General features: G+C 75.8%; 42 protein-coding genes and 1 pseudogene (2 of these 43 cut by a window edge). 14 read left to right on the top strand and 29 right to left on the bottom strand.

Annotated elements, in window-relative coordinates:
- The 5 genes from IPO09_07480 to IPO09_07460 all read left to right on the top strand — a co-directional run.
- Positions 1–2,459, top strand: the final stretch of a protein-coding gene (locus tag IPO09_07480) for a hypothetical protein (GenBank protein ID MBK9517187.1). Its footprint begins 3,352 nt before the window's first position; 2,459 of the gene's 5,811 nt are visible here — the last part of the coding sequence; its start codon lies off the left edge, out of view; the stop codon is at positions 2,457–2,459.
- A gap of 101 nt (positions 2,460–2,560) precedes the next feature.
- The gene (locus tag IPO09_07475; protein MBK9517186.1) at positions 2,561–4,597 is read left to right on the top strand and encodes a cytochrome D1; all 2,037 of its coding nucleotides are present in this window, start codon (positions 2,561–2,563) and stop codon (positions 4,595–4,597) included.
- A 5-nt stretch (positions 4,598–4,602) separates the two neighbouring features.
- Positions 4,603–6,189 (top strand): ABC transporter substrate-binding protein, encoded by a 1,587-nt coding sequence (locus tag IPO09_07470; protein ID MBK9517185.1) that lies wholly within the window; start codon positions 4,603–4,605, stop codon positions 6,187–6,189.
- Positions 6,186–6,854, top strand: a complete 669-nt coding sequence (locus IPO09_07465; GenBank protein ID MBK9517184.1) for a SurA N-terminal domain-containing protein — start codon at positions 6,186–6,188, stop codon at positions 6,852–6,854. Before IPO09_07470 ends, IPO09_07465 begins: the two co-directional genes overlap by 4 nt.
- Positions 6,851–7,633 (top strand): hypothetical protein, encoded by a 783-nt coding sequence (locus IPO09_07460; protein ID MBK9517183.1) that lies wholly within the window; start codon positions 6,851–6,853, stop codon positions 7,631–7,633. Before IPO09_07465 ends, IPO09_07460 begins: the two co-directional genes overlap by 4 nt.
- Positions 7,634–7,695: 62 nt before the next feature.
- Here the strand turns inward: IPO09_07460 and IPO09_07455 are convergent, their stop codons facing one another.
- From IPO09_07455 to IPO09_07435, 5 genes are all read right to left on the bottom strand, one after another.
- Positions 7,696–11,079, bottom strand: coding sequence for a PD40 domain-containing protein (locus IPO09_07455; GenBank protein ID MBK9517182.1), 3,384 nt, complete (start codon positions 11,077–11,079; stop codon positions 7,696–7,698).
- A gap of 18 nt (positions 11,080–11,097) precedes the next feature.
- Positions 11,098–11,511: a hypothetical protein gene (locus tag IPO09_07450; GenBank protein ID MBK9517181.1), complete on the bottom strand. Its 414-nt coding sequence runs from the start codon at positions 11,509–11,511 to the stop codon at positions 11,098–11,100.
- Positions 11,512–11,842: 331 nt separating this feature from the next.
- A complete protein-coding gene (locus IPO09_07445) occupies positions 11,843–14,161 on the bottom strand; it encodes a DUF3857 domain-containing protein (protein MBK9517180.1) in 2,319 nt (772 codons plus the stop codon).
- Between the two features lie 82 nt (positions 14,162–14,243).
- The gene (locus tag IPO09_07440) at positions 14,244–16,037 is read right to left on the bottom strand and encodes a hypothetical protein (GenBank protein MBK9517179.1); all 1,794 of its coding nucleotides are present in this window, start codon (positions 16,035–16,037) and stop codon (positions 14,244–14,246) included.
- A gap of 232 nt (positions 16,038–16,269) precedes the next feature.
- Positions 16,270–18,105, bottom strand: a complete 1,836-nt coding sequence (locus IPO09_07435) for a carboxypeptidase regulatory-like domain-containing protein (GenBank protein MBK9517178.1) — start codon at positions 18,103–18,105, stop codon at positions 16,270–16,272.
- A 250-nt stretch (positions 18,106–18,355) separates the two neighbouring features.
- Between IPO09_07435 and IPO09_07430 the strand changes: the two are divergent.
- A pseudogene (locus IPO09_07430) lies at positions 18,356–19,928 on the top strand (MFS transporter).
- 82 nt (positions 19,929–20,010) lie between these two features.
- On the top strand, positions 20,011–20,487 hold the full coding sequence (locus IPO09_07425; GenBank protein MBK9517177.1) for a CoA-binding protein: 477 nt from the start codon (positions 20,011–20,013) through the stop codon (positions 20,485–20,487).
- Here the strand turns inward: IPO09_07425 and IPO09_07420 are convergent.
- Together IPO09_07420 and IPO09_07415 are read right to left on the bottom strand one after the other, a co-directional pair.
- Complete coding sequence (locus IPO09_07420) at positions 20,408–20,992, bottom strand: metal-dependent hydrolase (GenBank protein ID MBK9517176.1); 585 nt, start codon at positions 20,990–20,992, stop codon at positions 20,408–20,410. The genes IPO09_07425 and IPO09_07420 overlap by 80 nt on opposite strands.
- A 342-nt stretch (positions 20,993–21,334) precedes the next feature.
- Positions 21,335–21,976 carry a MerR family transcriptional regulator gene (locus IPO09_07415; protein MBK9517175.1) on the bottom strand — a complete coding sequence of 214 codons (642 nt, stop codon included), beginning with the start codon at positions 21,974–21,976 and terminating at the stop codon, positions 21,335–21,337.
- A 183-nt stretch (positions 21,977–22,159) separates the two neighbouring features.
- On the opposite strand from IPO09_07415, the gene ribA reads away from it, so the two are divergent.
- Positions 22,160–22,819: a GTP cyclohydrolase II gene (gene ribA / locus IPO09_07410; protein ID MBK9517174.1), complete on the top strand. Its 660-nt coding sequence runs from the start codon at positions 22,160–22,162 to the stop codon at positions 22,817–22,819.
- A gap of 30 nt (positions 22,820–22,849) precedes the next feature.
- Here the strand turns inward: ribA and IPO09_07405 are convergent, their stop codons facing one another.
- The 4 genes from IPO09_07405 to IPO09_07390 all read right to left on the bottom strand — a co-directional run bounded on the left by IPO09_07405 (position 22,850) and on the right by IPO09_07390 (position 26,870).
- Positions 22,850–23,998, bottom strand: a complete 1,149-nt coding sequence (locus IPO09_07405) for an acyl-CoA dehydrogenase family protein (protein ID MBK9517173.1) — start codon at positions 23,996–23,998, stop codon at positions 22,850–22,852.
- A complete protein-coding gene (locus IPO09_07400) occupies positions 23,995–25,137 on the bottom strand; it encodes an acyl-CoA dehydrogenase (GenBank protein MBK9517172.1) in 1,143 nt (380 codons plus the stop codon). The genes IPO09_07405 and IPO09_07400 overlap by 4 nt, the downstream gene beginning before the upstream one ends.
- Before the next feature lie 88 nt (positions 25,138–25,225).
- On the bottom strand, positions 25,226–26,011 hold the full coding sequence (locus tag IPO09_07395) for an enoyl-CoA hydratase/isomerase family protein (protein ID MBK9517171.1): 786 nt from the start codon (positions 26,009–26,011) through the stop codon (positions 25,226–25,228).
- Positions 26,012–26,015: 4 nt separating this feature from the next.
- Positions 26,016–26,870, bottom strand: coding sequence for a 3-hydroxybutyryl-CoA dehydrogenase (locus IPO09_07390; GenBank protein ID MBK9517170.1), 855 nt, complete (start codon positions 26,868–26,870; stop codon positions 26,016–26,018).
- Positions 26,871–26,975: 105 nt separating this feature from the next.
- On the opposite strand from IPO09_07390, the gene IPO09_07385 reads away from it, so the two are divergent.
- A complete protein-coding gene (locus tag IPO09_07385; GenBank protein MBK9517169.1) occupies positions 26,976–28,811 on the top strand; it encodes a GAF domain-containing protein in 1,836 nt (611 codons plus the stop codon).
- Here IPO09_07385 and IPO09_07380 read toward each other — a convergent pair.
- The 4 genes from IPO09_07380 to IPO09_07365 form a co-directional block, all read right to left on the bottom strand.
- Positions 28,774–31,869 carry a Cache 3/Cache 2 fusion domain-containing protein gene (locus IPO09_07380; protein MBK9517168.1) on the bottom strand — a complete coding sequence of 1,032 codons (3,096 nt, stop codon included), beginning with the start codon at positions 31,867–31,869 and terminating at the stop codon, positions 28,774–28,776. The two genes, IPO09_07385 and IPO09_07380, sit on opposite strands and share 38 nt — an antisense overlap.
- 208 nt (positions 31,870–32,077) lie before the next feature.
- Positions 32,078–32,542, bottom strand: coding sequence for a hypothetical protein (locus IPO09_07375; protein MBK9517167.1), 465 nt, complete (start codon positions 32,540–32,542; stop codon positions 32,078–32,080).
- Between the two features lie 4 nt (positions 32,543–32,546).
- Positions 32,547–33,629, bottom strand: a complete 1,083-nt coding sequence (gene apbC / locus IPO09_07370; protein MBK9517166.1) for an iron-sulfur cluster carrier protein ApbC — start codon at positions 33,627–33,629, stop codon at positions 32,547–32,549.
- Between the two features lie 56 nt (positions 33,630–33,685).
- Positions 33,686–34,075 (bottom strand): hypothetical protein, encoded by a 390-nt coding sequence (locus tag IPO09_07365; GenBank protein MBK9517165.1) that lies wholly within the window; start codon positions 34,073–34,075, stop codon positions 33,686–33,688.
- 183 nt (positions 34,076–34,258) lie between these two features.
- Between IPO09_07365 and IPO09_07360 the strand changes: the two genes are divergently transcribed.
- On the top strand, positions 34,259–35,194 hold the full coding sequence (locus tag IPO09_07360) for a magnesium transporter CorA family protein (GenBank protein MBK9517164.1): 936 nt from the start codon (positions 34,259–34,261) through the stop codon (positions 35,192–35,194).
- On the opposite strand, the gene IPO09_07355 is transcribed toward IPO09_07360, so the two are convergent.
- Positions 35,191–36,312, bottom strand: a complete 1,122-nt coding sequence (locus IPO09_07355) for an RNA 3'-phosphate cyclase (GenBank protein MBK9517163.1) — start codon at positions 36,310–36,312, stop codon at positions 35,191–35,193. The two genes, IPO09_07360 and IPO09_07355, sit on opposite strands and share 4 nt — an antisense overlap.
- Positions 36,313–36,411: 99 nt before the next feature.
- Between IPO09_07355 and IPO09_07350 the strand changes: the two genes are divergently transcribed.
- The 4 genes from IPO09_07350 (at position 36,412) to IPO09_07335 (ending at position 40,842) form a co-directional block, all read left to right on the top strand.
- Positions 36,412–37,650 carry an anion transporter gene (locus tag IPO09_07350; protein ID MBK9517162.1) on the top strand — a complete coding sequence of 413 codons (1,239 nt, stop codon included), beginning with the start codon at positions 36,412–36,414 and terminating at the stop codon, positions 37,648–37,650.
- Positions 37,651–37,847: 197 nt separating this feature from the next.
- On the top strand, positions 37,848–38,441 hold the full coding sequence (locus IPO09_07345) for a sigma-70 family RNA polymerase sigma factor (GenBank protein MBK9517161.1): 594 nt from the start codon (positions 37,848–37,850) through the stop codon (positions 38,439–38,441).
- Positions 38,438–38,959 carry an anti-sigma factor gene (locus IPO09_07340; protein MBK9517160.1) on the top strand — a complete coding sequence of 174 codons (522 nt, stop codon included), beginning with the start codon at positions 38,438–38,440 and terminating at the stop codon, positions 38,957–38,959. The genes IPO09_07345 and IPO09_07340 overlap by 4 nt, the downstream gene beginning before the upstream one ends.
- Before the next feature lie 11 nt (positions 38,960–38,970).
- Positions 38,971–40,842 (top strand): hypothetical protein, encoded by a 1,872-nt coding sequence (locus IPO09_07335; protein MBK9517159.1) that lies wholly within the window; start codon positions 38,971–38,973, stop codon positions 40,840–40,842.
- 1 nt (position 40,843) lies between these two features.
- On the opposite strand, the gene IPO09_07330 is transcribed toward IPO09_07335, so the two are convergent.
- The 13 genes from IPO09_07330 to IPO09_07270 all read right to left on the bottom strand — a co-directional run.
- On the bottom strand, positions 40,844–42,631 hold the full coding sequence (locus tag IPO09_07330) for a cyclic nucleotide-binding domain-containing protein (protein MBK9517158.1): 1,788 nt from the start codon (positions 42,629–42,631) through the stop codon (positions 40,844–40,846).
- Between the two features lie 81 nt (positions 42,632–42,712).
- Complete coding sequence (locus IPO09_07325; GenBank protein MBK9517157.1) at positions 42,713–44,719, bottom strand: HEAT repeat domain-containing protein; 2,007 nt, start codon at positions 44,717–44,719, stop codon at positions 42,713–42,715.
- 74 nt (positions 44,720–44,793) lie between these two features.
- Entirely contained in the window at positions 44,794–46,140 is a 1,347-nt protein-coding gene (locus IPO09_07320) for an rRNA pseudouridine synthase (GenBank protein ID MBK9517156.1), read from the bottom strand.
- Positions 46,137–47,297, bottom strand: a complete 1,161-nt coding sequence (scpB, locus tag IPO09_07315; GenBank protein MBK9517155.1) for an SMC-Scp complex subunit ScpB — start codon at positions 47,295–47,297, stop codon at positions 46,137–46,139. Before scpB ends, IPO09_07320 begins: the two co-directional genes overlap by 4 nt.
- On the bottom strand, positions 47,294–48,184 hold the full coding sequence (locus IPO09_07310) for a segregation/condensation protein A (protein MBK9517154.1): 891 nt from the start codon (positions 48,182–48,184) through the stop codon (positions 47,294–47,296). The genes scpB and IPO09_07310 overlap by 4 nt, the downstream gene beginning before the upstream one ends.
- Before the next feature lie 24 nt (positions 48,185–48,208).
- On the bottom strand, positions 48,209–49,195 hold the full coding sequence (gene trpS, locus IPO09_07305) for a tryptophan--tRNA ligase (protein MBK9517153.1): 987 nt from the start codon (positions 49,193–49,195) through the stop codon (positions 48,209–48,211).
- A 17-nt stretch (positions 49,196–49,212) separates the two neighbouring features.
- Positions 49,213–49,857, bottom strand: a complete 645-nt coding sequence (locus IPO09_07300) for a site-2 protease family protein (GenBank protein MBK9517152.1) — start codon at positions 49,855–49,857, stop codon at positions 49,213–49,215.
- Between the two features lie 153 nt (positions 49,858–50,010).
- Positions 50,011–50,910, bottom strand: a complete 900-nt coding sequence (gene xerD / locus IPO09_07295; protein MBK9517151.1) for a site-specific tyrosine recombinase XerD — start codon at positions 50,908–50,910, stop codon at positions 50,011–50,013.
- A gap of 63 nt (positions 50,911–50,973) precedes the next feature.
- Complete coding sequence (argG, locus tag IPO09_07290) at positions 50,974–52,323, bottom strand: argininosuccinate synthase (protein ID MBK9517150.1); 1,350 nt, start codon at positions 52,321–52,323, stop codon at positions 50,974–50,976.
- A gap of 63 nt (positions 52,324–52,386) precedes the next feature.
- Positions 52,387–53,004 (bottom strand): ABC transporter substrate-binding protein, encoded by a 618-nt coding sequence (locus tag IPO09_07285; GenBank protein MBK9517149.1) that lies wholly within the window; start codon positions 53,002–53,004, stop codon positions 52,387–52,389.
- 7 nt (positions 53,005–53,011) lie between these two features.
- Positions 53,012–53,635, bottom strand: a complete 624-nt coding sequence (locus IPO09_07280) for a threonylcarbamoyl-AMP synthase (GenBank protein ID MBK9517148.1) — start codon at positions 53,633–53,635, stop codon at positions 53,012–53,014.
- 18 nt (positions 53,636–53,653) lie between these two features.
- Entirely contained in the window at positions 53,654–56,452 is a 2,799-nt protein-coding gene (glnD, locus tag IPO09_07275) for a [protein-PII] uridylyltransferase (protein ID MBK9517147.1), read from the bottom strand.
- A gap of 82 nt (positions 56,453–56,534) precedes the next feature.
- Positions 56,535–57,671, bottom strand: the 3' portion of a protein-coding gene (locus IPO09_07270) for an N-acetylmuramoyl-L-alanine amidase (GenBank protein ID MBK9517146.1). The gene runs 687 nt beyond the window's last position; only the last 1,137 of its 1,824 coding nucleotides appear in the window; its start codon lies beyond the right edge, outside the window; its stop codon occupies positions 56,535–56,537.

Here is a 57,671-nt window from a genome sequence, read left to right as displayed (position 1 = left end):
GGCGCGACCAGGCCGGCAACCTGGCCGCCGGTCCCACCGACGCCACCTTCCGCAGCGCCATCAACCCCTCGGCGCGGGTGCAGGCCGCCACCGTGCTGCCGGACCTGGTGGTGATCCCGGCGCTCTGCCCCAGCGGCCTGCCGCGGCCGTGCCCGGAGGCCATCACCGCCGAGGATCCGGGCACCCTGGTGGTCAACTACCGCAACGAGCCGGTGGCGCTGCGGGTCTTCGATCCGGCCCGGCTCGGGCCGGACGGCAAGCCGGGCAGCCAGGCGGCCGGGCTGGCCGGTGACCTGGCCTTCGCCCTGCAGAGCCGCACCGACCGCGTCATCCGCGCCCTCAACACGCAGCCGCGGGCCGGGGCCAGCCTGGCCGGCACCACCTTCCCGCCGCCGCTGCAGACCGCCGGCGTCGGCCCCGGCGACCCCTTCACGCCCATGCCGCGCAGCTACTTCGGCGACCGGGTGCGGCTCAAGGTGCAGGCCGGCGGCGACGAGGAGTCGCACAACGTCTCGGTGCTGGGGATGAAGTGGCTGCAGGAGGGGGCCGGCTACGGCTTCTCGCCCAACTCGGGCTGGCGCAGCGCCCAGCACGCCGGCATCTCGGAGCAGTTCACCTTCGCCACCCCGGTGCTGCCGCTGCTGCGCCCCGGCGCCTCGGTGGACTACGCCTACACCATGAACGCCAGCATCGACGGCTACTGGCACGGGGTGTGGGGCCTGATGCGCAGCTACCGGGCGGCCCGCGCCGACCTGTTCCGGCTGCCCAACAGCACCCCCAACCTGACGGTGGCCAACCAGTCGGCCTTCGTGGAGGTCTGCCCGCGCACGGCGCGCATCCGCGCCTTCGACGTGACGGCGGCCATGGCCAACGAGGTGCTCCCCAACGCGCTCGGCGTGACCATCGTGCCGGCCGACGCCAGCGCCACCCTGCACACCGGCGGCGCCCTGGACCCCGCCGGCGGCACGCTGGTCTACAACCCGCGCGCCACCCTGGTGCAGGGGCAGCTCCAGCAGGCGGAGCCGCTGCCGGGCGAGCCCGAGCCGCCGCCGGTCTTCGCCCCGCCCCACAGCGGCCCGCTGCACGACCCGACCGCGCTGCTCTACCTGCGGACCGCCGACCTGGTGGCCATCGATCCGGCCGACCCTGGCTGCATCCGGCTGCTCGGCAACGGCCGCAGCGTGCCCGACCCGCGCCTGCGCACCTGCAAGGTGCGGCTGCGCGCCGGCGCGCCGGTGGAGCCGCTGGTGCTGCGGGCCGCCGCCGGCGAGTGCCTGCAGGTGACGCTGCGCAACCGGCTGCCGGCGCTGGTGCCCGACCTGGCCGGCTTCAAGCACCTGCCCTCCACCGTGGCGCGCGACGCCGCCGGGGCCGAGGGCGTCACCACCTTCAACAACAACCTGATCCACCCGTCGAGCTACGTGGGGCTGCAGCCCACCCTGGTGGCCTTCGACGTGGAGCTGGCGGGCGGCACGGTCATCGGGGCCAACCGGCCGTCGCTGGTGGCCCCCGGCCAGGTGGCCACCAAGCGCTGGTACGCCGGCGACCTGAGCTTCCTGCCCGCCTCCGGCACCTCGGTGACGCTGGTGGCCACCCCGGTGGAGTTCGGCGGCGCCAACCTGCTGCCGGCCGACCAGATCAAGCAGGGGGCCAAGGGGCTGGAGGGCGCCCTGGTGGTGCAGCCGCCCGGCGCCACCTGGACCGAGTCGGACCTGGTGCCGGACAACCAGAGCGGCGTCCCGGGGGCGCAGCGCGAGACCCGCGCCTCCGCCACCGTCAACGGCCAGTTCCGCGACTTCACGGTGGTGGCGCAGAAGGGGCTCAACCACCGCTACGCCGACGGCGCGCCCATGGAGATGATCGCGGCGGTGAAGCAGATCACCGAGGACGCCGAGGACTCGGGCCACATGGCCATCAACTACGCCACCGAGCCGCTCTCCTTCCGCTTCGGCCTGGCGCCCAACACCCCGTACGCCGGCCCCTTCGGCTTCTCCGCCATCCAGAACATCCACCAGGCCTACTCGAACGACCTGCCGGGGGTGGGGGGCGACCCCGCCACGCCGGTCTTCACGGTGCCGGCCGGCAGCCCCTTCCGGCTGCACCTGCTCATGCCCACCGGCTCGCCGCGCGCCTCGGTGATGACGCTGCACGGCCACGTCTGGCAGCGCGAGCCGCACGTCTGCCCGGGCACCAACCACCTCGGCATCCCGGGCAAGTGCGCCCCCACCGGCTTCTTCCCCACGCTGCCGGGCTTCGAGGTGGCCTCCAAGGCGCTGGGCGACAACCCGCTCAGCGTGTACATGGGCGCGCAGGACCTCTTCATGCCGGGCGCCCACTTCGAGCTGGTCCTGCCGAGCGCCGGCGGGTCGAACGGCATCCCCGGCGACTACCTGCTGCACGACCGGGGCGGAATGGGCAGCATGTCCGGGCTGTGGGGGCTGGTGCGGGTCACGCCCTGAGCGGCGGGTGACGGCGGGGAGGCCAGGTGGGTGCGGCTCCCACCTGGCTGTCGTGGGAAGACCGGACTGCTCCCCCGCGGCGGGATGCCGCATCTTGGCTCATGATGTTCGAGCCCCGACCCCCGCCCGATCCCAGTTCGATCAAGGGCTTCCGCCCGGCCCGGGCGGCGCTGGGGGTCCTCCTGCCGGCGCTGCTCGCCGCCGGCGGCGCGCTGGCCGCGCCGGGCCCTGCGGCTGAGGCGGTGCAGCCCGGGCCGCAGCCCACCGGCCAGGCCATGGCCTCCCCAGCCAACCGGGTGGTGCGGGACGGCCTGGTGGTGGACTTCACCATCCAGCGGTCGGGCGCGGCCAGCGGCCAGGAGGGCACGCTGCTGGAGGGCGACTTCGCCGAGGTGCGCTTCCGCATGACCGACGCCTCCAGCGGCCAGCCGGTGCCCGGGCTCAAGCCGGCCGCCTGGCTCGACATGGCCAACGTGGTGGTCGGGCGCGGCGGCGAGCAGAAGGAGTGCAAGGAGAAGGTGGGCTACTACCTGAAGGGCGTGGTGGGCGTGCGCCCCCTGGTGGACCTCAACAGCTACTACCTGCTGGTCCTCAACCACGACGCCAGCATCTCGGTCATCGACCCGGTGGTCAGCATGACCGGCACCACCAGCCTCTTCGCCACCGTGGCGCTGAAGCGGCCGGGCGCCGACTGGGCCCGCGATCGCGACGACCGGCGCCTCTTCGTCTCCATGCCCAAGGCCGGCGAGGTGGCGGTGGTGGACTCGCGCGCCTTCACGGTGGTGGGCCTGGTGCCGGCCGGCCAGGCGCCCACCCGGCTGGCCCTGCAGCCGGACGGCCGGTACCTCTGGGTGGGCAACGACGCCGCCGACGCCGCCAGCAGCGGCGTGACGGTCATCGACGTGGAGTCGCTCACGGTGGCGCGGCGCCTCGCCACCGGCCGGGGGCACCACGAGCTGGCCTTCTCCCCCGACGGGCGGCGCGCCTTCGTGACCAACCGGCAGGACGGCACCGTCACGGTGATCGACACCGGTCGGCTGGCCCGGGTGGCCGACCTGGCGGTGGGCGGGGTGCCCATCGCCATCGCCACCTCGCGCCTGTCGCGGCAGGTCTACGTGGCCGAGGCCAGGGCGGGCGTGGTGCAGGTGATCGATCCCGAGGCCCTCACGGTGGTGGCCCGCATCCAGGCCCGGCCGGGCCTGGGGCCGCTGCGCTTCTCGGAGGACGGCCGCTGGGGGTTCGTGGTGAACCCGGCCGAGCAGGTGCTGCACGTCCTCGACGCCGCCTCCAACACGCTGGTGCACACCATCCCGATGGGCGGCCAGCCCTACCAGGTGACCCTGACCCGCGCCTTCGCCTACCTGCGGCTGCTCGACTCCGAGCAGGTGAAGATGGTGAACCTCTCGAGCCTGGGGGCGGGGCGGCAGCCCACCGTGCAGTCGTTCGGGGCCGGCTCGGGGGCGCCCATGTCGGCCGGCGAGCTCGGCCTGGCCGACGCCATCACCCCGGCCGCGTCGGAGGCGGCGGTCTTCGCGGTCAACCCGGCGGACGGCAACACCTACTTCTACATGGAGGGCATGAACGCGGCCATGGGGAGCTTCGGCAGCTACGGCCACCGGGTGCAGGCGGTGACGGTGGTGGACCGGAGCCTGAAGGAGGTCGCCCCGGGGGTGTACGCCGGCAGGCTCCGCATCCCGGTGGCCGGCCACTACGACGTGGCCTTTCTGCTGGAGAACCCGCGGGTGCTCCACTGCTTCTCGGCCGACGCCGCGCCCAACCCGGCCAGGCCGCAGGAGGCCGGGCTGGACGTCGAGTACCTCGACCTGCCCACCTCCCTGGACCAGGGCCGCACCCTGCCGGTCCGCCTCCGCCTCTCCGACACCCGCAGCCGGGCGGCCCGCGCCGACCTCCAGGACGTGCTGGTCTCCTGGCATGCCGTGCCTGGCCGGCTGCAGGGGCGGGCCATGGCGCGCCACCTCGGCGGCGGGGACTACGAGGCGCCCGTGCCGCTCGGCAAGGCCGGCGTCTACTACCTCTTCGTCTCGGTGGCCTCGCTGGACCTGCTGCCGAGCGAGCTGCCCTTCCGCACCATCCAGGTCGCCAGCGACGGACCACCCAGCGCCGGCGCCGCCCGCTGAGCCCCGTGCTGCTCCCCCTCGCCCTGGCGCTGGCCCTGGCCGCACCGGACCTGGTCGGGGCGGCGGGTACGTCCGGCGCGCCGGTCGAGGCGGGCCTCACGCCGCTGCAGGTCGCGGGGCGCTCCATCTACCTCACCGGCCGGAGCCCGAGCGGCGCCGGGCTGACGGCCCTCATGGGCACCGACCCCAGCCCGCTGCCCGGATCGGCGCTGCCCTGCGCCGGCTGCCACGGGCCCGACGGGCGCGGGCGGCCGGAGGGTGGGGTGGTGCCGCCGGACATCACCTGGTCCGAGCTCATCAAGCCCTACGGCCACGTCCACCCCAACCGTCGCCACCCGCGCTTCGACGCCCGCTCCATCGGCCGGGCCATCACCGAGGGGGTGGACCCGGCCGGCCAGCGCCTGGAGGGCACCATGCCGCGCTACGCCCTGTCGCGCGGCGACCTCACGGCGCTGCTGGCCTGGCTGGAGGTGCTGGAGCGCCAGCGCGAGCCGGGGGTGGGCGAGCGGTCCCTGCGCCTGGCCACCGCGCTGCCCGCCGGGGAGGGGCGGCTCGGCGAGGTCGGAGAGGCGCTGCGCGTCGCGCTCGAGGCGGCGCTCGGGGAGCTCAACGCGGCGGGTGGCCTGCACGGCCGCCGGCTGGAGCTCACGGCGGTGCGCTACGACCCGGCGCGGGAGTCCGGGGTGGCGGCGCTGGCCCGCAGCCAGCAGGTCAGCCCGGCCTTCGCGCTCCTCTCCGGCTTCGTCCCCGGGGAGGACGCCGCCCTGGCCGCGCTGGCCGAGCGGCTGGAGCTGCCGCTGGTCGGGCCCTATGGCCCCTTCACCGACGGCCAGGGCGGGCGCTTCACCTTCCACCCGCTGGCGGGCCTGCGCGAGCTGGGCCAGGTGCTGGTGGCCTGGGCGGCCGGCCGATCCGGCCTGGGCCTGGCTGATCCGGCGCTGGCGGTGCTGCACCCGGCCGGCGCGCCCTTCGAGGCGGCGGCCCGGGCGGCGCGGGAGGAGGCGGTCCGCCGGGGGTGGGCCCGCGTCGAGGTGCTGCCGCTCCCGCAGGAGGGGCTCGACGAGGCCGGGGCGCTCGGGCTGCGCCAGCGCGGCGTGGAGGTGGCCCTGGTGCTGGGTGACGATCAGGTGCTGGCCTCGGTGCTGCGCGCCGCGGACGCGGCGGCGTTCCACCCCTGGGTGCTCGCGCCCGGGACGCTGGCGGCCCGCGCGGCTGCCGACGCGCCGGCTGGCTTCGAGGGGCGGCTCCGCCTGGCCTACCCGGCACTGCCGTCCGACGAGAGCGAGGCGGGGCGGGCCCAGCTGGCGCGGCTGGCGCCGGCTGGCCTCGGGGAGCGCCACCGCGCCGCCCGCACCTCGGCGCTGGTGGCCACCGCGGTGCTGGCGGAGGGGCTGCGGCGGACTGGCCGGGACCTCAGCCGGGCCGGGCTGGTGGCGGCCCTCGAGTCGCTCTCCGGGTTCGACAGCGGGCTCTCGCCGCCGCTCGGCTTCGGCGGGCAGCGCCGGGTAGGCGCCCGCGGGGGCCACGTGGTGGCGGTGGACCTGGCGGGCCGGGCCTTCCGGCCGGTCGGCGGCTGGCTGAGGCTGGAGTGAGCGCGCCCGGTTCCCTGGCGGGCTGCGGCGCGGCGGCCCTGCTGGCGGCCCTCCTGGCCGCCTGGCCGGCCATGGGGCAGGCGGCCGAGCCGCTGGCCGCCCGGGTCAACGGCGCCGGCATCTCGCGCCAGCGGCTCGACCGCTTCACCGAGGAGCACGCCGCCTCGCAGGGGCGGAGCGCCGCCGGCATCCAGAGCCCGCGGGTCTGGCGGCGGCTGGTGCGGGAGGCGCTCGACCAGCTGGTGGACGACGAGCTGCTCGGGCAGGAGGCGGTGCGGCTGGGGCACGCGCCGGCCCCCGAGGTGGTGGAGCGCGCCCTGGCGGAGGCCCGCGCGGCCTTCCCGCTGCCGGTGCAGTTCGAGCTCAGGCTGGAGCGGAGCGGCTTCACCGGGGCCAGCTTCCGGGCCCACCTGGCGCGCCAGCTGGCGGTGGTGCGCCTGCTCGAGCGAGACCTGGCCGTCGGCGTGGTGGTGGGCGACGCGGAGGTCCACGCCTGGTACCTGGAGCACGGCGAGGCCACCGGTCAGCCGGAGGCGGCGGCCCGGGAGGTGATCCGCGAGCGGCTGCGCCGACAGCGGGTCGAGGCCGTGGTGGTGGCCCGGCTGGCGGCGCTGCGCCAGGCGGCCAGGCTGGAGATCCTGGTGCCGCTGGGGGACCAGCCGTGAGGGCCCGCACCGCCATGGGGCTGGTGGCCGGCATGGGGCTGCTCTTCATCCTGGCCGTGGTCCTGCTGATCCGGCTGACCGAGCCGGGGGGGCTGGCGGGCGGGCCCGTGCCCGCGCCCGCGCCGCCGCCGGAGCCGGAGCCGGTCCGCGAGTCGCTGCCGCAGCACACCATCACCCCGCCCGAGGTGGCGGATCCGGCCGAGGCGCTGGCCCTCGAGCTGCGCATCGAGGCGCGCAGCCGCTACCGCTCCCTGCGCGACGGCTTCCAGGGGCCGCTCTCCGAGGCGAGCCGGCTGCGGCTCGATCCGGCGCTGCGGGCGCTCTGGCCGGGGCGCGCGGCCTTCGCGGTGACCTGCCGCGGCCGGGTCTGCCGGGTGGAGGGGCCCGGGGCGCCGGGCGCCTGGCAGGCGGCGCTCCAGGCCGACCCTGGCGTGGCGGCGCTGGCCGACCAGGTGGTGCTCGACCCGGATGGCCTGGAGCGGCCGGCCTTCGTGCTGGTGTCGCCGGGCCGGGCCGGCTCCGGCGACGACCTGCTGGGCGGCCTGGCGCGGCAGCTCCTCGAGTCGGACGAGGCGCTGGCCTGCCTCACCGGGCCGGGGACGGTGGTCTACGACCTCCAGGTGGACGAGTCCGGCGTCACCTACCGGGAGGGTGGCACCGCCCCGCAGCCGGTGATCGACTGCGTCGGGCGGGCCCTGGCCGACCTGGTCACCGCCACGCGGGTCCCGCCGGCCACCAAGGCTGGCTCCCGACGGGTGACGCTGGGCGCGGCCCGGTGAGGCGGGCGAAGGCCGCGCCGGCCCCCTGGTGAGGGCCGGCGGCTCGCTGGCCGGCGCCGCGGTCAGCGGCGCGGCGGCTGCGGGTCCCGCAGGTCCTTCGAGGGCGGCGGGCCCGGGCGGCCTGGCGGCTGCGCTGCGATCTGCTTCAGCACCTCCTCCACCGCCCGCTCCAGCTGCGGGTCGCGCCCGGCCACCAGGTCGGCCGGCAGGTTGTCGACCTCCAGGTCCGGGGCGACGCCCTCGTTCTCGATGATCCAGCGCCGCTGCAGGTCGTACATCCCGAACTCGGCCACGTTGCTGTAGCCGCCGTCCACCATGCCGGAGTAGGTGCCGCGGATGCCGACCACGCCGCCCCAGGTGCGCTGGCCGACGACCGGTCCCAGCCCGTAGGCGCGGAAGAAGTGCGGGAAGATGTCGCCGTCGGAGGCCGAGTACTGGTTGGCGATGGCCGCCATCGGGCCGCTCACCGCGGCGTTCGGGTAGGTGAAGGGCTTCTGGCCGCGCATGTTGCTCATGCCCATGAGCCGCCGCCGCAGCCGCTCCAGGATCATCTGCGAGACGAAGCCGCCGCCGTTGGCGCGCACGTCCACCACCAGGCCGGCCTTGGCGCTCTGGGCGTAGAACTGCCGGATGAACTCGGTCAGGCCGCGGCCGCCCATGTCGGGGATGTGCAGGTAGCCGATCCTGCCGCCGGAGGCCTGCTCCACCTTCTGGCGGTTGGTCTCGACCCAGTCGAAGTAGCGCAGGTCCCACTCGTTGGGGAGCGGCTGGACCGACACCTCGCGGGCCCCCTTGGCGGTGGGCGCGCCGTTCACGGTGAGGGTGACGGTGCGGCCGGGCGTCTGCGCCAGCAGCCGGTAGGGCTCGTCCCTGCCGGTGAGCTCGCGGCCGTCGATGGCCAGCAGGTAGTCGCCCTCGGCCACCTTGACCCCGGGCGCCGCCAGCGGCGTGGCCCGCCCCTCGATCCAGGGCTGGGCCGGCAGGATGCGGCCGATGCGCCAGCGCCCGGCCGCGGCGTCGAGCGTGAGGTCGGCGCCCAGGGTGCCCACCGGCACCCGCTCCGGCCTGGCCATGTCGCCGCCGCCCACGTAGGTGTGGCCGGTGGCCAGCTCGGCCACCAGCTCGCCGAGCACGTAGTTCAGGTCGTAGCGGTGGGTCACGTGGGCCAGGAGCGGGCGGTAGCGCTCGCGCATGGCCGGCCAGTCCACCTGGCCCTGGTCCGGCAGGTAGAAGAAGTCGCGGAAGAGGCGCCAGGTCTCCAGGTAGATCTGGGCCCACTCGGCGCGCGGGTCGAGCTCCAGGCGGAGGCCGTCGAGCTTGAGGGCCCCGTCGCCGGCCTTGAGCCCCTCCTTCAGCTCGGCGATGGCCCAGACCTTGTCGGCCTTGTAGAGCAGGCGGGTGCCGTCGGCAGAGACCTGGTGGCGCTCGACGGCGGGCAGGAGCTCGGTCTCCTTGCGCTTCTCGAGGTCGAAGCTCTTGAGCGCGCCCTTGCGCGGCCCCGGCGCGGTGAGCTCGGTGGTGGGCAGCGAGCGCCAGGTGACCTTCCCCTTGGCGAGCTGCAGCCCCTCGTAGTTGCCTGGCGCCACCGGGAACGGGACGATGCGCTGGGCCAGGCCGGCGAGGTCGATGCGCACCGGCGGGGCCGGCTTCTTCTCGGCCTTGCCCTCGCCCTTCTTCTCCTCCGGCCTGGCCTCGGCCTCGCCGACCTTGACCTCGTCGCTGCGCGGGGCGAAGGGGGAGGGCAGGTCGGCGCGCAGGGTGATGGCGTGCGGCCGGAGCATCTTGTTGACCGTGTAGGAGCTCTCCAGGTTGCCCAGGGTGGGGGCCACGTCGCGCGCCGAGAGCACGAAGAGGTGCTTGCCCTCGGGATCGAAGACCGGCTCGCCGGAGTCGTAGCCGTCGGCGGTGGCCTGGGTGCTCACCCTGGTGTCGAGCGAGTGCAGGAAGACGGCCTGGGTCTCCACGGCCGTCTCGGTGGCGAAGGCCAGCCAGCGCGAGTCCGGCGACCAGGCGTACTCGGGGATCTCGCGGTGCAGGGCGGTGTGGGCCAGCACCGGCACCTGGTCGGCCAGCGAGACCCACCAGAGCCGGAGGCCGCGGTCGCTCCAGGCCAGCCGGGAGGAGTCGGGCGACCAGACCGGCGGGAAGTGCCAGGTGGGAGGGCCGCTGGTGAGCTTGACGGGGGCGGAGCGGCCGTCCTGCGCCTGCACGTAGAGCTCCTCCTCGCCGGTGGCGTCGGAGAAGTAGGCCAGCCACTTGCCGTCGGGCGACCAGGTGGCGTTGCGCTCGCGCACCCCCGAGCTGCGGGTGACGTTGCGGACGTCGCCGTGCTCGGCCGGCACGGTGAAGACGTCGCCGCGGGCGGTGAAGGCCACCCGCTTGCCGTCCGGCGCCAGCGAGGCGTCGGTGATCTGCTCCTCCACCTTGACCCAGCGGGTGCGGGCGGCGCGCGCCTCGTCGGGCAGGGTCACCCGGACCTGGCGGGCCTGCCCGTCCTTCGGGTCGAGGAGCCAGAGCAGGCCGCCGTTCTCGAAGACCAGGCGGTCGGCGCCGGCGTGGGCCCACTTGCAGTCGAACTCGGTGAAGCTGGTGACGCGGGTGGAGGCGCGGCTGGCCAGGTCGTAGCGCCACAGGTTGGCCTTCCAGCCGTCGCGGTCGGAGAGGAAGTAGACGGCGCCGCCCAGCCACATCGGCTGGGTGTCCATGCCGCGCCAGTCGGTGATCTTCTCCACCGCGTGGCTGGCCAGGTCGTAGAGCCAGACGTCCTGGGCCATGCCGCCCTGGTAGCGCTTCCACTGGCGGAAGTCGCGGAAGATGCGGGTCACCGCGGCGCGCCTGCCGTCGGGCGAGAAGCTGACGTGGCCGGCCTCGGCGATGGGGTAGCGCTCCACCGGCCCGCCCTCGGGCCGCACCGCCCAGGGCTCGCCGGTGAAGCCGCCCATGGGGCCGCGCTGGCTGCGGAAGAGGATCCGCCCGTCCGGCGTCCAGCCGAGGACCACGTTGTCGAAGCCCATCCGGTCGGTGTTGTCGCGGGCCGGGTACCAGGTGAGGCGGCGCGGCTCGCCGCCGGTGGCCGGCACCACGTAGACGTCCGAGGAGCCGTCGAGCTGGCCGGTGAAGGCGATGAAGCGGCCGTCGGGCGAGAAGCGCGGGAAGACCTCCAGCCCCTCGGCGCTGGTGAGGCGGCGCGCCAGGCCGCCCGCGGCCGGCACCGTCCACAGGTCGCCGCCGTGGGAGAAGGCGATGGTGTCGCCCGACACGTCGGGGAAGCGGAGGAGGCGGGCCTGGTCGTCGGCCGCCGGCGCGGCGGCGGGCGCGGCCGGCGTCCAGGTCGGCGCGGCGCCCAGCAGGAGGGCCGCGGCGACGAGGCGGGCCAGCGGGCGGAGGAGGCGCCGGTCGGTGACGCGGGGCGCGGCGGAGGCGGAGGTGGGTCGGGCCTGGTGCACGGGGGTGATCTCCTCGGATCAGTGGCGCTGCTTCCGCCTGGGGCGGGCCTTGGGCTTCGGCTCCGGCTGCGCTTCGCCGGTGATGAGCAAGGGGAACTCGACTGGGGCGCGGCTGGTGCCGTCGGCGGCCCGCACCTCGCGGGTCGTGGCGCCGTCCACCCTGAGCCGGTAGCTGGCGCCAGGCTTGAGAGGCGCGGCGGGCTGGAGTGTGACGGTGGTGACCGCGCCGGCCACCTCCCGGGCCCCACCCGAGGCCACCATGGCGTCCCCCGGATCGAGCAGCGAGAGGCGGGCCTCCGGGTAGGCTCCGCGCAGGCGCACCCGGAAGGTGGCGGGCGGGTCCACGGTGGCGAGCTCGCCCGGCAGGAGCGCGGTGCCAGCGCCGGGGATGAGGGCAAGGGCCTCCTCGACCTCGACCGGCGGGGCATCCACCGGGGCGGGCAGGCGCGCCGTGGGGGGAGGGGGGTCCCGGGGGGTCGAGGTCGGGAGGTTCTGCTCTCCCTCTCCCCCAGCCCCCTGAGGTTGTGGGCCTGGGTGAAGAGGTGGAGCGGCCAGAGCGGTCTGCCCTCCCTCTCCCCCAGCCTGCTGGGGGAGAGGGCCGGGGTGAGGGGGCGCCACGGCCGGCTGCTCACACCCAGCCAGGAGGAGCACCCCGAGCGCCGCGGCCCGGGCGGCCCGTACAGCTTGGCGATGGTTCGTCACGGCGGCGAAACCTAGCACGCCGTCCCGCGCCCCCTTTGGAGGCCCCACCAGGCCGCCTCGCTCAGCCCCCGACGGCGAAGTAGGCCCGCTGCACCTCGGCGCAGCGGGGGCAGGGGGCGCGCAGCGCCCAGAGCGGCCGGCCGCCCAGCACCAGCGGCTCGAACGAGCAGGCCTCGGGCGGGATGGGCGAGCCGCAGCGGCACCGCAGCCCCTGCGCGCGGCGCGGCAGATCGTCGGCGCTGGCCAGGACGATGGGCTCGCGGGCGGTCTCCCCCGTGGCCTCGGCGAAGGCGGAGGTGAAGGCCCGCCGACGCCGCCGGTTGCGCAGACTGGCCCACCAGCGCGCCAGGTCGCCGTTCCTGGCCGCCGTCACCCCGGTGTAGAGGCCGAGCCCCCCTGCGAAGGCCAGCGCCACCAGCCCCAGGCTGGCCCAGGACGGGCCGCGCTCCTGGTGCACCGGCCCCTGGCGGACCGCCAGCGCCAGCGAGTAGGCCGCCACGCCGCGCATCTCGCGCACCGTGGCGATGTGCCTGGCCACCGACGCCGGCTCCACCGTCGGCCGGAGCGTCCGGTACTCCAGGTCCACCACGTAGCCGCGCCCCTCCGGGCGGGCGCGGCGCGACAGCCGGGCCACCTCGCCCACCACCTCCTGCTCGTCCTCCGTCAGGTTGGGCAGCCCCGGCAGCTCCACCCGCAGCTGCTCGCGCACCAGCACCGGGTGGCGCACGTGGAGCGGATGCCGGCGCCGCGCCGTGTCCGGCACCAGCAGGTGGTCGCGGATGGCCTCGGCCACGAAGTCGCGCTCGGCGCCGGCGGCCACCGACGGCAGCCGGTAGTGCTCCGTGATGGTGACGCGGTCGGCGTCCGGGGCGTCCTCCACCAGCATCGGCGCGGCCACCTCCACCTTCGGCTCGGTGTGGGCGTAGTGATCGAGGTAGCGGCGCTGCAGCTCGGGCGGCGGCGTGTCGGACAGGTCGTGCCGCATCCCGAGGGCGCGCAGGCCGTCGAAGCGGGTCACCACGTCGAACAGGACCGGCGCGCCGAACCGGGTGACCCGCCAGGTGCTGGTGACCTGCAGCGGCGACGGCGCCGGCTCGGGCAGCTCCACCAGGCCGGCCTCCCCGTCGGCCAGCACCAGGGCCCGGGCGTACGGCGGGGGCGTCACCTCGCCGAGCGGCGCCCGCTCCAGCGAGCGGGTCGGCTCGAGCCAGCGCACGGCGCCGGCCACCCGCGCCCGGACCACCACGTGGTCGAAGGCCGAGGGCGAGGGCAGGCGCGCGGCGATGGCGGCGCGCTCCGCGGTGTTCACCAGCGCCGGGGCGGCCTCGATCCCCATGGCGGAGAGCAGGCTCACCAGCAGGAGCGACTTGTCCTTGCAGTCGCCGAAGCGCCGGGCGAACACCTCGGCGGGAGCGGCCGGGCGGTGGGAGGAGGTCCCCAGCTCGATGCCGAGGTAGCGGACCTCGTCCTGCACGAAGCGCAGGGCGGCGCGCGCCCGGGCCTCCTCGTCCGGCAGGGCACGCCACCTGGCCAGCGAGGCCTCCATGGCCCGGCTGGGCGGCGGGGCGGCGTAGAGGGGCAGGGCCCATCGGACCACCTCCTCCCAGCCCGGCCACTCCGAGGCCTCCAGCCACGGGAAGGCGTCCACCCCGGGCGGGAGATCGCTCTCCTCGTCCAGCGCGGGGACGTCCTCGCGCCGGAAGCGCAGCTCGACGTGGTCGCCGCGGGCGGCGCGCGCCGGCTCGAGCTCGAGGCCGTGGACCCGCCAGGAGAGAGGCCGGGCGGCGGGCCAGCTCAGCCGGACCGCCAGCCGCGCCACCGGCACGCCCCAGCCGAGGTCGAAGACCTGGGTGGTGCGCGCCCCGAACACCGGGTTCTGGCCTCGCAGCGTCCAGGAGGCCTCGACCAGGTCGCCCTGGCGCACGTCGCGCAGGTAGATGACCGCGGTGAGCCGGCCGTCGTAGAGCCGCCGGTCGAGCTCCGGCTCGCGCTGGATGAGCTTCACGTCCGCCGGGCGCAGCGCGGCCAGGCGCGCGGTGCCGCGCCGGATCACCACCTCGTGCAGGGTCAGCGACTGGTAGGCGGGGTCGAAGTCCACCCGGAACTCGGAGGCGTGCTCGATCCCGGTGGAGGCCAGCACGCGCTGCACCGTCCGGTGGAAGCGCTCCGGGCCGCCTGGGCCGCCGCCCCGGACCTGCGAGTCCACCAGCAGGTAGTCGACGCCGCCGCTGGCGTCCGGCGAGGCAGGCCCGGGGGCGGGCAGGTCCACCGGCTCGACCCAGGCCGGCGGCGGCGCCACGCGGAAGCCCGGCGCGGCCGAGGCAGAGGCGGCGGCGGCCAGCGCGGCCAGGGCCAGGAGCGGACGGAGGGTTGAGGTCACGCGCGGAGTGTACCTGGCGCTCCGCCCGGGCGGGAGGTGGGCGCAGGTGCGCTGCGCGGGGGGCCTGGGGGGAAGGGGCCCCTCAGCCGGCCGCTTGCCCTGGGGGCGAGCAGGCCGGCAGGACCAGGCTCACCGTGGTGCCGGCCCCGGGGGCGGACTCGATCAGCACCTGGCCGCCGGCCGAGACGGCCAGCTCCGACACCAGGGAGAGGCCGAGCCCGGTGCCCTGGCCGACCGGCTTGGTGGTGAAGTAGGGCTCGGTGACGCGGGCCAGGGTGGCGGCGTCCATGCCGGCGCCGGTGTCGCGCACCGACAGCTTGAGGTACCGGCCAGGCACCAGGCCCCGGGCGGCCAGGACGTCGCCGTGGCCAACCGTCACCGGCTCGGTGCCCACCGCGATGCGGCCAGCGCCTGGGATGGCGTCGCGCGCGTTGACCACCAGGTTCACCAGCGCCAGCTCCAGCCGGGCCAGGTCCACCTTCGCCCAGGCCGACGCCCCGCCCTCCACCTCCAGGGACACGCCGGGCGGCAGGAGACGCAGCAGGAGCGGGCGCAGCGCCATGGCCGCCGCGCCCAGCTCGTGTGGCGCCGGGGCCGGCGAGCTGGCCCCGCGCGCCATGCCGAGCAGCCGGCGGCACAGCCCGGCGGCGCGAGTCGAGACCGCCTCCATGGCGACCAGCGGGGGCGCGCCGGGCATGAGCTCGCGCAGCTCCGCGGCGATCTCCTGCATGGCGGTGGCCAGGTTGTTGAAGTCGTGGGCGGCCGAGCCGGCCAGGTGGCCCACCGTGGCCAGCCGCTGCGCCGCCGCCAGCCGGTCGGCCTGCCGGGCCAGCCGCTCGGCCTCGGCCTCCAGCTGCCGGCGCGCCACCGCCAGGGCCAGGAGCGCCAGCACCGTGAGGCCCGCCGCGCTGGCCGCCAGCACCAGGGGCGGACCGCCCAGCGCCGCGGCGTCGGCCACCAGCAGCAGCATCCCCACCCCGACCGCCAGGGTGGGGACGTGTCCCAGGGTGCCGGCGACCAGCTCGGGCAGCCGGCCATGCCGGTCGGTGCGGCCTCCCGGGTGGAGCAGCCCGGCGCTGGCCACCAGCGCCGCGCTCACCGCCAGGCCGCAGTCGGAGAGCTGCTTGACCGGGACCGACGACTGGAAGCTGAGCTGCAGGCTGGCCAGGTCGGCCAGGGCGGCCGCCACCGCGGCGGCGCCGAGCAGCCGGAGCGAGCCCTCCGGACGGCCCACCACGCTGGCCAGCAGCCAGGCCGCCGAGGCCAGCACGGCCAGCTCGCCCACCGCGTTGGTGAGGACATGGCCCAGGTTGGCCAGGATCTGCTCGGGCGGCACCCCGCGCAGGGCGAAGCGCCAGACCAGGAGCTGCGAGGCGCCGGCCACCAGGAGGACGTCGAGCAGGGCGCGCAGCTGCCGATCGGCGGTGGCGCCCGGCCGGACCAGCAGGAGCAGGCCCGCCACCGAGAGGGGGTAGTAGGAGTTGTAGGCCGCCATGGAGACGGCGTGGAGCCAGGCCGGCTCGCCCTTGGGCGCGCCCAGGGCCAGGAGGAAGGCCAGGGCCGAGATGAGCCAGGCCGACGCCACCAGCCGCCAGCCGAGGCGGGCTCGCCCGGCACGGGCCGCGGCGCCGGTCAGGGCGCCGGCGCCGGCCGCCACGAAGAAGCCGATGAGCAGGAGGTCGAACACCGAGCCGAAGACGCCGGCTGGCGCCGAGTCCGAGAGCAGCCGGCCGGCCGCGAAGACGCCCACCGCCACCCAGACGGCGACGATGACCAGGCGTCGGACCAGCCGAGGTCCAGGGGCCTCCGGCCGGGTGGCCGCCGGCATGCCTGCCTGCAGCGGTGCGATCTGCTCGAACGTCCCGGCCTTGGTCACGCTTCGTCCAGCCTCCCGCCGCGGTCGCGCCAGCAGGGCGCGGCAGCCGGTCGTGCGTTGCAGGGTGGCACGACAGGCCTCGTCCAGCCACTCGACAGAGTGGTCCCACGAGGGAGCGTCGTGGCGCCGGGTGGCAGGCAGGCTGAGGGGTAGGGGAAGACCCATCCCGCGCGGAAGCCGAGCAGGAAAGCTCGAGGAGACGTCCCCAACGGCAGCCCGAGCTGCCGCTCCGTCACGGCGCCAGCAGGCGTCCCACCTTGCCGGCGCCGGGCTCGGTGAACCAGAGGTTCCCGTCCGGTCCGACGGCGAGTCCCCCGGGGACGAGTGACGGGGCGAACCGGGTGAAGGTGCCGCCCTCGTAGCAGCCGAACCCACCCTGGCCGTCGGAGAACCAGAGGGCCGGGAAGCCACCGGCGCCGCCGCTGACGCAGCTCGGCCCGCGGACGAGCACCATGGGGTTGCTCCGCCACGGCACCGGCTGCTCCGTGATGGCGCTGGCCGGCACGAGGCAGTTGGCCGCCGGGTCGAGGACGGCCAGCTGGCCACCGCCGCTGGAGTCGCCGAGCTCCGTGAACCAGACCTTCCCGTCCGGTGTCGGGACCAGGCTGAAGGGCTGGGCCTGCCAGCTGGGCGTGTAGCAGGTGGTGAGACGTCCGCTGGCGTACTTGAGGATGGCGCCCTGCGTCGGGTTGGCCTGCGCGAACCAGACGGTCCCGTCGAGGGTCTCCGCGATGCCGGCGAACCTGGACCCCCGGGCCCCGGTGGCGTGCTCGGTCACGACCAGGCCCCAGGGGTCGAAGCTGCCGAAGCTGTTCGTCAGGTAGTTGGCGTCCGGATCGCACGCCTCGGTGAACCAGGCCAGGGTCTGCCCGGAGGTGTTGCCGGCGATCTCGGCCGGGCAGCTGGCGGCCGTCGGGACCGCGATCTCGTGGATCGACCCGTCGCCCGGGTGGAGCACGCCCACGCGGTTGCCGGTGCGCTCGGTGAACACGATGCCGAAGGGGTGCGACCCCAGGGGAGGTGCCACGGCGGGCGTCGTGTAGACGGCGATGCCATACGGGCAGCTGCCGGGATTCGGCAGCGGGTACTCGGTCAGCTCCCCGAGCGTGGTGAGGCGGCCGATCTTGTTGGCGGTGCACTCGGTGAACCAGAGCGCCCCGTCGGGCGCTGCCACGATGCGCTGCGGCCCCGCGCCGACGGCGAACTCCGTGATGGAGGGCGGGTTGGCCGTGAAGCCCTGGTCGGGCAGGTCCGCGCCGGCGATCGTCACGGTGAGGCTGGCCGGGCGGAAGGTGACGCCGGTGGCGGCGGGCGTGAGGGTGTACCTGCCGTTGGCGAGGTTGGTGAAGGCGTAGCGGCCGTCGCCGTCCGTGGCGGTGACGGCGTCGGCCGCGCCGGACAGCGTCACGGTGACCCCAGCCAGGAAGGTGCCCACCGTCGCGCCGGCCACGCGCCCGGAGATGGTGTAGGCGGGCGCCGTGGACGCGCTGACGGGGGCCGTCGGCTCCGATTCGCCCCAGGCGCTCCTGGCCCGCAGCCGGTACCACCGGGTGGTGTTGGCGCCCAGCCCGGTGTCGCTCCACGAGGTGGCGCTCGCCGGCAGGTCGGCCACCACCGCGTACGGCCCGGCCTCCAGGGAGGCCCGCTCGACCACGAAGCCGGTCACCCCCGCCGCCGCGTCCCAGGAGAGGCCGATGGCGTGCGGCCCGCCTGTGGCCGCCGCCAGGCCGCTGGGCGCGGCCGGCGGCGGCTGGGTGGTCGCGGTGGCCGGGCCGGCAAAGGCGGAGTCGCCAGCGGCGTTGGTGGCGCAGACCCGGTACCAGAGCGGCGAGAGGGGCACGACCGTGTCGTCGGACCAGGAGGAGACGTCCGGCGCCACGGTCTGCACCACCGCCCACGGACCGGTCGCGGCGGCGCTGCGCTCGATCCGGAAGCCCGTCTCGTCGCTCGAGCGATCCGCCCAGGCGAGGTCGATCCGCGTGGCGCTCAGCGGCGTGGCCGTGAGGCCATCCGGTGCGGCCGGCGGGGTGGGCTGGGGGTCCTCGCCGGACGAGCACGAGGCGAGCACGAACAGGACTGCGGCGATGGAACGAAGCGCTCCGACGCGACTCGCGAACATGAGCAATCCCCCCCGGGAAGAACGGCCTGCGATACCCAATTCAGGGCGCCTGCTGGACCAGGTGCAACGGGGTGGTGGGGGCCCCCAGGACTGGTGGGCCCGGCTGCCGCAGTCCCACCCGGGGCACCTCAACCGGCGGGCTGCGGGGCCTGGTGGTACCCTGCGGCGCCTCGCCCCACCGCACCCTCCAAGGCCCGCCATGACCCAGCCCGCCGCCCCCACCGATGGCCGCCTGCCGCGCCAGGTGCCGTACATCATCGGCAACGAGGCCTGCGAGCGCTTCAGCTTCTACGGGATGCGCAACATCCTCACCCCGTTCCTGGTGAGCAGCCTGCTCCTCTACGCGCCGCAGGCCGAGCGGGCCGGCATCGCCAAGGAGGTCTTCCACTCCTTCGTCATCGGGGTCTACTTCTTCCCGCTGCTGGGCGGCTGGATCTCCGACCGCTGGTTCGGGAAGTACCGGACCATCCTCTGGCTCTCCCTGGTCTACTGCCTGGGCCACGGCTTCCTGGCCGCCTTCGAGTCGCACCGGCTCGGCTTCTACGCCGGCCTCTTCCTCATCGCGCTCGGCTCGGGCGGCATCAAGCCGCTGGTCTCGTCCTTCGTGGGCGACCAGTTCGACCAGTCCAACAAGCACAAGGCCAAGCTGGTCTACGACGCCTTCTACTGGACCATCAACTTCGGCTCCTTCTTCGCCTCGCTGCTCATGCCGCGGGTGCTGGGCGCCCTGGGGCGCGGCCTGGGCCTTCGGCATCCCGGGCCTGCTCATGCTGGCGGCCACCGCCATCTTCTGGGCCGGGCGCCACCGCTACGTGGTGGTGCCGTCGGCGCCGCCGGACCCGGACGGCTTCCTCCCGGTGGTGGCGAGCGCGCTCCGCTCGCGCGGCCCGCTCGGCCCGGGGCGGCTGGTGGCCACCGCCGGGGTGGTGCTGGCCCTCGGCGCGCTGGCGCTCATCCCGAGCCTCGGCTTCGTCATCGCCTTCTGCCTGGCGCTGGGCGCGCTCCTGATCCTGGGCGGCCTCGGCACCGCCCTGCAGCTCGACGGGGCGCGGGCGCGCCACCCGGAGGCGGCGGTGGAGGCGGTGCGGGCGGTGCTGCGGGTGCTGGTGATCTTCCTCCTGGTGACCCCGTTCTGGTCGCTCTTCGACCAGAAGGCGTCCACCTGGGTGCTGCAGGGCAACCAGATGGTGATGCTGGCGCCCGGCTCCTGGCTGGGCTGGCTGGTGACCACCCCGGCCCAGATGCAGGCCTTGAACCCGCTGCTGGTGATGGGGCTCATTCCGTTCAACAACCTGGTGCTCTACCCGGCGCTGCGGCGGGCCGGCCTGGAGGTCACCGCGCTCCGGCGCATGGGGCTGGGCATCGCCTTCGCCGGCCTGGCCTGGGTGGGCGCCGGCGCCATCCAGCTCTGGATCGACGCCGGGCAGCAGGTCACAATCCTGTGGCAGGTGGCGCCGTACCTGCTCCTCACCTTCGGCGAGGTGCTGGTCTCGGCCACCGGCCTGGAGTTCGCCTACAGCCAGGCGCCGGCCGCCATGAAGGGCACCATCATGAGCTTCTGGTCGCTCTCGGTGACCTTCGGCAACCTGTGGGTGCTCATCACCAACGCGGCGGTGCGCAGCGAGGCGGTGCTCGGCCGCATCGCCGCCACCGGCCTCGGGCAGACCGCCTTCCTGATGTTCTTCTTCGCCGCCTTCGCCTTCGTGGCCGCGCTGGCCTTCGCGCTCTACGCGCGCCGCTACCCGATGCAGGACCACTACCGGAGGGTGTGAGGTCCGTCGCCGGGCTCCACGTGAATGTCACGCGCCTCCAGCCGGCGCTGGCGGTAGGCTCCGCCACCAGGAGGGGTCCCCCATGCCGCACCCGTCACTCGAGCCGGCCGCCCGCTTCCTCGCCGTGAGGCGCCTCGCCGTCGTGGGCCTGAGCCGCGATCCGAAGGACTTCACGCGCACCATCGCCCTGGAGCTGATCCAGCGCGGCTACCGGGTCGTGCCGGTCAACCCGGGCGCGGCCGGCGCGGTCCTCGAGGGCGCCCCGGCGGTGGCCAGGCTGCAGGACGTCCGGCCGCCGGTCGAGGCGGCGCTCCTCCTCACCGCGCCCGCCCAGACCGACGCCGTGCTGCTGGACTGCGTCGAGGCGGGCGTGAAGCGGGTCTGGCTCCACCGCGGCGGTGGCCACGGGGCGGCCAGCCCGGGCGCGCTCGCCTTCTGCGCCGCGCACGGCCTCGACGTGGTCCACGACCTCTGCCCCTTCATGGCGCTGCCCGGCGCCGCCCTGCCTCACCGGCTCCACGGCTGGGTGCGCACCACCTTCGGAGGAGCAACGCGCTGACCGGACGCCCCGGCCAGGCCACGTAGAGGAGCAGGGGACCGAAGAGCACCAGCTCGCGGAGGGCCACGGACGCGCCCCGGGAGGACAGGAGCCGGAGCCCCATCGGCGCGGCCGGCATCCAGGTCCAGGGCGCCAGGAACCGGTCCGCGGTGAGCGGCCAGGCCAGCATCACGCCGGCCCCGCCGCCGGTGAGCGTGTCGAGGAGCCCGTGGCTCGCCGCCACCAGCGCGCCGGCCAGGGCCATGGCCGCCCGCGACCGCCCTTGGCCGCCCACCAAGGCCGCCGCGGCCAACCCGGCCAGGGCCGCTGTGGCCAGCGCGTGGATCGCACCCCGGTGCAGCCAGGCCGAGCCGGCCGGCGCGCCGAGGCGCCGCGCCAGGAAGTCGAGGTCCTGGAAGGTCGAGAGGGCGACGAAGACCGCCGAGGCCGCAGCCCGCGAGCCGCCGGCCCGGGCGTACCAGCGGCCCGCGGCGAGCCCGACGACGACGTGGCCGATGGAGGGCATGTGGACCCTCGATGCAACGGAGGGGCCTGGCGCCGTCTGGCCGGCACGAGCGGCCGCGCGGGGCGGCGTGGGCCGCCTGCCACGCGTCCCGGTCCGGCTGGACACGATGGGCGCGGGGGTGGCAGGCGCTTCGGTTCGCCAACCGACGGCCGCCGGCAACGGTGGTCTGACGGTGACCTTGGTTCGGACGTCCGAACCAACTCCCAGTGCACCCGAGGCCAACTCGAGCTCCGCCAGGGCGGTCAGGGGCGTTGCAGCGCCACCTCCAGGATCCGGCGTTTCCGGCCTGTTTGGGCCTAACCGGACGTCCGATAATATGGATTATGGAAACTAACCCGGCGCTCAGGCGAGGCCGCGCTGCCCGCTCCCGGCGCCACCTCGGGCGGCTCCTGCCGTGCCCGTCCCGCCGCGCGATCCCTCCCGTGCGCCGCCGTCCGAGGCCGCTGTGAGGACGCCCTGCCCGACGTCGTCCGAGGCGTCGCGTCCACCGGCGTGGTCCGGGTGCACCAGCCCGGCGCAGCCGCAGCCCTGCTGCCGCGCCAGCACCTTCACGATGCGGGTCACGTCGTCCGACTCCGCCACCTCGCACGGGCAGCCGCCGCCCCCGCCCAGTCGCAGCCGCTCCTCGACCTGCGCCAGCGAGTCCAGGATCTCGCGCCGCATGCGGCGCAGCCGCTCCAGCCGGCGCTGGGCCGCCTCGAGGTGGACCTCGATGACCGCTCGGAACCGGGCGGCGAAGGCCGCCGCCGTCAGGCAGCCGGTGCGCAGCTCCAGGATGGACTTGATCTCGCAGAGCGACAGCCCCACCTCGCGCAGGTCCACGATCAGGCGCAGCCGCTCCAGGTCCTGCTCGGTGTAGCGCCGGTGGCCGCCGTCGCTCAGCTGCGACGGCGTCAGCAGCCCCGCCTCCTCGTAGTGGCGGACGGTGCGGACGGTGTGTCCGGTGGCCCGCGCCAGGTCCCCGCTCGAGAAGTCGGCTCGCATCGCGCCTCCTGCTAATGGCGCGGGTCGGCGCTGTCAACGCGGCGGCGGGCCTGTCGCGCCGCGGCGGACCGGTGCCGCCGGAGCCCCATCTCGGCGTGCGCCTTCCGGTGGCGCGCTGCCGCACCGCGGCGTAAGCCACCACCCGAGCAGCGGGGATATCCCCGGACGGGAGCGGCCCTGGACATGAGCGGCGTGACGACGATGGACGAGGCGCGGCGGCGGGAGGCGGAGGTCGAGCTCTACGCCGAGGCCCCCCTCCCCACCGCGCGGGGCCTGTTCCGCACGGTCGTCTTCCGCGAGCGGCGCACCGGCCAGGAGCACGTGGCCATGGTGAAGGGCGACGTGGCCGGCCACGCCGTGCTGGTCCGGGCCCACTCCGAGTGCCTCACCTCCGAGGTCCTCGGGTCGCTCAAGTGCGACTGCCGGGCCCAGCTCGATCGCGCCCTCGACCTCATCGCGGCCCGCGGCCGCGGCGTGCTGCTCTACCTGCGCCAGGAGGGGCGCGGCATCGGCCTGGGCAACAAGATCCGCGCCTACGCCCTGCAGGCCGCCGGCGCCGACACCTACCAGGCCAACCGGGCCCTGGGCTTCCCGGACGACCTGCGCAGCTACGGGGTGGCCGCCGACATGCTCCGGCTCCTCGGCGTGCGCTCGGTCCAGCTGGTCACCAACAACCCGCTCAAGCTCTCCGGGCTGCGCGAGGCCGGCGTGGACGTGCGCCGCCGGGTCTCCCTGCCCTCGCCCTCCAACCCGCACAGCGTGCAGTACCTGCGGACCAAGGCGGAGCAGACCGGCCACCTCATCACCACCGACGAGGACGTGCTGGACGCCAAGGTGGGCTGAGGCCGGTGCGGCGCAGGTCCCCGGCCCTCCTCAGACCCCGGGCTCCCGCAGCAGCTCGCGGGCGATCACCAGCCGCTGGATCTCGCTGGTCCCCTCGTAGATGGTCTGCACCCTGGCGTCGCGGAAGAGGCGCGCCACCGGGTAGTCCTCGGTGTAGCCGTTGCCGCCGTGGATCTGCACGGCGCGCGACACGGCCCGCTGGGCCGCCTCGGAGGCGAAGAGCTTGGCCATGGAGGCCTCGCGGGTGAACGGCAGGCCGGCCTCCTTGCGCGCCGCGGCCCTCCAGGTCAGGAGCCGGGCGGCGTCGCGGTCCACCGCCAGGTCGGCCAGGCCGAAGGCCACCGCCTGGTGCTCGCCGATGGGCCGGCCGAAGGCCCGGCGCTCCCGCGCGTAGGCGGTCGAGGCCTCCAGCGCCGCCCGGATGGTGCCCGTGGCCTGGGCGGCGATGCCGATGCGCCCGCCGTCCAGGGCGGCCAGCGCGATCTGGAGCCCCTGCCCGACCTCGCCCAGCCGCGCCTCGTCGGGCAGCGCGCACCCCTCGAAGGCCAGCGACACGGTGGTGGAGGCCCGCAGCCCCATCTTCTCCTCGTGGCGGCCCACCGTGAACCCGGGGGTGCCCTGCTCCACCAGGAAGGCGGTGAGCGCCCTGGTGCCCGGGCCCCCGGTGCGGGCCCAGACCACCACCACGCCGGCCACGTCCCCGCTGGTGATCCAGGCCTTCTCGCCGTCCAGCACCCAGCCGGCGCCGCGCCGCGCCGCCCGCGTGGAGAGCGCACCGGCGTCGCTGCCGGTGCCCGGCTCGGAGAGCCCGAAGGCCCCGGCCGGCCACTCGGCCGAGGCCAGCCTGGGCAGGTGGCGGCGCTTCTGGGGCTCGGCGCCGAAGCGCGCGATGACCTCGGCCACCATGTTGGTCACGCCCATGGTCACGGCGGTGGCGCAGTCGGCCGCCGCCACCTCCTCGAGCGCCATGGCGTAGGCCACCGCGCCGGCCTCCGAGCCGCCGTAGGCGGCCGGCACGTTGACCGCCAGCAGCCCCAGCCCGCCCAGCCCGCGGACGAGCGCATGGGGGAAGCGGCCAGCCCGGTCGTTGGCGGCCGCGGCCGGCGCGATCTCCTGGCGCGCGAAGGCCCGGGCGGTGGCCGCCACCGCCGCCTGGGCCTCGCTGGGCTGGAAGATCACCCCTTCAGCACCGACGCCGAGATGACCAGGCGCTGGATCTCGCTGGTCCCCTCGTAGATCTCGGTGATGCGGCTGTCGCGCCAGTGGCGCTCGGCGTCGCACTCCTTCATGTAGCCGAGCCCGCCGTGGATCTGGATCCCCTTCGAGGTGACCCGCTCGCACATCTCCGAGGCGTAGAGCTTGGCCATGGCGCTCTCGGCGCTGTGGCGCACCCCCTGGTCCTTCAGGGTGGCGGCCCGCCACACCAGCAGCCGCGCCGCCTCCAGCTCGGTGGCCATGTCGGCCAGCATGAACTGGATGGCCTGGAACTGGGCGATGGGCTGGCCGAAGGCCTTGCGGTCCTTGGCGTAGGCCACCGCGGCCTCGAAGGCGGCCCGGGCGATGCCCAGCGCCTGCGAGGCGATGCCGATGCGGCCACCGTCCAGGGTGGACATGGCGATCTTGAACCCCTCCCCCTCGGCGCCCAGCCGGTAGCGCTCCGGGATGGCGCACCCCTCGAAGAAGACCGTGCAGGAGCCGGAGGCGCGGATGCCCACCTTGTCGTCGGTCTTGCCGCGGGTGAAGCCGGGGGCGTCGGTGGGCACCAGGAAGGCGCTGATGCCCTTGTGCCGCTTGGCCTTGTCGGTCATGGCGAACACCAGGATGACGTCGGCCTGCGGCCCGTTGGTGATGTAGTTCTTGCTGCCGTCGAGCAGGTACTGGTCGCCGCGCCTGGTCGCCACGGTCAGCATCTCGGCGGCGTCCGAGCCGCTCATGGGCTCGGTCAGGGCGAAGGCGCCCAGCTTCTTCCCGGCCGCGAAGGGGGTGAGGAACTCGGCCTTCTGGGCGTCGCTGCCGTACTTGAGCACCGGGTCGCAGTAGAGCGAGTTGTTGACGCTCATGATGACCCCGGTGCCGCCGCAGCCGCGCGAGATCTCCTCCATGGCGATGGCGTAGCTCACCGTGTCCATGCCGGCGCCGCCCCACTCCGGCGGCACGGCGATGCCCATCAGGCCGAGCTCGCCGAGCTGGGCCACCGCCTCCCGCGGGAAGAGGTGCTCGGCGTCCCAGCGCCGCGCGTTGGGGATGAGCTGCTTCAGGGCGAAGTCGCGGCACATGTCCCGGACCTGGCGCTGTTCCTCGGAGAGCTCGACGTCCATGGTGGGTCCTCTTCGGGTGTGGGCGGCGCGCAGGCGCTCGCGCCGGGGTGGGCGGCGGCGCCCCGGGGCGGGGCGGGCCGGGAAGGCGTCAGGGCGCCGGGAAGCTGGCCGGCCGCTTCTCCAGGAAGGCGGCCATGCCCTCCTGGGCCTCGGCGCCGCCCAGGATGGCGGCGAAGCGCTCGCGCTCCAGGTCGAGCGCCGCCGGCAGCGGCAGGTCGGCCCCCTCCTGCAGGAGCCGCTTGGCCAGCGCCACCGCCCGGGGGCCGCGCGCGGCGATGGCGCGGGCCTTGGCGCGGGCGTGCTCCAGCAGCCGCTCCGGCGGGAGCACCTCCAGCGTGAGCCCGATGGCCAGCGCCCTGGCAGCGTCCACCGGCTCGCCGGAGAGGATCAGCTCCTTGGCCCGCATCAGCCCGACCCGCCGGCTCAGCCGCTGCGTGCCGCCGAAGCCGGGCACCAGCCCCAGGTTCACCTCCGGCTGGCCGAAGCGGGCCCGCTCGCTGGCGTAGACGAGGTCGCAGGCCATGGCCAGCTCGCAGCCGCCGCCCAGGGCGAAGCCGTTCACCGCCGCCACCGTCACCACCGGCAGGGCCTCCAGCGCCGCCAGGGTCCGGTGGCCCAGGGCGGCGAAGGCGGCCGCCTCGGCGGGCGAGAGCCGCGACATGGCGGCGATGTCGGCGCCGGCCACGAAGGCCTTCTCGCCCCCGCCGGTCAGCACCACCGCCCGCACCTCGGCGGGCCTGGCCGCGAACCCCGCCAGCACCTCGCCCAGCTCGGTCAGGGTGCGCGCGTCCAGGGCGTTCAGCTGCCTGGGGCGGTCGATGGTGACGGTGGCCACCCCGTCGGCCAGCTCCACCCGCAGGTTCTCGTGGGCCATGTGGTCACCCTCCGTACAGGTGGAAGCCGCGGCCGGCCTTGCGGCCCAGCCAGCCCGCCGCCACGTAGGCGCGCAGGAGCGGCGCCGGCCGGTACTTGTCGTCGCCCAGCTCGCGGTGCAGCACCTCGGCGATGAACAGGCAGGTGTCCAGGCCGATGAAGTCGGCCAGGGTGAGCGGCCCCATGGGGTGGTTCAGCCCGAGCCGCACCCCGGTGTCGATGTCCTCGGCCGAGGCCAGCCCCTCCTGCAGGGCGAAGCAGGCCTCGTTGAGCATGGGGATGAGGATGCGGTTGACGATGAAGCCGGGGGAGTCCTTGGAGGTGACCACCGTCTTGCCGAACCGCCGCGCCAGCGCCGCCGCCGCCTGGTAGGTGGCGTCGCTGGTCTGCAGCCCGCGCACCAGCTCGATGAGCGCCATCACCGGCGGCGGGTTCATGAAGTGCATGCCCACGAACCGGTCGGGGCGGCGGGTGGAGGCCGCCAGCGCGGTGATGGAGATGGAGCTGGTGTTGGAGGCCAGCAGCGCCTCGGGCCGCAGCAGGGCGTCGAGCCGGCGGAAGAGCTCCACCTTGGGTCCCTGCTGCTCCACGATGGCCTCGATGGCCAGGTCGGCCGGGGCGCAGTCGTCGAGCGAGGAGGCCGGCCGGATGCGGCCCAGGATGGCCTCCCGCTCGGCGGAGGCGAGCTTGCCCTTCTCCACCAGCTTACCCAGGGTGACGCCGAGCCTGGCCACGGCGCGCGCCGCCAGGTCGGCCGAGGCGTCCGCCAGCACCACCGTGAGCCCGGCCTGGGCCGCCACCTGGGCGATGCCGCTGCCCATCTGCCCGGCCCCGACCACGGCCATCGTCTCGATCGCCACGTGCACCTCCAGCCTCCAGCGGAAGCGCCATGTTTGGGGTGATGTCCCGCCTTGTCAACGCGACCCGGAGCGGTCACCATCCAGGCCGACCCGGCCGGGGGGGTGATGGAGCGCGTCTACAGGGAGATCGCACGCGACGCCGCGCGGGCCAGCGGCGCCCTCATGGCCCACCTGGCGCCCGTCGCCGGCCTGGACGGCGCCTCGAGCGCTCCGGGCGGCGCGGCCGACGGTCCCGCGCTGGCCGAGCGGGAGGCGCGCGCCGCCATCTCGCTGGCCCTGGCCGCCGAGCCGGTGCCCGCCGCGGCCGGCCCGGTGCTCGCGGGCGCCGAGGCCCGGGCGGTGGCGCCCTGCCCGCCCGCCCTGGCGGTGGCGCTGGGGCTCGGAGCGGGGGCCGCCCCGCACTCGGTCTACCTCGAGGTGGGCGAGCCGGGGCAGCGCGCGCTGCTGCACCTGGTCTTCGCCGTGGCGCCGCGCCCGGCCGCGCTGGGGGCGCTGGAGGCGGTGGGCCGGCTGGTGGCGGGCCGCCTGGCGGCCGTCTTCCTGCGCCAGGCGGCCACCCGCGACCGGCTGGCGCTGGCCGACCTGGTGCACTCCAGGGAGGCGCTGGCCGGCCTGCAGATCGCCGGCACCCAGGTGATGATCGAGGCCGACGAGGGGTCGATCCTGGGCGCGGTCGCGCGCGAGCTGGGTCGCCTCGGGCTGCACTGCGGCCTGCTGCTGGAGGCCCCGGGCGCCGACGCCGACCGGCCGGCCCTGCACTGGCGGCTCACCAGCCTGCCGGCGGCGCAGCTGCGGGCGCTGGAGCGGGTGCTGGGGCGGACCCTGGCCGAGCTGCGGATCGATCCGGCCACCGCCCCGCTGGTGCGGCGCACCCTGGCGGAGGGGCGCACCCTGGTGAGCGACCGCCTCCGGGCGGCCGGGCGGGAGCTGCTGGGCGGCGCCACCGCGGCCGAGGTCAAGGCGCTGGGGCGGGTCATGGGGCTGCACCGGGTGGTGCTCAGCCCGCTGCGGCGCGAGGGGCGCACCATCGGCCTGCTGGTGGTGCTGGCCCCGCGGCTGCGACCGGCCGACCCGGACGCCATCGAGGCCTTCGCCCTGCAGGCCTCCATCGCCCTGGAGAAGGCCCGCCTGGTGGCGGCGCTGCGGGAGGAGCGGGCCCGGCTGGGCGCCGAGGTGGAGCGGCGCACCCGCGACCTGCGCCTGGCGGTGGAGACCCTGCAGGAGACCGACCGGCAGAAGACCAACTTCCTGGCCAACGTCTCGCACGAGCTGCGCACCCCGCTCACCACCGTGGTGGGCTGGGCCGACCTGCTGGCCGGCGGCAAGCTGGGGGCGCTCGAGGCGCGGCAGCAGCAGGCGGTGCAGGCCATCCTGGGCAGCGGCAAGCGGCTGGAGGCCTTCATCGCCGAGCTGCTCGACTTCTCCCGCAACGAGCTGACCCGCGATCGGCTGGAGCACCGGGCCTTCGACGCCGGCGGGGTGCTGGCCCAGGCGGTGGTGGCCATGGCCCCGCGCTACGCGGCCCGCGGGCTCAGGCTGCGGGCCAGGGCGGCCGGCGCCCTCCCCCACCTGTGGGCCGACCGGGACCGGGTGCTGCAGGTGCTGGTGAACCTGCTGGCCAACGCCGAGCGCCACAGCCGGTCGGGCGGCGCGGTGCGGGTGGCCGCGGCCCGCGGCCGGGCCGGCGCCCTGGTGCTGGCGGTCACCGACCGGGGCGACGGCATCGCGCCCGAGCACCTGGCCCGCATCTTCGACCGGCTCTACCAGGTGCGCGACGCGGCCGCGCCGCGCGAGCGCGAGGAGGGGCTGGGGCTGGGCCTCTCCATCGTCCGCTCCATCGTCGAGGCCCACGGCGGCACCATCACGGTGCGCTCGCGGCTGGGGCGCGGCACCACCTTCCGCTTCAGCCTGCCGACCGTCGAGGTGCTGGCCCCGCGCTGAGCGCCGGCCTGGGCTGGCCCGGCCGGCCCTGGGCCGGCAGCTCCACCTGGAAGCTCCCCACCAGCCCGGCCAGCTCGTCGGCCTGGGAGGAGAGCTCGGTGGTGGCCGAGGAGGTCTGCTCGGCGCTGGCGGCGTTCTGCTGGGTGACCCGCTCCATCCGCTCCAGCGCGCCACGCACCGTCTGGAAGCCGCTCGCCTGGGCGCGAGCCGAGTCGCGGATCTCGGCCACCACCGTCGTCACCTGGTCCACCGAGGTGGTGATCTGCCCGAAGCGGTCGGCCACCTCACGGCTGGTGCCGGCGCCGGCCTCGGCCTGGGCCAGCGACTCCTTGATGAGCCCCTCGGTGCGGGCCGCCGCCTGCTTGGAGCGCAGCGCCAGCGAGCGGACCTCGTCGGCCACCACCGCGAAGCCGCGCCCCGCCTCGCCGGCCCGCGCCGCCTCGACCGCTGCGTTGAGCGCCAGCAGGTTGGTCTGGAAGGCGATGTCGTTGATGTCCTTGATGATGACGCCGGTCCGCTCGGTGGCGGAGCGCACCTCCACCATGACCGTGCCCATGCGCGCCACCGCCTCGGTGCCGGCGCTGGCGGCGCCGCGGGCCGCCCCCGCCAGCTGCGCCGCGTGGTCGGCGGCGCGGGCCGTCCCGTCGGTGGCGGTGGCCAGGTCGCCGAGGGCCCGGGTGGTGTCCTCGAGCGCCCGCGCCTGCTCCCCGGCCCCCTCGGCCACGGCCTGGGCCGAGCCGGCGATCTCGCCGCTGGCCGCCGAGACCTGGCCGGCCGCCTGGGTCACCTGGCCCACGGCGTCGTGCAGCGCCTGGCCGGTGGCGTTGAGGGCCTCGGCCAGGCGGGCGTGGTCGCCGGCGAAGGTGCCGGTGGCGCGGGCGCGCAGGTCCCGCGCGGCCAGCTGCTCCAGCACCCGGGTGGCCTCGCCCACCGGCGCCAGGACGGCGTCGAGCGTGCGGTTCACCCCGTCCATCACCTGGCGGTACTCCCCGGCGTGGCGGGCCACGTCGGCGCGGGTGGACAACCGCCCCGCCACCGCCGCCCGCGACAGCGCCTCCGAGTCGGCCACCAGCAGCCGGATGGCGGCCACGCAGCGGGAGAGGCTCTCCTGCAGGGCCCTGAAGTCACCCGGCCAGGGGGCCTCGCCGCCCTCGGGCAGCTGGCCGCGGCTCAGGCAGTCCACCTGGGCGGCGGCGGCGCCCAGCGGCGCGGCCAGCGCGTCCAGGATCCCGTTCACGCCCAGGACCACGGCCCGGAAGCTCCCGCCGTGGCCCGCCGGCTCGGCGCGGGCGCCGAGCCGACCGGCCACCGCGGCCTCGGCCAGCGCGCCCACGTCCACCACCACGTGGCGGATGGCGTCGATGCAGCCGTTGAGGCTCCGCTCCACCTCGGCGAAGTCGCCCTGCCAGGCCAGGTCGATGCGCTCGGGCACGTCCCCGCTGGCGATCCGGTCGAAGCACAGGGCCACCACCTGGAGGGGGTTCACCAGCGCGTCGAGGGCGCCGTTCAGGCCCACCACCACCTCGCGGTAGGCGCCCTGGAAGGCCTCGGCGTCGGCCCGCTCGGAGAGCTGCCCGGCCACCGCCGCCGCGCCCAGGCGGCGGGTCTCGCCCACCAGCCGGCGCAGCTCGGCCTGCGCCACCAGGAAGGAGCGCGTCAGCTCGTCCCGCTCGCCCCGCGGCCTGGGCTCCGTGGAGAGATCCCCGCGCCCCATGGCCCGCGCCGCCTCCGCCACCTCGGCCACGTAGCCCACCGTGCCGCGGAAGGCCTCGGCCAGGCGGCCCACCTCGTCCTCGCCGCGGTGGTCGATGGCCACCGCGATGTCGCCCTGCGCCACCCGCTCGGCCGCCTCCGCGATGGCCTCCACCGGCGCGGCGATGGCCGCCGCCGCCCGGCGCCCGTACCAGGCCACGCCGCCCAGCAGGAGGAGCGCCCCGCCCAGCACCACCAGCGCGGTGGTGGAGAGGCTGCGCGCCACCTGGTCGCCGGCCGACACCGCCTCCGCGTGGTCCATCTCGGCCACGATCACCCAGTCCCACGGCTCGAAGTAGGCGAAGGAGGCCACCCGCTCCACGGCCCGGCCGTCCGGCCCCTTGACCTGGTGCTCGCTGCGCCCCACCGCCCCTGCCTGCAGCGCCACCGCCTGGTCCAGCAGCCCCTCCAACCAGGCGCGGCCGGCCAGGTCCGCCGACTCCAGGAGGTTCTCGCCGTCGGCGCGCCCGGCCGGGGCGATGATGGAGCTGCCCCGCTTGGCCCCCTTGGCGCCCAGCACGTGCACGCCGCCGCTGGCGCCGACGCGGGTCTGGGCCACCGCCTGGCGGATGGCCTGCAGCGAGTCCTCGCGCACGCCCACGAAGAGCATGCCGTCGACCCGACCGCCCGGATCGCGCAGCGGCTCGTAGGCCGTGAGGTACCAGGCGTCCACCACGAAGGCGCGCCCCTCGAAGCGCTGCCCGGCCAGCACCTTCGCCAGCACCGGGTTGGGCGCGCCGTCGGGCTGCACCGCCGGGATGAAGGTCCCCACGCCGCGCCGCCCCTCCTTGTTCCGCACGCTGGTGGCCACGCGCAGCATGTCGCCGCGCTCGTCCATCCGCTGGAAGACCGTGGTGGCGGCGCCGCTCAGCCGCGTCACCTCGTCCACCACCAGGGTGGGCACGGCCGGGTCGGCGTTCTGCCCGAGCCACTGGGCGCCGAGCTGCACCCGGGGGAGCGACACCTCCCGGATCGACCGGTCGAACTGGTTGACGGCCCGCCAGGTCGCCCGGTCCGCGCCCTTCGAGATCCCGCCGCCGCGCGCCACCGTGTCCGTCGCCACCCGCAGCGCGGTGCCGACCTGGCGGGACAGCTCCGCCTGGGTGGTGGAGGCCAGCAGGCGGAAGTCGAGGGCCACCCGGTCCAGCGTCTCGGCCGACATGGCGGCCACCTTCTCGTGCACGTCGTCGCCGGTCCGGTAGCGGACCACCGCCAGGGCCAGGAGGAAGGCGAGGGTCAGGAGGACCGGCGGCACCAGGGCCAGCAGGAGGATGCGGCGCCGGAGCGAGAGGTGGGTGCGGCTCATGAGGGACCTCGCTGCGCCAGGAGATGACGGGCGCGGCAGTCCACATTGCGAGATGGGGGCCAACCGCGGGCCGCCGGCTCCGCGGCAGCGCCGGCCGTGATCCCGGGCGCTTGGGCGGGATCAGGGTGCCAGGACGGGCGCTGGTTCACGGGTGCCTCCGCACCCTGAGGCTCGGACCCGGACCGGCGACCCAGCCAGCCCCTCGGTCCTACCCCTCCTCGGCCGGTCCGTCGCCCTTCTTGCGGGCGCCGGCCCGGCGGGCCTTCACGTCGGCCTTGACCTCCGGCTCGAGCGTCCCGTCGTCGTTCGGTCGCACCCGGATCTCGGCCTTGACCTCCACCACCATCGAGGAGAGCGCGCGGGCGAACTCCCGCCGCACCGCCTCCGACTCGAAGAAGCGGCGCACCTCGTCCGAGAAGATCCGCAGGATCTCGTCCTTGGCCCCGCTGGCCTGCGAGCCCAGGAAGCCGATCAGCTCCTTGGGCAGCTTCCACTCGCGGGCCAGCCGGCGCGCCCCCTCCTCGGTGAGGAAGATGGCGCCCATGCCGGCCAGCAGCGCCTTTCGCAGGGCATCCTGCAGCCCGCCGGCCGGCCCGGCCGCCTCCGCCCCCGGCTCGCCCGCGGGAGGCGCCTCGCCGGGCTCGCGGCCGGGCTCCTGCTTGGGATCGGCCACGGCGTCAGGCCCTCGGCTGGGAGCCGATGACCGGCAGGCGGGGGGCCTTCACCACCTGCTGGCTCACCGCCCCGGCCACGTTGCGGGCCATGTCGAAGAAGGCCCGGGCCTGCGTGCTGTCCGGCGCCCCGGCGCAGATGGGCACCCCCTTGTCGCCGCCCACCCGGATGGCCAGGTCGATGGGGATCTCGCCGAGGAAGCGGATGCCCATCTTCTCGGCCGCGTCCTTGGCCCCGCCCTTGTCGAAGATCGCGGTCTCGTGCTGGCAGTGCGGGCAGATGAAGGCCGACATGTTCTCCACCAGGCCGAGCACCGGGATGCTCACCTTGTCGAACATGAGCTTGGCGCGGATGACGTCGGCCAGCGCCACGTCCTGCGGGGTGGAGACCAGCACCACGCCGGCCGCCTTGACGTTCTGGGCCAGGGTGAGCGGGATGTCGCCGGTGCCCGGGGGCAGGTCGAGGACCAGGTAGTCGAGCTCGCCCCAGGCCACGTCCTTGAGGAGCTGCATCAGGGCCCCGGTGGCCATGGGGCCGCGCCAGATGAGCGCCTGCTCCGGGTCCACCAGGAAGCCGATGGACATCACCTTGATGCCGTGGGCCTCCAGCGGCGTGATGTGGTGGCCGTCGGCCGAGGTGGGCTTCTCGGTCACGCCGGTGAGGATGGGCACCGAGGGGCCGTAGATGTCGGCGTCCAGGATGCCGACCGAGGCGCCCAGCCTGGCCAGCGCCACCGCCAGGTTGATGGCCACGGTGGACTTGCCGACCCCGCCCTTGCCGGCCCCGACCAGGATGATGTTCTTCACGCCGGGGGTGAGCTGCCCCTGGGCGCCGGGCATGGAGCGCACCTGGGCGCCCCAGGTGATGGACACGGCGGTGGCGCCGGCGCGCCGCAGGGCCGCCTCCACGTCCCTGGAGATGGTGTCCTTGAGCGGGCAGGCCGGCGTGGTGAGCTCCACCTGGAGCGCCACCGCGGTGCCGGTCACCGTGAGGTCCTTGATCATCCCCAGGCTGACGAGGTCCCGGTGGAGCTCCGGGTCGTTGACGGTGCGGAGGGCGGCGAGGGCGCTGGTCTGGTCGATGGGCATATGGGCCGCGCTCTTATAGCCGCGCCACCCTGGCCGGACAACGCTCCGTGGCCCCTTCACTCCAGGGCGTCCACCCGCCACCCGCCCGCCTCCAGGGCCAGCCGGGCCTCCCGGCCGGGCGAGACCGCCAGGCAGAGCCCGCCGGCGCCGGGGCGCAGCGCCGCGCCGGCCGCCAGCAGGGCCTCCACCCGCTCGGCCGCCTCCCGGGCCACCGGACCGGCGCCGCGCCAGTCCGCGCCGAGCTGGGTCGGGGTGAGCGCGCCCCGCCAGCGCGCGGACAGGAGCCCCCAGGCCTCGGGCCAGCGCCCGGCGCGGGCGGCGGCGGTGAAGCGTCCCAGCACCTCCCGGCCTGCCTCCGGGGAGGTGGCGGCCGGTGCAGGCGGTCGTGCGGCTCCCGGGCCGGCGCACGCCGACCCGAGCCCGGCGGCGGCCAGGGCGGCCAGCAGGCCGGCGCGAAGGCGGCGCCGGGGAGCGGCGGCCAGGCCCCGGCTGGCCGGGCGGGCGGGGGCGTCGGGGCGGGGCGGCACCCGCCGAGAGGTACACCAGGCCGCCCCGGCGCGCCACGCGGTGCTACGCTGCGTCCCCGCGCGGGCCGGCCCTACCAGCCCCCGTCGCGCTCTGGAGGGGGCATGCGGGTCATCCGGCTGGAAGGCGGCGAGGCGCGGGTGGGCGGCCAGGAGCTGGCCGGCCCGGGGGCGCCGATCTTCGTCGACCTGGTGTCCACGCCCGAGGACCTGGCCTGGTTGGCGGAGCGCTTCCACTTCCACCCGCTGGCGCTGGAGGACTGCGCCCACGAGGACCAGCGGGTCAAGTTCGACCAGTACGCCGACCACCTCTTCACCGTCATCCACCGGCTGGCGCCCTCCCCGGACGAGTCCGAGCTCGGCTCCACCGAGCTGAACGCCTTCCTCACGGCCGAGGCCCTGGTCACGGTCCACAGCGTGCCGCTCATCGAGGTGGACCAGGTCTTCGAGCGCTGCCGCCGCGAGCCGGAGCTGCTGGCCCGCGGCCCGGACTTCGTCCTGTACCTGCTGCACGACGCCGTCACCGACGATCACTTCACGCTGGCCGACGCGCTCACCGAGGAGGTGGAGCGCATCGCCGCCGAGGTGCTCTCGGGGCAGCCCGAGGCCGACGTGGCCGAGCGCATCGCGCGCTCCCGGCGCCAGCACGCCCTCTTCCGCCGCCGGCTGGCGCCGCAGCGGGAGATCTACGCGGCCCTCTCGCGGCCGGGGCTCGGGCTGGTCAAGGAGCAGACCGCCGTCTACTTCCGCGACGTGGTGGACCACCTGGTGCGGCTCACCGAGGAGGTGGACCAGGGGCGGGAGCTGCTCTCCTCCTCCATGGACGCCTACCTGTCGCAGACCAACAACCGGCTCACCAACGTGACCACCCGGCTGACCCTCATCGCCACCATCTTCCTGCCCCTCAACTTCGTGGCCGGGTTCTTCGGGATGAACCTGGAGATCCTGCCGCCCGCGGTGGCGGTGCCGCTGGTGCTGGCCTGCGTGGCGGTGGTGCCCCTGGGCATGTGGCTCTTCTTCCGGCGCAAGGGGCTGCTCTAGCCCCTCGGCAGCGGCAGCAGGCCGCCCGCCCCGCCCGGCGGCTGCACCCGCACCTCGCCGGGCTCGCCGGGCCGCCCCACCAGCGCCACCTCCACGTCGAGGAAGCGCTGCAGGACGGCGGCCGCGGCCAGCAGGTGCGGCGTGAGCTGGCTGACGGTGAAGCGGGTGGACGGCGGCGGCCCGGCCGGCGCCGGGACCAGGCCGGCGGCGCGCAGCGCGGCCGGCACCAGCAGCTGGTCGGCCAGCAGCGGGTCGAGGGCGCCGCCGGCGGTCAGGTGGTCCCGGAAGGCGGCCACCGCCAGGTCGGCCGCCTCCTCGGGGGGCCGGTCCGGCGGCGCCACCGCCCCGTGTCCGGTGCGGAGCCGCTCGAACGAGGCCAGCACCAGCACGTGGCCGCCCTGCGAGCCCTGCACCGGCAGCGGCAGCCGCTCCACCTCGGCGGGCAGGCCCAGCGCCCGCAGCGCCCGGGCGGCGCGGGTCGCCTGCCGGTCGGCCGCGCCGGCGGAGCGGCCGCCGGTCATCGACACCACCTCCACCTCGCGCAGGAGGCCCCGGTGGCCCAGGTCCAGGGCCGGCAGCGCGCGGGCCGGCGCGATGCGCGCCGCCAGCTCCCCGCCCCCGTCGGCGTGGAAGGCCGCCGTCTGCAGCGTGAGCTCCACGGCGAAGCCGAGGCGCGCCGCCGCGGCCGCCCAGGCCAGCGCCAGGAAGTGGAACGAGGGCGCCAGGGGCTGGTGCGTGCCGCCCCGCAGCGTGAGCGTGGAGGCCCCGCCGGCCAGCGCCAGCGGCCAGCAGAGCGCCTGCAGCAGCAGCGTGGCCGAGCCGCCCGGGCCGGCCTCGAGCACCAGCCCCTCCGCCGGGCGCACCGCCCTCCGCGGCCGGAACTCCAGGCGCGGGGAGCCGGGCGCGTCACCGCTCACCTCGGCGTCGCACAGGCCGGCGGCGGCGCGGATGGCCGCCACGTGGGCCGGGCGCAGGCCCGGCTCGGGCCGCCCGGCGCGGACCCGCAGCAGGCCGAAGGGGCGGCCGGTGACCAGCGAGAGCGCCAGCGCCGTCCGCAGCGTCAGGCCCCCGCCGTCGGCCCCGGCGCCGTCGAGCAGGATGGGCAGGTCGTCGGGCACGGCCCGACTCTAGCCCGCGCGACCCCGTGGTGCCGAGCGGCGCGGCGGGGCGGGCGGCCTGGCCGCGGGGCCGCCCTGCCCCGTGCTAGAAGGTCCGCCGTGCTGGCCGCGGTCGCCATCTTCACCCTCACCTACCTGGCCATCGCCGCCGGGCGCTTCCCGGGCCTCTCGGTGGACCGGCCCGCGGCCGCCCTGCTCGGCGCCGTGCTGATGGTGGCGGCCGGGGTGCTCACGCCGGCCGAGGCCGGCGCGGCGGTCAACGGCGAGACGCTCGGCCTCCTGCTCGGGATGATGATCCTCTCGGCCTACCTGGCCGAGGCGGGGTTCTTCCGCTGGGCCTCCTGGCGCGTCATCCGCGCCGCCGGCAGCCCGCGGGGCCTGCTGTGGGGCCTGGTCCTGGCGGCCGGCGCGCTCTCGGCCTTCCTGGTGAACGACACCGTCTGCCTCATGATGACGCCGCTGGTGGCGCGCCTCATCGACGACGCCGACCTGCCGCCGCTGCCCTACCTGCTGGCGGTGGCCTTCGGCTCCAACGCCGGCAGCGTGGCCACCCTCACCGGCAACCCGCAGAACATGATCGTGGGGACGCTCTCCGGCATCCCCTACGCCACCTTCGCCGGGGCGCTGGCGCTGCCGGCCGCGGCCTCGCTGCTGGTGGTGGCCGGGCTGCTGCACCTCCTCTTCCGCGGCGAGCTGCCCCGCGGCGCGCTCCGCTCCGGGGCCCTGCCGCGCCCGACGCTCGACCGGCGGCTGCTCACCCGCTCCCTCCTGGCACTGGGCCTGGCGGTGGCCGGGTTCCTGGTGGGCTTCGAGCTGGCCTGGACCGCCCTCTTCGCAGCCGCCCTGCTCATGGCGGTGGCCGGCCGGGCGCCGCGCGAGGCGCTGGCGCGGGTGGACTGGCCGCTCCTGGTGTTCTTCGCCGGCCTGTTCGTGGTGGTGGCCGGGGTGGGCCGGTCCGGCCTGGCCGAGGCCATGTTCCGGGCCATCGCGCCGGCCCTCGGGGAGGCAGCCCCCCGGCAGGCGGTGGTCTTCGGCCTCTTCTCGGTGGGGGCCTCGCAGGTGGTCTCCAACGTGCCGTTCGTCATCCTGGCCGGCGCCTGGATCCCCCACCTGGCGGACCCCACCCTCCTCTGGCTCGCCACCGCCCTCACCTCCACCCTGGCCGGGAACCTGACCGTGGTCGGCTCGGTGGCCAACCTCATCGTCCTGGAGCTGGCCGGCCCCAAGGGGCGCATCGGCTTCTGGCGGTTCCTGCGCTACGGGGCGGTGGTCACCGCGGCCACCCTGGTGACCGGCATGGGGATCCTGCTGCTGGAGCACCACCTGGGACTCTTCTGACCCGGCTCCGGGAAGCGTCGTGATCCTCGATGGTTCCGCGTGAACCAGGCCGGGTCGACGCCGCCCGGACGTCGTCGCGGCGCTCCCGGGCGGCGCCGGCGAAATAGCCGGGCCCGGTTCCCGTAGGAATCTGCATGGTTGCGGCTACTGCGATGGCGGAGCTAGGGTTCGCTTTCTCCTTCGAGACGGAGGCACGGCTGGTCCCACCGGCGAATCCGGACGCGGCGCTGGCCCGAGCGGCCTCGCGCGGGGACAAGCTGGCCTTCGCCAAGCTCGTCGACCTCCACAAGCGCTCGGTCTTCGGCCTCTGCGTCAGGCTCCTCCGGGAGGGCGAGGAGGCGCGCGACGCCGCCCAGGAGACCTTCGTGCGAGCGTACGCCGCCATCTCGACCTACGACGCCGCCCAGCCCTTCGCCCCCTGGCTCCTGCGCATCGCCCGCAACCACTGCCTCGACCAGCTGCGCCGCCGCATCCCGGCCGCCGCCCGCCTGGAGCTCGACGCCGAGCCGGAGGATGGCGCCCCGGCGCGCGAGCTGGCCGACACCGACTCGCCCGCCGCCGACGCCCTGCTGGAGCGGGCCCAGGTCCGCACCGCCCTGGAGGCCGCGGTGGCCACCCTGCCGCCCAACTACCGCGAGGTGGTGCACCTCTTCCACGTGGAGCAGCTCTCCTACAAGGAGATCGCCGCCACGCTCGACGTCCCCATCGGCACGGTGATGACCTGGCTGCACCGTGCCCGCGGCAAGCTGCGCGACGCCCTCACCACCTCCGACCTGGAGCTCCGGTCATGACCACCTTCACCGGCCACCTCACCGACGCGCAGGCCCAGCGCCTCCTCGACGGCCTGCTGGACGCCGCGGCCGACGCCGGCGTCGAGGCCCACGCCCGCGGCTGCCCGCACTGCGCCGCCCTGGTCGACTCCTACCGGCTGCTCGGCGAGGCCCTCGACGACCTGGCCCTGCCCGAGCTGCCGGCCGACTTCACCGCCTCGGTCCTGGAGCGCATCGAGGTCGTCGAGGCCGCCGTGGCGCGCGAGCGCCGGCTGGCGCTGCTGGTGCTGGCCGGCGTGCTGCTGGTGGCCGGCGGGGCGCTGGCGGCGGCCGGGGCCGGCGGCCTGGCCACCACCGTGGGCGGCTGGGCCGACGGCCTGGCCGAGGCCACCCGGGCGCTGCGCTTCTCCCGCGGCGTCGTGCCCGGGGTGCTGGCGGCCATGCGCCTCCCCCTGCTGGTCGGCGCGGCCGCCTGCGCCGTTCCCCTGCTCCTGGCCCTCTCCCGGCTCATGCCGGTCCACCGCACCGAGACCATCTGATCGGATCCTCCATGCTCGCGCTCCTCGCCACCATCGCGCTCTTCCACACCGCCGAGGCCGAGCCGGCCAGCCCGGCCGCCCCCCCGCCGCCGAGCCCGCCGGCCCTGGCGGTCGAGGTGGAGCGGACCGTCCCCGCCCCGGCGCCGCCTGCCCCGGCGGCCCGGCCCGCCCGGCCGACCCCGCCTGCCCCTCCCGCCCCTCCGACCCCGCCCGCCCCCGCCTTCGGATCCGCCGTGCGGGCCCTCTCCCTGGCCGGCGCCGACGTGCTGCTGGGCGACTGGCCGGCCAAGCCCTCGGGCCAGCTGGTCACCATCGACGAGACCAACTCGGTGGACGACAGCGTCCAGGCCATCGCCGACGCGGCGGGGTGGAGCGCGGTGCTCAACACCGGCCGGGTGGGCGAGCGGCTGCTGGTGCTCAAGCTCAAGGACGTGCCCGTCGAGGAGGCGCTGCGCGCCGCCCTGCACGGCACCGGCCTGACGGCCACCCGCCGGGGCGGCGTGGTGGTGGTGGCGCCGTCCCTGGGGCCGGTGGCCGAGCGGCCGATCCTGGCCGGCTTCGACAAGCCCACCGGCAAGAAGTTCAGCGGCGACTTCCAGGACCTGGACGGCCGCGACGCGCTGCTGGAGATCGGGAAGCAGGCCGGCCTGTCCATCATGTTGCCGCCCGGCACCCTGGGCAAGGTGACGGCCCACTTCCAGGACGCGCCGGTCGAGGAGGCGCTCAAGGCCGTGCTGGCGCAGTCCGGCCTGCAGGGCGTGCGCGAGGGCTCCATCCTCACCGTGACGCCGCGCGAGGGCGGGCTGGGCGGCCGCTTCGAGTTCCGCGGCGAGCTGGGGCCGGAGATCGGCCGGACGGTGGAGGAGGCCCTGCGGATGGCCGAGCGCGAGCTGCGCCGGGCCGAGCGGGACGCCAAGGACCCCTCGCCGGACGGCAATCCGCGCGACCTCGAGCGGGTGGGCGGCGACGTGGTGGTGGAGGCCGGCCAGGAGACCCGCGACGTGCACGCGGTGGGCGGCAGCGTCACCCTGAAGTCGGGCGCCGAGGCGCGCGAGGTGGTGGCGGTGGGCGGCTCGGTGACGCTGGAGGCCGGCGCCAGCGCCCGCCAGGTGGTGGCGGTGGGCGGCGACGTGCGCGTCGGTCCGGGCGCCTCCATCGAGCAGGACGCCGTCTCGGTGGGCGGGCGCGTCCAGGTGGACCCCAGCGGCGACGTGGGCGGCCAGCGCACCGCGGTGGCCATCCCCGGCATCAGCGGCCTGCTCGGCAAGCTGTCGGACCGGCTCGACGACTCGGACTCCAGCCCCGGCTGGTCGCTGGCCGGGGCGCTGGCCAAGTACGCCGTCTACCTGGCGCTGGCGCTGCTGCTGCTGACCGTCTTCCCGAGGCGGATCGAGGCGGTGGCCGCCTCGGTGGTGGCCGACCCGGTCAAGTCGCTGCTGGCCGGCCTGCTCGGGCTGCTGGCCCAGCCCTTCGTCACCATCCTGCTCGTCGTCACGCTGGTGGGCATCCCGCTGGTGCTGGTGCAGGTGCTGGGCGTGCTGGTGGCCGGGGTCTTCGGCTTCACCGCGCTGGCCTGGTGGCTGGGGCGGCAGCTGCCGCTCAAGGTGTCGCGCGGGGCGGTGGTGCTGCAGCTGGCCCTGGGCCTGGGCATCATCTTCCTGCTGACCCAGATCCCGGTCCTGGGGTGGCTGGTCTGGGCCGCCGCGCTGATGGCCAGCTTCGGCGCGGTGCTGCGCACCCGCTTCGGCCAGGCGGGCGTGCTGCCCACCACGCCGATGGGCGGTCCGCCGCCCTACGCCCCGCCGCCGGCCCCGCCGGTCACGCCGCCGTACACGCCGCCGCCCCCGCCGCCGTACGCCCCGCCGGGGGACCCGGCGCCGTAGCTCAGATGAGGACCAGCCCGTCGGGCGTGTACTCGGCGTGGCCGGTCAGGATGGCGTCGAGCCCCTCCTGCCGCTCGTCGCTGAGCGTGGAGACCAGCTCCAGGATCTGGGGATAGGACATCACCAGCTCGTCGAAGTCGGCGCGTGGCAGCCGGAGCACGGTGCCGGCGCGCCGGGCGGTGATGGTGGCGGTGGCGCCCGACTTGCGCAGGCAGCTCATCTCGCCGAAGAGGTCGCCGGCCGCCAGCCGCCCGGCCAGCACCTCGGCCCCGGCGCGCCGGGTGGAGACGTCCACCGCACCGTCGAGGATGACGTAGAGCCCGTCGGAGCGCTCCCCCTCTCGGACCAGCACCTCGCCGGCCTCCACCTCGCGGGTGCGGAAGCGCTCGATGATCTGCTTGCGCTCGGCCCGGCCGAAGGGGCGGAGGATGGGGCTGACCGCCATGGCGTTGGCCAGCAGCCGCTGGCGGCAGAAGCGGCGCAGCGAGGCGGCCAGGTGCGGGTGGCGGCCGGCGATGGACTGGAGCACCGGGGCCGGCAGCTCCAGCACCTCGGCCGGCCCCTCGGCGGTGACCGTCGCCGAGCGCGGCGCGCCCGAGAGCAGCGCCATCTCGCCGAAGAACTCCCCTTCGCCCAGCCGGGCCAGCGGCACGGCCGCGCCGGTCTCGTCGGTGCGCGACACCACGAAGTGACCGGTGGCCACCACGAAGAAGCTGGCCCCGCCCTCGCCCTCGCGCAGCACCACCTCGCCGGCGGTGTAGCGGTGCAGCACCAGCCCCTCGGTGAGGGCCACGAAGGCCTCGCGGCCGAGGTCGGAGAAGAGCGGGACGCGCGGGAGCCGCGGGGCGGCGGCGGGGGCGGCGCGCGCCGGGGTGCGGGCGGGCGGCGAGGCCGGGGGCGTGGGGGCGGCGGACGGCGCGGGCCCGGCCGGCTCCACGGCCTCCAGCGGCTCGAGCGGCTCGAGCGCCGCCTCCGGCAGCGCCTCGAGCGGCGCGGGGGCGGCCAGCGGCTCGTCGCCCGCCAGCGGGCCGGCGTCCTCGTCCAGGTCGGGATCGAAGGCGATCCCCTCCTCCACCCCGGAGGCCAGCGCCTGCCCGGCGGCCGACATGATGAGGGCGAAGGCGGTCTCGGGCGGCTCGGGCACCGGCGGCAGCGTCTCCAGCGGCACCAGCAGGGGCGTGGCCGGTCGGGCGGGAGGCGGGGCCTCCCCGGCGAAGGGATCCGGCGGCGCGGCCGGCGCGTCGAAGGTGGAGCCGAGGTCGACCTCCACCTCGGGCAGCGGCTCCTCCGGCGGCGCCAGGGCGATCTCGATGGTCACCTCCGGCGTGGGGGGCGGCGGCGGGGCCTTGGCGCGCGGCGCCGGGGTCGGCAGCGGCAGCACCACCCCCCGCTCCGGCGTCGGCTCGGGCGGGAAGACCACGCCCGGCAGCCCCATGATGGTGCGGGCCGGGGAGCGCTGCCCGTCGGCGGCGGCGCGCCGCCCGTACAGGTCGGCCAGCAGCGCCTGGGTGGCCTCGTGGCGCGGGTCGAGCTCCAGGATGGTCTTGCAGATGGCGATGGCCTTGATGAGCAGGCCATCGCGGGCGAAGCGCTCGGCCACCTCGGCGTAGCGGGCCACCGCCTCGGCCACCTGCCCGGACCGGCGCAGCACCTCGGCCAGCTTCTGCCGCAGGCCCACGTCCCTGGGGTCTGCCTGCAGGACCTCGCGGTAGAGGTCGGCGGCCTTCTCCAGCTTGCCCCGCGCGGCCAGGTCCGCGGCCTTGTCCTTGAGCTTTCGGAGGTCGGCCATCAGGAGGAGTTCCTAACACGCCAGGGCTGGCTGGTCCCTCTTTCGACCGGAGGCGCCGGGAGGGGACGACCCCACGGCCGCTCAGGGCCTGCCGCCGGCGCGCCGCGCCGGGAGGCGGGCCAGCGCCTCCACGGCGGCCCGCCGCACCCGGCCGTCGTAGTCGCTGCGCAGCGCCTCCAGCCGGCCCGAGGTGGCCTCGGAGCGGAGCCGCCCGAGCCCGCGGACCGCCGCCTCGCGCACGTCGGCCCGGTCGCTGGTGAGGTGCGGCGCCAGCACCGGGCCGGCCTCCGGGCCCCCGAGGGCGGCCAGCGCCTCGATGGAGGCGGGCAGCGCAGGCGCACCGGGGGTGGAGACCAGCCGCGTGAGGGGGACCGCACCGGCCGAGGCCCCGAGGCGGGCCAGCCCCTCCACCGCGGCGGCGGTCGAGGGGCCCGACAGCAAGGCCGTCAGCCCGCCCACCGCCTCCGGTCCACCCGCCTCCCCCAGCGCCGCGGCCAGCGCGGCGCGCCCGGCGGCGTCGCTGGCCGGGGAGGCGGCCGCGGCGCGCACCAGCGGCGGCGCGCCCACCGGCCCCAGCCGGCCGAGCGCCCGGGCCGCGGCAGCCCGCACCTGCGGGTCGGCGTCGCCCAGCGCCTCGCCGAGCGGCCCCAGGGCGGCCGCGCCGCGCCGCACCGCCAGCCCCTCGACCGCCCCGGCGCGGATGGCCGGCGAGCCGTCGCCCAGGGCGGCCTGGAGCAGCGGCTCCACCTCGGCGCCCAGCCGCGCCGCGGCCAGGAGCACGGCCCCGAGCTCACGGGCGCCGGGCGGGTCGGTGAAGGCGGTCGGCCCCGGCCCGGCCACCCGTCGCTCGGCCGGGGGCGGCGCGGCGGGCGCCGGCAGCGCGGCCGGCGCCGCGCTCGCCAGGGCCGGCGCGCCGGTCGGCAGGGGCGCCCTGGCCTCCGCCACCTTGCGGGTCAGCAGGGCGGCGCGCTCCGCCAGCGGCGTGGCGGCGCCGGCCCAGCCCAGGCGCCCCAGGGCGCGCGCGGCGGCGGCCCTGGCCTCGGGGGCTCCGCCCGACCCGGCCAGGGCGGCGAGCAGCCGCCTGGAGGCCGTCTCGGCCTCGGCCGGCTCCAGCCGCAGCTCGGCCAGGGCCGCCAGGGCGGCCACCTCGCCGGGCGCCCCCAGGCGGGCCAGCAGCGGCCGCACCGGGCAGGCCTGATCCCGCAGGGTGGCCAGGCGCGCCGCCCGGGCCGCTCGCCCCGGCTCGACGCAGCGGAGCGCCACGGCGCACAGGGCCACCGCCACCTCGGGCGCCTTGGGGAGGGCCTCCAGCGCCTCCAGCGCTGTGGCGCCGGCCGGTCCGGGCCACTCCGCCACCGCCGCCAGCGCGTCGGCAGCTCCGGGGTCGCCGAGCCGTCCCAGCGCCCAGGCGGCGGCGGCCGCCACCTCCCGGTCGCGCCCCTCCAGCAGCTGCTCCAGGGTCGGCCGAGCGGTCCGGTGACCAGCCGCCCCCAGCCCGCGTGCGGCCGCCGCGGCCAGGCGGGGATCGGCGCGCGCCGGCCCTTCCAGCAGGGCCAGGAGCCGGGCCACCGCCTCGCTGCGCCCGCTGGCCCCCAGCTCCTCGGCCGCGCCGGCCCGCGCACGGCCGTCCTCGCCGCCCAGCGCCGCCACGTTGCGCGCCCAGGCCAGGCGGGCCTCCACCTCCACCGCCTCCCGCAGCGACACGCCCAGCCGATCCAGCGCGGCCGCGATGACCAGTCGCCCGGCGGTGCCCCCGCCGGCGTAGCCGGCGAGCAGCCGCTCGCGCCCGCCCGCCTCGGGCGGCAGCGAGGCGAGGCCGGCGGCGGCGGCGGCCACCACCTCGGGCTCGACGTCCAGCACCAGCGCCCCGAGCCCGTCGGTGGCGCGGACTCCGCCGATCCGCGCGAACCCCTCGGCGGCGGCCTGCCGGACCGCCGGGCTCGGATCGGCCTGGGCCACCAGCAGGGCCGGCAGCGCGTCCGGGTCGGCGGCGGAGAGCGCCCGCACGGCGGCGGCGCGGGCCAGCGGGTCGGCGGCGGTGAGGTCGCGCCGTGGATCGCAGGCCGCCAGCGCCAGCGCCGCGGCCAGCCAGCGGGCCAGGCCCTGGTGGCGCCGCCGCCCCGCGGGCGAGGACGACCACCCCCCGCTGGCCGGGCCGGGGCTCAGCGCCCCTTCCCCCCGCCGCGCGGCGCGCCCCCGGGCCGCCCGCCCCCGGTGCGTCCGGCCGGCCGCTTGCCCTGCGGGCCGGCGGCCCCGGCAGGCCCACCCCGCCCCGGCGCCGACGACCTGGGCTCGCCGCGCCCACCCTGCCGGTCGAGCCGCTCCTGGCCTGGACCGCCGCGCCAGCCGCCGCCCTTGGAGGGGGCTCCACCGGCGCGCGCCTGCCGGTCCTGCCTGGTGCCGACGCCGCGCTGGGTGCGGGGCGCTGCGGCTGCCCCGCCGGCGTCGCCGCCGCGCCGCTCCGCCCCGGCGTCGCGCCCGCCGCCGCGCGTGCTGGCCGAGGGGCCGCCGCGCCCCCCGCGCGCCTCCACCGGCCGCCGCCGCAGGCCCGCCACGGCGCGGCCACCCCGGTGCGTCGCCGGCTCGCGCCGATCCCGCCCCTTGCGCCCCCGCGCGGCGACCTCCTCCGCCTCCTCGGCGCGCCGCTCGTCGCGGGCGCGGTCGGCCGGCTGCTGGTCCGAGGCGGCCGTCTGCGACGGCGGGCCGTGGCCGTGGCGCCGCCCCGCCTTGGGCAGGTCCAGCGGGAGCGGGTTGCGCCCCTCCTCGCCGGGCTCCACGCTGGCCGAGCGCTTCATCATGGACAGCTCCTCGCCGGTGAGGTCGCGCCAGCGCCCCGGCTGGAGCCTGGACACCGTCACCCCGCCGAACTCCGGCCGGTAGAGCCGCAGCACCGGCAGCCCCACCGCCTCGAAGAGCCGCTTCACCAGGTGGTTGCGCCCCTCGCCCACCACGATCTTGACCCAGGTGTTCTTCTCGGCCTTCTCGTGCACGTCGGCCAGGAGCGCCCGGGCCGGGCCGTCCTCCAGCCGGACCCCCTCCACCATGCGGCGCAGCGCGGCCGGATCCGGGTCGCCCTTGGTCTTCACCAGGTAGATGCGGCGGTGGCCGAAGCTCGGGTGGGCCAGCCGGTTGGCCAGCTCCCCGTCGTCGGTGAAGAGCAGCGCCCCCTCGGCGTCGTAGTCGAGCCGGCCCACCGGGAAGACCCGCTCCTCCACGCCCTTCAGGTAGCCGCGCGCCGTGGGGCGCCCCTGCGGATCGGAGAGCGTGGTGACGCACCCGGGCGGCTTGTAGAGCAGGATGTAGCGGCGGCCGGACTTCCGCTCCACCTCGGCCCCGTCCACCACCACCAGATCCTTGCCCGGGCTGACGCGGGTGCCCAGCTCGGTGACCACCTGCCCGTTCACCCGCACCCGTCCGGACTGGATGATGGTCTCGGCCTTGCGGCGCGAGGCCAGCCCGGCGTCGGCCAGGAACTTCTGCAACCGCACGCCACCGGTGGGCAGGCTCATGGTGCTCCCTCCTCGTCCGCGGACCCCGCGGGCTTCTGGTCCAGCGCGGCCTCGGCGGCGCGGGTGGCGCCGTCGGCCTTGGCCAGGGCGGCCTCCAGCTCCTCCAGCGCGGCGTCCGACTCGGCCCGCCTGGCGTCCAGCTCGGCCTGCGGCCTGGCCTCGGTGAGCTCGTCCACCAGCCCGGCCAGGGGCGCCTCCTCCTGCTTCTCCACGATCTCGCGGTGCTCCACCGACAGCTCGGCGAACTCGCGCAGCGTGGGCAGCGAGGCCAGGTCCTTCAGGGCGAAGAACTCCAGGAACTCGCGCGAGGTGCCGTAGAGGATGGGCCGGCCGGGCTCCTCCTTCTTGCCCAGGATCTTGATGAGCTTGCGCTCCAGCAGCGCCTTGACCACCGCGCCGCAGTCCACCCCGCGGATCTCCTCCACCTCCGGGCGGGTCACCGGCTGCCGGTAGGCGATGATGGCCAGCGACTCCAGGGCGGCGCGGGTCAGCCGCTGCGGCTTCACCTTGAGGAAGCGCCGGGCGAAGGTGGAGTTGTCCGGCGAGGAGCGCAGCTGCCAGCCGCCCGCCACCTCGTGCAGCACCACGCCGCACGGCCCCTCGCGGTAGTGGCCGGTGAGCTTGTCGAGGGCCTTCTCGATGCGGGGGGCGTCCACCCCGGTGGCCCGGTGGATCTCCTCCACCAGCAGCGGCCGCTCGGCCAGGAACAGCAGCGTCTCCACCACGGTGCGGACCCGGTCCGGGCTGAGCCGCCGGGCGGCGCCCACCAGCTTCTCGAAGGGCTCCTCCTTGTCGTCGGCCACCTCGATGTCGGCCGGCTCGACCTCGTCGAGGGCCGGATCGCTCTTGGCGTCCTCGGCGGCCTGCAGCGCCTGCAGCTCCTCGGGGGAGACCGCGGCCCGCCGGCGGGCGGCGCGGGGCCCGGCGGGCGCCTCGGCGGCGGCGGGGGCCTCGGCGGGCTCGGCGGGTACGTCGGGTTCGGCGGGGGCCTCCTCGGTCCCGGGGCCGCCCTGGGCGCCGGCCTGCTGCTCGGTCGGGGCGCCTGCCACGGCGGCCTCGACGGGTGGGACCACCTCGGGGACCGCCTCGCCCGGGGTCTCGGGCTGGCCCGGCTCGGCCGCCGCAGCCTGCTCGGCCGTCTCCTGCGGGTCGCTCATCGGTAGTCCTCCTGCGCGCCGGCGGGGGTCCCGTCGCCGAGGGTGTCCTTGGCCTCGACCAGGATCTCCGCCCCGGCGGCGCCGGCCTCGTCGACCGAGGCCTGGTAGATGCGGATCAGCTTGAGCTTGGCCATCTCCAGGATGGCCAGGAAGGTGGCGATGATGGCCGAGCGGGTGTGCGGCGCCGCGTCCGGGCCGGCCAGCAGCTCCTCGAAGGTGGCGCGGCGGTTGAGCCGCAGCACCTCCACCACCCGGGCGATGGCGTCGGTGATGCTGAGCCGATCGGTGAAGATCTCGTGCTGCTTCTCCGGGCGGGCGTGCTTGAGGACCCGGTCCAGCGCCTCGATGAGCTTGAAGACCGAGACGTCGGCCAGCCCCTCCGGCCCGTCGCCGCCGGCCGGCCGCTCGCTGCGGGCGCGGCGGGTGAAGACCGTCCGATCCAGGATGTCGCGCTGCCCCAGCTCCTCGCCGGCCGCCTTGTACTTCTGGTACACCAGCAGCCGCCGCACCAGCTCGGCGCGCGGGTCGTTCCCCGCCTCCTCCGGCGAGGCGGCGTCCTCGGCCACCTCGGTGCGCGGCAGCAGCAGCTTGCTCTTCATGAGCATGAGCTGCGCCGCCATGTCGAGGAAGCCGCCGGCCAGGTCGATGTCGAGCTCGCGCATGAGCTCCAGGGTGGCCAGGTAGCTCTCGGTGATGCGGGCGATGGGGATGTCGAAGAGCTGGACCTGGTGCTCCTTGACCAGGTGGAGCAGCAGGTCGAGCGGCCCCTCGAAGGGCGGCTCGCCGGGGCGGAAGGGCGGCAGCGAGACGCGGAAGGGTTCGTCCGGGCGCGCCAGGGGCGGCCCGTCGGCGCCCTCGGCGCCCCGCTCCTCCCGCTCGGTGGTCATGTCCCGGCCGTCCGCCCGCGTGCCCTAGAGCTTCATGGCGGCGCGGACCTGCGCCATGGTGGCCTCGGCCCGGGCGCGCGCCTTGCGGTTGCCGAGCTGTACCAGGTCGTCGAGGTCCTTGGGCCGCGCCAGCAGCGCCTCGCGCCGCTCGCGCAGGCGCTCCTGCTCCGGCTCGAGCCGCTCCAGCAGCTTCTTCTTGCAGTCGACGCAGCCGATGCCGGCGCTGCGGCAGTTCTGGTCCACCCAGGCGACGGTGGCGTCGTCGCTGTAGGCCTGGTGCAGGTAGAAGACGCCGCACACCTCGGGGTTGCCGGGGTCCTGGCGCCGCTGCCGCTGCGGGTCGGTGACCGCCCCCATGACCTTCTTGCGGGTGGACTCGGCCGCCTCGCCCAGGTCGATGGCGTTGCCGTAGCTCTTCGACATCTTGCGGCCGTCGGTGCCCACCACCTTGGAGGCCTTGGTGAGCAGCGGCCTGGGCTCGGGGAAGACCTCGCCGTAGTGGCCGTTGAACTTGCGGACGATCTCGCGCGACAGCTCCAGGTGGGCCACCTGGTCGGCCCCCACCGGCACGGCGGTGGCCTTGTAGAGGATGATGTCGGCGGTCATCAGCACCGGGTAGCCCAGGAAGCCGTAGAGCGCCAGGTCGCGGTCGGTCAGGTTCTCGCGCACCTCCTTGTAGGAGGGCGAGCGCTCCAGCCAGCCCAGCGGGGTGATCATGCCGAGCAGCAGGTTGAGCTCGGCGTGCTCCTTCACCTCGCTCTGCACGAAGAGCGTGGCCCGCTCGGGGTCGATGCCGGCGGCGATGAAGTCCACGAACATCTCCCGCTCCATCGGCTTGATGGACTCGGTCTGGTGGTAGTTGGTGGTGAGGGCGTGCCAGTCGGCCGAGAAGAACAGGCAGTCGTTGTCGGCCTGCAGCCGCACCCAGTTGGAGAGGGCGCCGTGCAGGTGGCCGAGGTGCAGGCGCCCGGTGGGGCGCATGCCGGAGACGACGATGGGGCGGGCGGTCATGGTGGGTGGGGGCTCCCCTAGGCGAGGCGGAGGGCGAGCTGGAAGAGCAGCTCGCTCAGGTGCTGGACCGGGCCCGAGATGAGCCGCCCGCCGAAGAAGAAGACGCCCATGAGCAGGAAGGGCGCGAACGACTCGAGGGCGTGCCACTGGTCGCGCAGCCGGTACGGCAGGAGCCAGGCGACGATGCGGCTCCCGTCGAGCGGCGGGATGGGGATCATGTTGAAGAGCGCCAGCATCACGTTGAAGGTGAGCATGTTGAGCAGGAAGAGCTCGCCCACCGACCCCCGGTCGACCAGCCCGGGCGCCAGGCGCAGGCCCACCCCGTAGGCCACCGCCGACAGGGTGGCGAGGACCAGGTTGGAGAGCGGGCCGGCGCCGGCGGAGATCGCCATCCCGGCGCCCATGCTGACGTCCCGCCGGAAGCGGGTCGGGTTGATGGGCACCGGCTTGGCCCAGCCGAAGGAGAAGAGCAGCGGCGCGACGATGGTGCCGAGCACGTCGATGTGGGCCAGGGGGTTCAAGGTGAGCCGGCCCTCCCGGCTGGCGGTGTCGTCCCCCAGCTTGAAGGCGCTCCACGCGTGGCAGTACTCGTGGATGGAGAGCGAAATGATCCAGAGCGGCAGGAAGAGCAGCCGCGAGAGGAGGGCGTCAGCGGAGAACACGGGGAAACCCCTTTGAAAGTCGAGTGGTTTAGCAGCGCCGCGCCCGGGGGTCAACGCGCCAGGTCGGGGCGGGAAGTCCCGTGGCGTCGCGGGGTTGCGCGGCCGCGCCGGTGCGGTCCCCCCCACGGCCGGCGGGGGCCGCGCCCCGGCCGCTCAGGCCCGCGGGTGGAACCGGTCGTAGAGCCGCCGCTGCTGGGTGGTCTCCACGTGCGTGTAGACCTGGGTGGTGGCCACGTCGGCGTGCCCCAGCATGGCCTGCACCGCCCGGAGGTCGGCGCCGCCGGCCAGGAGGTGGGTGGCGAAGGAGTGGCGCAGCTTGTGGGGAGAGATGCGCCGCCGGATGCCGGCCTTGCGGGCGCACTTGTCGAGCAGCTTGCCGAAGCCCTGGCGGGTCAGCCTGGATCCGCGGGCGGTGACGAACAGGTCCTTGCTGCGGCGCCCCTTGAGCAGCCGGTCGCGGGTCCCGCCGGCGAGGTAGGCCGTGACCGCCTCGGCGGCCGGGGCGCCCACAGGCACCAGCCGCTCCTTGTCCCCCTTCCCTCGCGCCTTGAGGACCCGCGCCTCCAGGTCGAGGTCGTTGAGCGTGAGCCCCACCAGCTCGGAGACCCGCAGGCCGGTGGCGTAGAGCAGCTCCAGCATGGCCCGGTCGCGCCGCCCGGCCGGGGTGCGCGGATCGGGGGCCAGCAGCAGCCGGGCGCACTCCTCCTGCGACAGCGGCGCCGGCAGCTTGCGGCCGGGGCGCGGCGACTCGATCTCGTCGGAGGGGTCGCCGGGGGCCAGCCGCTCCGAGGCCAGCAGCCGGTGCAGGGCCCGGATGGCCGAGAGCGCCCTGGCCTGCGAGCGGGACGACAGCCCCAGGCTGGTGAGCTCCGCCAGGTGGGCCTGGATCTCGCCCCGGCCCACCTCGGTCCAGCCGGCGCAGCCCAGCCTGGCGAGGTGGTCGAGGTAGCGGCGCAGGTCGCGCCCGTAGGCCTCCACCGAGTTCTCCGCCAGCCCCTTCTCGACGCGGACGTGCGTCAGGAAGAGGTCGAGGGCCGGTTCGAGGGGGGACACCGGCCGACGATATCGCCCGGGGGCCGCGCCGCAAGAAAGCGGCCGGCGCGCCGGGGGCCCTGCCTACTCGTCCTTGGCGCCCAGCAGCGTGCCCAGCGACGGCCCGCCGGGGCCGGCGCCCAGCGCCCGCAGCGAGTCGAGGTGGTGCAGCAGCAGGGCCCGGTTGTCGCCCACCGAGAGGTTCTGCAGCTCGAGGGCGCCGATGCGGTCCTCCGGCGTGAAGGCCGGCTCCTCCACCCGCTCCATGGAGAGCTTGTGGGGCGCGTAGCTCATGTACTGCGCCCTGGTGTCGAGGAAGGTCCAGTCGTCGCCGCGCCTGAGCTCCACCGTCACCTGGCCGGTGATCGACGGGGCCACCCAGCGGGTCAGGGCGTCGCGCAGCATGAGGGCCTCCGGGTCGTACCACTTGCCCTCGTAGAGCAGCCGGCCCAGCCGGCGGCCCAGGGTGGCGTAGAGGTCGAGGGTGTTCTCGTTGTGGATGGCCGAGAGCAGCCGCTCATAGGAGAGGTGCAGCAGCGCCATGCCGGGGGCCTCGTAGATGCCGCGGCTCTTGGCGTCGATGACCCGGTTCTCGATCTGGTCGCTCATGCCCAGGCCGTGGCGCCCGCCGATGCGGTTGGCCTCCAGGAAGAGCGCGTAGGGCGACTCGAAGCGCTGGCCGTTCAGGGCCACCGGCATCCCCTGCTCCCAGGTGACGGTGATCTCCTCGGGGCTGATGGCCACGTCCTGCTTCCAGTGCGCCACCCCCATGATCGGGGTGACGATGCGCATGGAGGTGTCGAGCCGCTCCAGGTCCTTGGCCTCGTGCGTGGCGCCCAGCACGTTGGCGTCGGTGGAGTAGGCCTTCTCGGTGCCCATCTTGTACGGGAGCTTGCGCCGCTCCAGGTACTCGCTCATCTCCTTGCGGCCGCCGAAGGCGGTCACGAAGGCCTGATCGAGCCAGGGCTTGTAGATCTTCAGGTCCGGGTTGACCAGGATGCCGTAGCGGTAGAACCGCTGGATGTCGTTCCCCTTGTGCGTCGAGCCGTCGCCGAAGACGTTGACGCCGTCCTCCCGCATGGCCTGCACGATGGCGGTGGTGGTGACGGCCCGGCCCAGCGGCGTGGTGTTGAAGTACTTCTTCGACCCCGAGGAGAGGTGGAAGGCCCCGCACTGGATGGCGATGAGCCCCTCGCGGACCATGGCCTCGCGGCAGTCGAGCAGCCGGGCCTTGACCGCGCCGTGGGTCAGCGCGATGGGCGGGATGTCGGCCGGGTTGGCCTCGTCCGGCTGGGCCAGGTCGGCGGTGTAGCAGTGGACCGCCATGCCCTGCTCGGACATCCAGGCCACGGCGCAGCGGGTGTCGAGGCCACCGGAGAAGGCGATGCCGACGGCGGTGCCCTTGGGCGGGAGCGACTTGTAGATTCTGGACATGTCCCCGGGAGGTAGCAGAAATCCGGGCGGGGTTCCAGCAACGGCATGGGGTCGGGCCGCCGGTCAGCGGGGCGGCTGGGGCGTCCGGGCCGCGGGCGGCCGGCGCTTCGCCACCAGCGCGGCGCGCTCGGCCTCCAGCTGGGCCAGCAGGCGGGGCACGCCGCCCAGCGCGAGGAGCTGCGGGAACTGCTCCTGCCAGCCCTCCACGACGGCCACCCCGGCGACCACCGCGTCGTGGAGCCGCCAGCGGCCGTCCTGGCCGCGGGTGAGGCGGAGCTCCAGCGGGACCACCTGCTCACCCTGGGCGGCGACCGCCCGGACGGTGGCGGCGGCGCCGCTGGCGCTCGCCTGCTGCACCAGGAAGGTGGCCTGGCCCGCCGGGTCGAGCCGCCCGAGGTAGGTCTCCTCGAGCAGGGCGCGGACCGCGGCCACCAGCGCCGCCCGATCGGCGGCGCCCAGCCGCTTCCAGGCCGGCCCGACGCTGCGGCGAGCCACCGCCTGGTGGTCCACGTAGCCGGCCACCAGCGCCGCCAGCGCCTCCCGGTCGGCGCCGCCCTCCAGCGCGGCGCGGAAGCGGGTGGCGCCCTCCCGGACGGTGGCGGCCGGGTCGAGCTTCGCCCCGCCGGGGTGAGGGGGCGCGCCGCCCAGGACGGCGACCAGGAGCAGGACGGGCAGCGCCACGGCGCCCTCAGGCCAGCAGGTCGGAGACGTCGCCCTTGCCGACCCGCACCACCACCGGCTCGGGGCCCGAGAGGTCGATCACCGAGGAGGGCTCGGCCGGCTGGTAGCCGCCGTCCAGGATCAGCTCGAGCCCGTGGCCCAGCTGCTCCTTGATGTCCTTGGCGTCGATGAGCACCTGCCCGTCCGGCGTGGCCGCCGAGGTGGAGATGATGGGGTGGCCCAGCCGCCGCACCAGCTCCAGCGCGATGGGGCTGTCCGGGATGCGGATGCCCACCGTCTTCTGCCGGCGCAGCAGCAGGTCCGGCACCAGCCGGGTGGCCGGCAGGATGAAGGTGAAGGGGCCGGGCACCTTGCGGCGCAGCACCCGGTAGGCGCCGTTGTCCACCAGGGCGTAGCGGGCGATCTCGGCCAGGTCCTGGCAGATGAAGGACAGCTCGTGGGTCCTGGGGAGCTGCTTCAGCAGGTAGATGCGCTCGATGGCCCGCTTGTCGAACAGGTCGCAGCCGATGCCGTAGTAGGTGTCGGTGGGGAAGGCCACCAGCCCGCCCCCGGTGAGGGCGGACAGGGCGCGCTCCAGCGCCCGCGGCTGCGGGTTGACGGGGTCGATCTCCAGGATGTTGGCGACGGCCATGGCCACTCCTCTATCAGGTCAGCGCCCGTCGCGGGAGAGCGCGGCGGTGATGGCCTCGACCACCTGGCGGGCCGTCTCGCCCTCCAGGCGGTGCCCCTCCCCGGTGCGCACGTAGAAGGCGTCGGCGGCCCGGTGACCCTCGGTGGTGATGCGGGCCAGATCGACCGTCAGGCCCAGGTCGAAGAAGGTGCGCGACAGGGTGTGCAGCAGGCCGACCCGGTCGGCCGTGAAGACGTCCACCACGCTGTGGCTGCGGGCGCTGTCGTTGTCGATGATCACCTTGGTGGGCACCCGCGGCAGCGGCTTGGGGGGGACGCTGGAGGCCTTGAGGCGGCGCGCCATGAGGGCGTCGAGCGACTCGTCGCCGTCCAGCACGCGGGCCAGGTCGGCGCGGGCGGCCCGCCAGCGCGCCGGCTCGAGGGGGCCCTCCTCCGGGCCGCGCAGCTCGAAGACGTCCAGGGCCCGCCCGGAGAGCCAGTCCAGGGCCGGGTCCTCCGGGGTGGAGAAGACCTCGGCGTGCTGGATGTCGATGCGGTTGGCGGCCAGCACCCCGGCGATGGTGGCCAGCAGCCCGGGCCGGTCGCGCGCCGTCAGGTGCAGCTCGGTGTAGCCGTGGGCCGGGTGGTGGCGCACCACCGCCGCCAGCGCCCGCCGCCGCCCCAGCTGCAGCAGCCGCAGGTGGTGCGGCGCCTCGGCGGGCGACACGGTGAGGAAGTAGCGGGCCGGCATGGCCGCCACGAAGCGCTCCAGCTCGCCCTGCGGCGCGCCGTGGCCGTGGCCGCGCAGCGCCTCGGCCACCAGCCCGCGGCCGGCCGTCTCGGCGGTGCCGGGCTCGGGGCGGCGCTCCCCGTGCTGCAGCACCGCCCGGGTCTTCTGGTAGAGCTCGCGCAGCAGCCGGCTCTTCCAGTCGGTCCAGGTGCGCGGCCCCACCGTGGCGATGTCGGCGTAGGTCAGCAGGTAGAGCGCCTGCAGCCGGTCCAGCGTGCCGACCTCCTCGGCGAAGGCGTGGATCAGATCCGGGTCGGAGAGGTCGCGGCGCTGGGCGATGGAGGCCATGCGCAGGTGCTTGAGCACCAGCCACTCGATGTCCGCGGCGTCGGCCGGATCCAGCCCCATGCGCACGCAGGCCTGCGCGGCGATCTCGGCGCCCTTCACCGAGTGGTCCTTGCCGCTGCCCTTGCCGATGTCGTGCAGCATGGTGCCCAGGTAGAGCGGCAGCGGCCGCGCCAGCCCCTGCATCAGCTCGGTGAGGGTCTCCTCCACCACGTCGCCGCAGCGCATGGCCAGCAGCCGGCGCACCGCGAAGAGCGAGTGAACGTCCACCGTGTACACGTGGTAGACGTCGATCTGGCGGCGCGCCGTGACCCGGTCGAACTCCGGCAGCACCTTCTGCAGCACCCCCAGCTCGTGCATGCGCTGCAGGAAGCGGCCGCGGGTGCCCGGGCGGGTGAAGCAGGCCAGCAGCTCCTGGTTCACCTCCGGATCGGCGGCGCCCTCGGCGGGCCACTCCTGCGCCACCTGGGCGGCCTGGTCGCGGGCGTAGGGGTAGAGGTCCAGCCCCTCGCGGTCGGCGGTGGCGAAGAGGCGCACCAGCGCGGCCGGGGAGCGGCGCAGCACGTCCTTGTCGGCCACCGAGAGGCGGCCGCGGAAGATCTTGAACTCCTTGCCCGGCAGGAACTTGTCGGCCGACCGGGCCGGCTGGCCGCGCAGCAGCGGGATGGGCCGCTCGGCGCCGGTCATGGCCGCCGGCGGCGGCACCATGCGCCAGCCCATGGCGCTCTTCGGCTCCAGGCAGCGGTCCACGATGGCGTCGCAGGCCACCAGCACGGTCTTGGCCGCCAGGTAGTAGTGGCGCATGAACTGCTCCACCCCGGAGGTCCGCGCGTCGTCGCGGTAGCCCATGGCCTCGGCCACCAGCGGCTGGATGTCGAAGGTGAGCTGGTCGTTCTTGCGGCCGGAGAGCAGGTGCAGCTCGTTGCGGATGCGCCAGATGAAGTCGCGGGCCCGCCGCATGTCGCGGATCTCGCGCTCCGGCAGCAGGGCCCGGTTGAGCAGGTCGGTGATGCCGGCCACCTTGAAGCGCACCCGGGCCACCCACAGCGCCGACTGCAGGTCGCGCAGCCCGCCCTCCGAGGACTTGACGTTGGGCTCCAGCAGGTAGAGCGAGTCGCCGAACTTCTCGCGCCGCTCCCGCATCTCGGCCAGCTTCTCGGTGAGGAACTGGTCGACCTTGGCCTGCGAGAGCCCGTGCACCTGCTCGCGCTCCAGCTCGCGGTAGAGGTGCCGGTCGCCGCACAGCCAGCGCAGGTCGAGCAGCGCGGTGCGGGCGGTGTGGTCCTCGGTGGCCAGCTGCTCGCAGGCCTTGAGGTCGCGCACCCCGTAGCCCACCTCCAGCTTCAGGTCCCACAGGGCGTAGAGGAACCGCTCGCTGGCGGCCTTGACGTAGGCGTCCGGGCCCTTGGGCCCGTGCAGCACCAGCAGGTCGACGTCGCTGTAGGGGTTGAGCTCGCGCCGGCCGTAGCCGCCCAGCGCCACCAGGGCCACCGGCGTGGGGGCCAAGGTCCGGGCGGTGTCCTCGCCGGCGCGGCTCCAGAGCATCTCCAGGATGCGGTCCATGGCGGCGCTCTGCAGCCGCACCACCGTCTGGCCGCTGCCGCCCTCGCGGTGGCAGCGGGCCACCAGGCTGCGGGCGGCCGCCAGGTCCGCCTTGGCGTCCCCGGTCAGGGGCGGCAGCTCCGCCAGGTAGGCCTCGAACTGGAAGGGTGCGGGGGCCGGCAGGCTGGGCTGCGCGTCGTGGGCCGTCTCGTCGGTGCTCATGGGGGAGGCAGAGTATAGCGGCCGGGTGGAATCGCGCCGCGCCACCCGCCGCGGCGGTGGGCGGAGGGCCGGGAGCGCGGGGTCAGGGGCGTCCGGGGGCCTGCGCCACCCGGGGGTCGCGGCGGGCGAACTGCACCACGGCGCGCGACAGCGCCTGGGCCACCACCTCCTGGTAGGCCGGCGAGGCCAGGCGCTTCTCCTCGCGGCGGTTGGAGATGAAGGCGGTCTCCACCAGCACCGCCGGCATGCGGGCGCCCAGCAGCACGTAGAACAGGGCGCTCTTGACGCCCAGGTCGCGCACCTCGCCGTAGCGGCCCCGCACCGCCCCGGTCAGCTCGCGCTGCACCGAGGAGGCCAGGCGCCGCGAGGCGTCGGTGGAGGCCTTGGCGTCCAGGTCGGTGAGGATGCGCGCCGCCTCGGTGCCCTCCCCGTCCCCCTCCAGCTCCGCGCCGTTCTCGCGGGCGGCCAGCCGCCTGGCGTAGCGGTCGTCGGCCACGTTGAGCACGAAGGTCTCGGTGCCGGCCAGGGCCCGCCTGGGGTTGGCGTTGGCGTGGATGGAGATGAACAGGTCGCCGCGCCGGGTGTTGGCGATGGCGGTGCGCTCCTCCAGCGCCACGTAGCGGTCGTCGGACCGGGTCATCACCACCTCGAAGCCGGCGGTGCGGAGCCGGGTGGCCAGCCGCCGGGCGATGGCCAGGGTGACGTCCTTCTCGCGCACCCGGGTCGGGCCGACGGCGCCCGGGTCGTGCCCGCCGTGGCCGGCGTCCACCACCACCCGCCGGATGGGGCGCAGCTCGCCGCCCTCGTCGCTGGACGGTCCACCGGCCGTCCCGGCGGTGCGCTCCTGGGCAGGCTCGGCCGGCGGATCGGCCGCCGGCTCGGCGGCGGCTCCCGCTGCCTCCGCGGCCTCCGCCGGGTGCCCGGCCGCGATGCGCGCCTCGCGGCTGGCGGCGCGGGTGCCGATGTCGACGATCAGCCGGGGCGGGTCGTCCAGGCCGTAGAAGCGCAGGGCGTCGCTGCCCGACAGCTCCAGCACCACCCGCACCGTGTCGGCGTCGCGCTGGGCGGCGCGCACCCGGTCCACCTGGTCGCCGCCCACGGCCTGGGCCAGCGCCGCGCCGTCGAGGCGCGCCGGTCGGAAGTCGAGGGCCAGGCGGCGGGGCGAGCCGGGCCGCGCCGGCAGCTCCAGCTTCTGCCAGCCCACCCAGTGGTCGAGGTA

The organism is Anaeromyxobacter sp. (assembly GCA_016718565.1).
Taxonomy (GTDB): domain Bacteria; phylum Myxococcota; class Myxococcia; order Myxococcales; family Anaeromyxobacteraceae; genus JADKCZ01.
This window is presented reverse-complemented; position numbering and strand designations above follow the sequence as displayed.

Coding starts and splice junctions, on each gene's coding strand:
- IPO09_07310 (MBK9517154.1), bottom strand. CDS start 48,184: ATGACCACCGAGCGGGAGGAGCGGGGCGCCGAGGGCGCCGACGGGCCG.
- IPO09_07335 (MBK9517159.1), top strand. CDS start 38,971: ATGCTCGCGCTCCTCGCCACCATCGCGCTCTTCCACACCGCCGAGGCC.
- argG (MBK9517150.1), bottom strand. CDS start 52,323: ATGTCCAGAATCTACAAGTCGCTCCCGCCCAAGGGCACCGCCGTCGGC.
- ribA (MBK9517174.1), top strand. CDS start 22,160: ATGAGCGGCGTGACGACGATGGACGAGGCGCGGCGGCGGGAGGCGGAG.
- IPO09_07395 (MBK9517171.1), bottom strand. CDS start 26,011: ATGGCCCACGAGAACCTGCGGGTGGAGCTGGCCGACGGGGTGGCCACC.
- IPO09_07360 (MBK9517164.1), top strand. CDS start 34,259: ATGCGGGTCATCCGGCTGGAAGGCGGCGAGGCGCGGGTGGGCGGCCAG.
- IPO09_07425 (MBK9517177.1), top strand. CDS start 20,011: ATGCCGCACCCGTCACTCGAGCCGGCCGCCCGCTTCCTCGCCGTGAGG.
- IPO09_07385 (MBK9517169.1), top strand. CDS start 26,976: ATGGAGCGCGTCTACAGGGAGATCGCACGCGACGCCGCGCGGGCCAGC.
- IPO09_07280 (MBK9517148.1), bottom strand. CDS start 53,635: ATGGCCGTCGCCAACATCCTGGAGATCGACCCCGTCAACCCGCAGCCG.
- IPO09_07340 (MBK9517160.1), top strand. CDS start 38,438: ATGACCACCTTCACCGGCCACCTCACCGACGCGCAGGCCCAGCGCCTC.
- IPO09_07380 (MBK9517168.1), bottom strand. CDS start 31,869: ATGAGCCGCACCCACCTCTCGCTCCGGCGCCGCATCCTCCTGCTGGCC.
- IPO09_07400 (MBK9517172.1), bottom strand. CDS start 25,137: ATGGACGTCGAGCTCTCCGAGGAACAGCGCCAGGTCCGGGACATGTGC.
- apbC (MBK9517166.1), bottom strand. CDS start 33,629: ATGCCCATCGACCAGACCAGCGCCCTCGCCGCCCTCCGCACCGTCAAC.
- IPO09_07320 (MBK9517156.1), bottom strand. CDS start 46,140: ATGAGCCTGCCCACCGGTGGCGTGCGGTTGCAGAAGTTCCTGGCCGAC.
- IPO09_07475 (MBK9517186.1), top strand. CDS start 2,561: ATGATGTTCGAGCCCCGACCCCCGCCCGATCCCAGTTCGATCAAGGGC.
- trpS (MBK9517153.1), bottom strand. CDS start 49,195: ATGACCGCCCGCCCCATCGTCGTCTCCGGCATGCGCCCCACCGGGCGC.
- IPO09_07415 (MBK9517175.1), bottom strand. CDS start 21,976: ATGCGAGCCGACTTCTCGAGCGGGGACCTGGCGCGGGCCACCGGACAC.
- IPO09_07420 (MBK9517176.1), bottom strand. CDS start 20,992: ATGCCCTCCATCGGCCACGTCGTCGTCGGGCTCGCCGCGGGCCGCTGG.
- scpB (MBK9517155.1), bottom strand. CDS start 47,297: ATGAGCGACCCGCAGGAGACGGCCGAGCAGGCTGCGGCGGCCGAGCCG.
- IPO09_07330 (MBK9517158.1), bottom strand. CDS start 42,631: ATGGCCGACCTCCGAAAGCTCAAGGACAAGGCCGCGGACCTGGCCGCG.
- glnD (MBK9517147.1), bottom strand. CDS start 56,452: ATGAGCACCGACGAGACGGCCCACGACGCGCAGCCCAGCCTGCCGGCC.